58 protein-coding genes, 1 rRNA gene and 1 riboswitch (1 of these 60 cut by a window edge) are annotated in these 57,382 nt (G+C 46.7%); of the genes, 46 read left to right on the top strand and 13 right to left on the bottom strand.

The features are described 5' to 3' along the window. Window positions 1-765, top strand: partial view of a transglutaminase domain-containing protein gene (locus tag ACFTRD_RS28330; protein WP_379385827.1) — the 3' portion only. 363 nt of this gene lie to the left of the window's left edge; 765 of the gene's 1,128 nt are visible here — the last part of the coding sequence; its start codon lies beyond the left edge, outside the window; it ends in the stop codon at window positions 763-765. Between the two features lie 211 nt (window positions 766-976). Here the strand turns inward: ACFTRD_RS28330 and ACFTRD_RS28325 are convergent, their stop codons facing one another. Together ACFTRD_RS28325 and ACFTRD_RS28320 are read right to left on the bottom strand one after the other, a co-directional pair. Next, the gene (locus ACFTRD_RS28325; RefSeq protein ID WP_379385825.1) at window positions 977-2,443 is read right to left on the bottom strand and encodes an amino acid permease; all 1,467 of its coding nucleotides are present in this window, start codon (window positions 2,441-2,443) and stop codon (window positions 977-979) included. A gap of 124 nt (window positions 2,444-2,567) precedes the next feature. Beyond that, a riboswitch (Lysine riboswitch) is annotated at window positions 2,568-2,787 on the bottom strand. Window positions 2,788-2,929: 142 nt separating this feature from the next. Further along, window positions 2,930-4,072, bottom strand: a complete 1,143-nt coding sequence (locus tag ACFTRD_RS28320) for a virulence factor (RefSeq protein ID WP_379385823.1) — start codon at window positions 4,070-4,072, stop codon at window positions 2,930-2,932. Between the two features lie 227 nt (window positions 4,073-4,299). Here ACFTRD_RS28320 and ACFTRD_RS28315 point away from each other — a divergent pair, with 227 nt between their 5' ends. Then, window positions 4,300-4,770 carry a hypothetical protein gene (locus ACFTRD_RS28315; protein WP_379385821.1) on the top strand — a complete coding sequence of 157 codons (471 nt, stop codon included), beginning with the start codon at window positions 4,300-4,302 and terminating at the stop codon, window positions 4,768-4,770. Here the strand turns inward: ACFTRD_RS28315 and ACFTRD_RS28310 are convergent. Beyond that, window positions 4,767-5,465, bottom strand: a complete 699-nt coding sequence (locus tag ACFTRD_RS28310; protein ID WP_379385819.1) for a response regulator transcription factor — start codon at window positions 5,463-5,465, stop codon at window positions 4,767-4,769. The genes ACFTRD_RS28315 and ACFTRD_RS28310 overlap by 4 nt on opposite strands. Window positions 5,466-5,806: 341 nt before the next feature. Here ACFTRD_RS28310 and ACFTRD_RS28305 point away from each other — a divergent pair, with 341 nt between their 5' ends. The 6 genes from ACFTRD_RS28305 (at window position 5,807) to ACFTRD_RS28280 (ending at window position 14,539) form a co-directional block, all read left to right on the top strand. Then, on the top strand, window positions 5,807-8,653 hold the full coding sequence (locus ACFTRD_RS28305) for an ATP-binding protein (protein WP_379385817.1): 2,847 nt from the start codon (window positions 5,807-5,809) through the stop codon (window positions 8,651-8,653). Window positions 8,654-8,982: 329 nt separating this feature from the next. Then, window positions 8,983-10,329 (top strand): cytochrome ubiquinol oxidase subunit I, encoded by a 1,347-nt coding sequence (locus tag ACFTRD_RS28300; protein ID WP_379385814.1) that lies wholly within the window; start codon window positions 8,983-8,985, stop codon window positions 10,327-10,329. Continuing rightward, window positions 10,326-11,360 (top strand): cytochrome d ubiquinol oxidase subunit II, encoded by a 1,035-nt coding sequence (locus ACFTRD_RS28295; RefSeq protein ID WP_192270801.1) that lies wholly within the window; start codon window positions 10,326-10,328, stop codon window positions 11,358-11,360. The genes ACFTRD_RS28300 and ACFTRD_RS28295 overlap by 4 nt, the downstream gene beginning before the upstream one ends. Then, window positions 11,357-11,566: a cytochrome bd oxidase small subunit CydS family protein gene (gene cydS, locus ACFTRD_RS28290; protein ID WP_379385812.1), complete on the top strand. Its 210-nt coding sequence runs from the start codon at window positions 11,357-11,359 to the stop codon at window positions 11,564-11,566. Before ACFTRD_RS28295 ends, cydS begins: the two co-directional genes overlap by 4 nt. A gap of 71 nt (window positions 11,567-11,637) precedes the next feature. Beyond that, a complete protein-coding gene (locus ACFTRD_RS28285) occupies window positions 11,638-12,699 on the top strand; it encodes an MBL fold metallo-hydrolase (RefSeq protein WP_379385810.1) in 1,062 nt (353 codons plus the stop codon). A 214-nt stretch (window positions 12,700-12,913) separates the two neighbouring features. Beyond that, complete coding sequence (locus ACFTRD_RS28280) at window positions 12,914-14,539, top strand: ABC-F family ATP-binding cassette domain-containing protein (protein WP_192270797.1); 1,626 nt, start codon at window positions 12,914-12,916, stop codon at window positions 14,537-14,539. 170 nt (window positions 14,540-14,709) lie between these two features. On the opposite strand, the gene ACFTRD_RS28275 is transcribed toward ACFTRD_RS28280, so the two are convergent. Continuing rightward, window positions 14,710-14,898, bottom strand: a complete 189-nt coding sequence (locus ACFTRD_RS28275; RefSeq protein WP_062325854.1) for a hypothetical protein — start codon at window positions 14,896-14,898, stop codon at window positions 14,710-14,712. 292 nt (window positions 14,899-15,190) lie between these two features. Here ACFTRD_RS28275 and ACFTRD_RS28270 point away from each other — a divergent pair, with 292 nt between their 5' ends. Further along, window positions 15,191-16,078, top strand: coding sequence for a cation diffusion facilitator family transporter (locus tag ACFTRD_RS28270; RefSeq protein WP_379385807.1), 888 nt, complete (start codon window positions 15,191-15,193; stop codon window positions 16,076-16,078). A gap of 99 nt (window positions 16,079-16,177) precedes the next feature. Here the strand turns inward: ACFTRD_RS28270 and ACFTRD_RS28265 are convergent, their stop codons facing one another. Together ACFTRD_RS28265 and ACFTRD_RS28260 are read right to left on the bottom strand one after the other, a co-directional pair. Beyond that, complete coding sequence (locus tag ACFTRD_RS28265; RefSeq protein WP_379385805.1) at window positions 16,178-16,648, bottom strand: hypothetical protein; 471 nt, start codon at window positions 16,646-16,648, stop codon at window positions 16,178-16,180. Between the two features lie 404 nt (window positions 16,649-17,052). Continuing rightward, window positions 17,053-17,217: a DUF1328 domain-containing protein gene (locus tag ACFTRD_RS28260; protein WP_017692264.1), complete on the bottom strand. Its 165-nt coding sequence runs from the start codon at window positions 17,215-17,217 to the stop codon at window positions 17,053-17,055. 221 nt (window positions 17,218-17,438) lie between these two features. On the opposite strand from ACFTRD_RS28260, the gene ACFTRD_RS28255 reads away from it, so the two are divergent. From ACFTRD_RS28255 to ACFTRD_RS28205, 11 genes are all read left to right on the top strand, one after another. Beyond that, entirely contained in the window at window positions 17,439-17,951 is a 513-nt protein-coding gene (locus ACFTRD_RS28255) for a DUF948 domain-containing protein (protein ID WP_379385803.1), read from the top strand. Window positions 17,952-18,017: 66 nt separating this feature from the next. Continuing rightward, a complete protein-coding gene (locus ACFTRD_RS28250; RefSeq protein WP_379385801.1) occupies window positions 18,018-18,551 on the top strand; it encodes a hypothetical protein in 534 nt (177 codons plus the stop codon). 95 nt (window positions 18,552-18,646) lie between these two features. Next, window positions 18,647-18,991, top strand: coding sequence for a YflT domain-containing protein (locus ACFTRD_RS28245; protein WP_192270789.1), 345 nt, complete (start codon window positions 18,647-18,649; stop codon window positions 18,989-18,991). Window positions 18,992-19,334: 343 nt separating this feature from the next. Beyond that, entirely contained in the window at window positions 19,335-20,504 is a 1,170-nt protein-coding gene (locus ACFTRD_RS28240) for a PP2C family protein-serine/threonine phosphatase (RefSeq protein ID WP_379385799.1), read from the top strand. After that, entirely contained in the window at window positions 20,501-24,220 is a 3,720-nt protein-coding gene (locus tag ACFTRD_RS28235; RefSeq protein ID WP_379385797.1) for a response regulator, read from the top strand. The genes ACFTRD_RS28240 and ACFTRD_RS28235 overlap by 4 nt, the downstream gene beginning before the upstream one ends. Before the next feature lie 70 nt (window positions 24,221-24,290). After that, complete coding sequence (locus ACFTRD_RS28230; protein ID WP_192270782.1) at window positions 24,291-25,163, top strand: CheR family methyltransferase; 873 nt, start codon at window positions 24,291-24,293, stop codon at window positions 25,161-25,163. A gap of 16 nt (window positions 25,164-25,179) precedes the next feature. Further along, entirely contained in the window at window positions 25,180-26,853 is a 1,674-nt protein-coding gene (locus ACFTRD_RS28225) for a response regulator (protein WP_379385795.1), read from the top strand. A gap of 86 nt (window positions 26,854-26,939) precedes the next feature. Continuing rightward, window positions 26,940-27,278, top strand: coding sequence for an STAS domain-containing protein (locus ACFTRD_RS28220; protein ID WP_062325835.1), 339 nt, complete (start codon window positions 26,940-26,942; stop codon window positions 27,276-27,278). Window positions 27,279-27,296: 18 nt separating this feature from the next. Continuing rightward, on the top strand, window positions 27,297-27,749 hold the full coding sequence (gene rsbW / locus ACFTRD_RS28215; protein WP_062325833.1) for an anti-sigma B factor RsbW: 453 nt from the start codon (window positions 27,297-27,299) through the stop codon (window positions 27,747-27,749). Beyond that, window positions 27,746-28,519 (top strand): sigma-70 family RNA polymerase sigma factor, encoded by a 774-nt coding sequence (locus tag ACFTRD_RS28210; RefSeq protein ID WP_062325832.1) that lies wholly within the window; start codon window positions 27,746-27,748, stop codon window positions 28,517-28,519. The genes rsbW and ACFTRD_RS28210 overlap by 4 nt, the downstream gene beginning before the upstream one ends. 104 nt (window positions 28,520-28,623) lie before the next feature. After that, on the top strand, window positions 28,624-29,673 hold the full coding sequence (locus ACFTRD_RS28205) for a magnesium transporter CorA family protein (protein WP_379386124.1): 1,050 nt from the start codon (window positions 28,624-28,626) through the stop codon (window positions 29,671-29,673). 24 nt (window positions 29,674-29,697) lie between these two features. Here the strand turns inward: ACFTRD_RS28205 and ACFTRD_RS28200 are convergent, their stop codons facing one another. From ACFTRD_RS28200 to ACFTRD_RS28185, 4 genes are all read right to left on the bottom strand, one after another. Further along, on the bottom strand, window positions 29,698-30,048 hold the full coding sequence (locus tag ACFTRD_RS28200) for a DUF5665 domain-containing protein (RefSeq protein ID WP_379386122.1): 351 nt from the start codon (window positions 30,046-30,048) through the stop codon (window positions 29,698-29,700). Window positions 30,049-30,142: 94 nt separating this feature from the next. After that, on the bottom strand, window positions 30,143-30,550 hold the full coding sequence (locus ACFTRD_RS28195; protein WP_192270774.1) for a YtxH domain-containing protein: 408 nt from the start codon (window positions 30,548-30,550) through the stop codon (window positions 30,143-30,145). A gap of 64 nt (window positions 30,551-30,614) precedes the next feature. Beyond that, window positions 30,615-30,872 carry a GlsB/YeaQ/YmgE family stress response membrane protein gene (locus tag ACFTRD_RS28190; protein ID WP_053778976.1) on the bottom strand — a complete coding sequence of 86 codons (258 nt, stop codon included), beginning with the start codon at window positions 30,870-30,872 and terminating at the stop codon, window positions 30,615-30,617. Between the two features lie 134 nt (window positions 30,873-31,006). Continuing rightward, window positions 31,007-31,702: a phosphatase PAP2 family protein gene (locus ACFTRD_RS28185; protein ID WP_379385791.1), complete on the bottom strand. Its 696-nt coding sequence runs from the start codon at window positions 31,700-31,702 to the stop codon at window positions 31,007-31,009. A 179-nt stretch (window positions 31,703-31,881) separates the two neighbouring features. On the opposite strand from ACFTRD_RS28185, the gene ACFTRD_RS28180 reads away from it, so the two are divergent. Beyond that, window positions 31,882-32,901 (top strand): asparaginase, encoded by a 1,020-nt coding sequence (locus ACFTRD_RS28180; protein WP_379385789.1) that lies wholly within the window; start codon window positions 31,882-31,884, stop codon window positions 32,899-32,901. A 136-nt stretch (window positions 32,902-33,037) separates the two neighbouring features. Then, window positions 33,038-33,763 (top strand): pirin family protein, encoded by a 726-nt coding sequence (locus tag ACFTRD_RS28175; protein WP_379385787.1) that lies wholly within the window; start codon window positions 33,038-33,040, stop codon window positions 33,761-33,763. A gap of 192 nt (window positions 33,764-33,955) precedes the next feature. Here ACFTRD_RS28175 and ACFTRD_RS28170 read toward each other — a convergent pair whose 3' ends face one another. Next, window positions 33,956-34,180, bottom strand: coding sequence for a DUF1128 domain-containing protein (locus ACFTRD_RS28170; RefSeq protein ID WP_062325819.1), 225 nt, complete (start codon window positions 34,178-34,180; stop codon window positions 33,956-33,958). A gap of 160 nt (window positions 34,181-34,340) precedes the next feature. On the opposite strand from ACFTRD_RS28170, the gene yyaC reads away from it, so the two are divergent. From yyaC to ACFTRD_RS28145, 5 genes are all read left to right on the top strand, one after another. Next, window positions 34,341-34,877 (top strand): spore protease YyaC, encoded by a 537-nt coding sequence (gene yyaC / locus ACFTRD_RS28165; RefSeq protein ID WP_379385785.1) that lies wholly within the window; start codon window positions 34,341-34,343, stop codon window positions 34,875-34,877. A gap of 83 nt (window positions 34,878-34,960) precedes the next feature. After that, window positions 34,961-35,752, top strand: a complete 792-nt coding sequence (locus ACFTRD_RS28160) for an alpha/beta fold hydrolase (RefSeq protein WP_379385783.1) — start codon at window positions 34,961-34,963, stop codon at window positions 35,750-35,752. A gap of 243 nt (window positions 35,753-35,995) precedes the next feature. Next, window positions 35,996-36,685, top strand: coding sequence for a DUF6483 family protein (locus tag ACFTRD_RS28155; RefSeq protein WP_379385781.1), 690 nt, complete (start codon window positions 35,996-35,998; stop codon window positions 36,683-36,685). An 82-nt stretch (window positions 36,686-36,767) separates the two neighbouring features. Then, window positions 36,768-38,054, top strand: a complete 1,287-nt coding sequence (locus tag ACFTRD_RS28150) for a class I SAM-dependent methyltransferase (protein WP_379385779.1) — start codon at window positions 36,768-36,770, stop codon at window positions 38,052-38,054. 344 nt (window positions 38,055-38,398) lie between these two features. Continuing rightward, entirely contained in the window at window positions 38,399-40,603 is a 2,205-nt protein-coding gene (locus ACFTRD_RS28145; protein ID WP_379386120.1) for an O-antigen ligase family protein, read from the top strand. A 121-nt stretch (window positions 40,604-40,724) separates the two neighbouring features. On the opposite strand, the gene ACFTRD_RS28140 is transcribed toward ACFTRD_RS28145, so the two are convergent. After that, entirely contained in the window at window positions 40,725-41,072 is a 348-nt protein-coding gene (locus ACFTRD_RS28140; protein WP_192270757.1) for a dehydrogenase, read from the bottom strand. 160 nt (window positions 41,073-41,232) lie between these two features. Between ACFTRD_RS28140 and uptA the strand changes: the two genes are divergently transcribed. The 17 genes from uptA (at window position 41,233) to ACFTRD_RS28055 (ending at window position 54,947) form a co-directional block, all read left to right on the top strand. After that, complete coding sequence (gene uptA, locus ACFTRD_RS28135) at window positions 41,233-41,847, top strand: undecaprenyl phosphate transporter UptA (protein WP_379385776.1); 615 nt, start codon at window positions 41,233-41,235, stop codon at window positions 41,845-41,847. Window positions 41,848-41,849: 2 nt separating this feature from the next. Continuing rightward, window positions 41,850-42,419, top strand: a complete 570-nt coding sequence (locus tag ACFTRD_RS28130; RefSeq protein ID WP_379385774.1) for a thioredoxin family protein — start codon at window positions 41,850-41,852, stop codon at window positions 42,417-42,419. Window positions 42,420-42,425: 6 nt separating this feature from the next. Next, on the top strand, window positions 42,426-43,058 hold the full coding sequence (locus ACFTRD_RS28125; RefSeq protein WP_192270751.1) for an MBL fold metallo-hydrolase: 633 nt from the start codon (window positions 42,426-42,428) through the stop codon (window positions 43,056-43,058). Window positions 43,059-43,369: 311 nt separating this feature from the next. Beyond that, window positions 43,370-43,621: a hypothetical protein gene (locus ACFTRD_RS28120; protein WP_192270749.1), complete on the top strand. Its 252-nt coding sequence runs from the start codon at window positions 43,370-43,372 to the stop codon at window positions 43,619-43,621. 107 nt (window positions 43,622-43,728) lie between these two features. Next, entirely contained in the window at window positions 43,729-44,271 is a 543-nt protein-coding gene (gene sigY, locus ACFTRD_RS28115; RefSeq protein WP_379385771.1) for an RNA polymerase sigma factor SigY, read from the top strand. Next, entirely contained in the window at window positions 44,258-44,593 is a 336-nt protein-coding gene (locus ACFTRD_RS28110; protein WP_379385769.1) for a DUF5345 family protein, read from the top strand. The genes sigY and ACFTRD_RS28110 overlap by 14 nt, the downstream gene beginning before the upstream one ends. Then, window positions 44,586-44,822: a sigmaY antisigma factor component gene (locus ACFTRD_RS28105; protein ID WP_301248868.1), complete on the top strand. Its 237-nt coding sequence runs from the start codon at window positions 44,586-44,588 to the stop codon at window positions 44,820-44,822. Before ACFTRD_RS28110 ends, ACFTRD_RS28105 begins: the two co-directional genes overlap by 8 nt. A 127-nt stretch (window positions 44,823-44,949) precedes the next feature. Continuing rightward, window positions 44,950-45,333 carry a hypothetical protein gene (locus tag ACFTRD_RS28100; protein WP_024631336.1) on the top strand — a complete coding sequence of 128 codons (384 nt, stop codon included), beginning with the start codon at window positions 44,950-44,952 and terminating at the stop codon, window positions 45,331-45,333. Window positions 45,334-45,621: 288 nt separating this feature from the next. Continuing rightward, window positions 45,622-45,909 (top strand): Asp-tRNA(Asn)/Glu-tRNA(Gln) amidotransferase subunit GatC, encoded by a 288-nt coding sequence (gatC, locus tag ACFTRD_RS28095; protein ID WP_192270739.1) that lies wholly within the window; start codon window positions 45,622-45,624, stop codon window positions 45,907-45,909. 26 nt (window positions 45,910-45,935) lie between these two features. Then, complete coding sequence (gene gatA / locus ACFTRD_RS28090) at window positions 45,936-47,393, top strand: Asp-tRNA(Asn)/Glu-tRNA(Gln) amidotransferase subunit GatA (RefSeq protein WP_379385765.1); 1,458 nt, start codon at window positions 45,936-45,938, stop codon at window positions 47,391-47,393. Window positions 47,394-47,419: 26 nt separating this feature from the next. After that, window positions 47,420-48,859, top strand: coding sequence for an Asp-tRNA(Asn)/Glu-tRNA(Gln) amidotransferase subunit GatB (gatB, locus tag ACFTRD_RS28085; protein WP_379385763.1), 1,440 nt, complete (start codon window positions 47,420-47,422; stop codon window positions 48,857-48,859). 127 nt (window positions 48,860-48,986) lie between these two features. Beyond that, on the top strand, window positions 48,987-49,457 hold the full coding sequence (locus tag ACFTRD_RS28080) for a GNAT family N-acetyltransferase (RefSeq protein ID WP_379385761.1): 471 nt from the start codon (window positions 48,987-48,989) through the stop codon (window positions 49,455-49,457). Between the two features lie 146 nt (window positions 49,458-49,603). Beyond that, complete coding sequence (locus tag ACFTRD_RS28075) at window positions 49,604-50,314, top strand: MgtC/SapB family protein (protein WP_379385759.1); 711 nt, start codon at window positions 49,604-49,606, stop codon at window positions 50,312-50,314. A gap of 146 nt (window positions 50,315-50,460) precedes the next feature. Beyond that, window positions 50,461-51,054 (top strand): hypothetical protein, encoded by a 594-nt coding sequence (locus ACFTRD_RS28070; protein WP_379385757.1) that lies wholly within the window; start codon window positions 50,461-50,463, stop codon window positions 51,052-51,054. Between the two features lie 26 nt (window positions 51,055-51,080). Beyond that, window positions 51,081-52,481 (top strand): DUF4097 family beta strand repeat-containing protein, encoded by a 1,401-nt coding sequence (locus ACFTRD_RS28065; RefSeq protein WP_379385755.1) that lies wholly within the window; start codon window positions 51,081-51,083, stop codon window positions 52,479-52,481. A 174-nt stretch (window positions 52,482-52,655) separates the two neighbouring features. Continuing rightward, window positions 52,656-53,078, top strand: a complete 423-nt coding sequence (gene perR / locus ACFTRD_RS28060) for a peroxide-responsive transcriptional repressor PerR (protein ID WP_024631328.1) — start codon at window positions 52,656-52,658, stop codon at window positions 53,076-53,078. Between the two features lie 117 nt (window positions 53,079-53,195). Beyond that, window positions 53,196-54,947, top strand: coding sequence for a glycosyl hydrolase family 18 protein (locus tag ACFTRD_RS28055; protein WP_379386118.1), 1,752 nt, complete (start codon window positions 53,196-53,198; stop codon window positions 54,945-54,947). A gap of 370 nt (window positions 54,948-55,317) precedes the next feature. Here the strand turns inward: ACFTRD_RS28055 and ACFTRD_RS28050 are convergent, their stop codons facing one another. After that, a complete protein-coding gene (locus ACFTRD_RS28050; RefSeq protein WP_192270723.1) occupies window positions 55,318-55,722 on the bottom strand; it encodes a YgzB family protein in 405 nt (134 codons plus the stop codon). A gap of 122 nt (window positions 55,723-55,844) precedes the next feature. Here ACFTRD_RS28050 and ACFTRD_RS28045 point away from each other — a divergent pair, with 122 nt between their 5' ends. Continuing rightward, the gene (locus tag ACFTRD_RS28045) at window positions 55,845-56,729 is read left to right on the top strand and encodes a nucleotidyltransferase-like protein (RefSeq protein ID WP_379385752.1); all 885 of its coding nucleotides are present in this window, start codon (window positions 55,845-55,847) and stop codon (window positions 56,727-56,729) included. 460 nt (window positions 56,730-57,189) lie between these two features. After that, window positions 57,190-57,382 (top strand): 16S ribosomal RNA (locus ACFTRD_RS28040); the annotation flags it as partial.

The raw sequence follows: 57,382 nt of genomic DNA, 5'->3' as shown, positions 1-57,382 counted from the left end.
CAGACCGAATATGTCAACCGTAAAGTAACCAACGTGCTGGAAGAAATCATCGTACCTGGCATGACCAATCATGAGAAGGTCAAAGCCATTCATGACTGGATTGTGCTTCATCTTTCCTACGATACATCCTTGAAGAAATATACTGCGTATGACGGGCTTGTTACTGGCAGCACCGTATGTCAGGGATATTCATTGCTGGCTTATCGCATGCTGGAGCAGGTGGGTATAGACAATCGGATCGTGGAGGGAACGGCTGGCGGGCAACTGCACGCCTGGAATCTCGTGAAGCTGGATGGTAAGTGGTACCATATGGACACGACGTGGGATGATCCTACTCCTGACCGCAAAGGGAAGGTAAGTCACAGTTACTATTTACTCAGTGATGAGGAGATGGCACGAGACCATGTCTGGACGGCCAAAAGCAGGTATCCTGCTGCACCTGATCCTTATCGGGAAGCTTTGCAAAATCTGGTGAAGACCAGTGGAAGCAAAGCAGCTGTGTATCAGAAGTTGTATCATACCCTGGAATACTCGCTCTATGACGAGAGTGATGCTGTCAGTGGTCATTCCGCACTCAAGACCAAAGTGCAGGGTGTGCTCAAGGATGGAGGAACTTCACTGACGTTCAGGTACAAAGGCACCGAGACGGGACTGGTGGAGGACTTGCAGAATTTGTATCAGCTTGGCATGAAATCGATATCGTATTACGTGTCCAAAATGGAGGGCACCGTCGATCTGCGTGTGAAGATTACCTGGACCATGTAGTAGCAGGCTGTGTCATGATTGTATATAACGTTGAACAAGGGCGCTCAGAGGATGAGCGTCCTTGTTTGTGAGCGGATGAAGCCTGGGCAAACCAAACGGGCAACATGCTCTCCTTTGGAAAGAATGCTGCCCGTTTTATGTTGAAGAACCAGATATCATTGAAAGTAAAGTGTTGGATAACGATTGGATTTAGATGGACAGTTGTGGATCATCATTCCGCTGACGGTGTAAAGTCACATTCCTGAAGCGGAACGACTTTGGTTTTTTTAATAAATTTATAACCCAGCCATAACACAAGGAACAAGGGTACGCTCAAGTAAGCAACGAGTGCTCCGCTCCAATCAATCTGATCGCCTGTGAACGCCTGATAATTCTGACCGATGATCACGATGATACAGAGTACAAAGGCAAAGATCGGACCAAACGGGAACCAGCGTGCACGGTAGGGCAGGTCGTTCAGATCACGTCCCTGAGCCACATAGGCACGGCGGAAGCGGTAATGGCTGATGGCAATGCCAAGCCATGTGATAAAGCCACACATACCGGATGCATTGAGTAACCATGTGTATACAATACCATCACCGAACAGGGAGGCCAGAAATGCCAGCATGCCCACTGCTGTAGTCAAGAGCAGGGCGTTCATTGGAATGCCCTTATTGTTCAGCCTTGCCAGGAAGCGAGGTGCCTTGCCGTCACGGGCAAGAGCGTACAGGACCCGGCTGGAAGCGTACATGCCTGAATTCCCGGCAGACAGCACAGAAGTCAGAATAACAGCATTCATGACCGAAGCAGCAATGGCCAAACCTGCTTTTTCAAAGACAAGAGTAAACGGACTGACCCCGATGTTATTCAGGTCCCCTTTGAGCAGATTCGGATGGGTGTAAGGAATGATCAGACTGATGACTGTAATCGCCAGAATGTAAAAAATCAGAATACGCCAGAACACCTGCCGAATGGCACGGGGAACATTTTCACGCGGGTTTTCACTTTCACCGGCTGCAACACCAATGAGCTCTGTTCCCTGGAAAGAGAACCCGGCGGCCATAAATACCCCAAGAACCGCGAAGAATCCGCCATGGAAAGGTGCATCTCCTATCGTAAAGTTGCTAAACCCAACTGCTTCTCCACCCATAATACCGAAGATCATGAGCACGCCAACAGTCAGAAAGATGATGACCGTCGCGACCTTGATAATAGCGAACCAGTATTCGGATTCGCCGTATCCTTTAACAGACAGCACATTCAAGGCAAAGATCAAAACAAGAAACAACAGACTCCACAACATCGATGAGCTGTCGGGGAACCAGTATTTGATGAGCACGGTTGCGGCAGCAAGCTCAGCCGCAATGGTGACGGCCCAGTTGTACCAGAAGTTCCAACCCATGGCGAACCCAAGAGCTGGATCGACAAACCGGGCAGCGTACGTATTGAAGGAACCGGAATCGGGCATGAAGGTAGCCAGTTCTCCGAGACTGGTCATTAAGAAATAGACCATGATGCCGACAGCCGCGTATGCAATCAGTGCACCGCCGGGTCCAGCCGTGGAGATGGCGGTGCCGCTGGCGAGGAACAGTCCTGTACCGATGGAGCCACCCAGGGCAATCATGGTCATATGACGTGCGCGTAGACCTTTTTTCAAGGAAGGCCCTTTTGTTGTTTGGTTGTTGCGGTCTTGCATGGAAACACTCCTTCATTCAGCGTACTGATAATATCAGATCTATGACGATATAACGATATAACACAAAAGACCGCAGGCATAAGCCCGCGGTCTCTATATCAATCGCCCGCACCTTGTCCCAAATGTTTAAGATAGCTCAACACAGAAGAATTCATACCCTCCGGAGAAGGCATCTTATTCTTCCGTGACAGTTCTGCGCCTTTCGGCAACAGCCCCAGCCGCGCTGGACAACGTAAGGAACCGTCCTGCGGGCTTCGGCGGGTGCACCTTTCGGCTGAATTCATAAGCGGCTCCTTAGCGCCTCCTTCAGCGTACTGATCGCACCCGCGACCTCTACCTCACCATCAATGGATGAGGTGTATCTATTGTCTATGAAATTAAAATAACAGAACGTAACACTCCATGTTCTGTATAGTAAACAGACAATCAGTATAACGCTCATGGTATTCCAGTGCAATAACAATTGTTGGATGTGAATCAAAAGGCCTATTCGGACTTCTTGTTACGTCCAGCCATTTGCTGCCACACGGTTCCAGCGGCCTGTTCCCCGGATTCAATCCGCTCCAGGGCCATCTTGGCTTGCAGGCTGACTTCAAACTCAGGGTCTTCGGCTGCATTCCGCAATGCCTGCTCTGCTTCTTCCGTTCCCACTTCGTACAGGAAACGGGCAGCACGCCAGCGTACAAGCTTGCTTTTGTCGGTTAGCGTGGCTGTCATGGCTGCCGTTGCCGTAGGGTCACCGATATCGGAGAGGGTATCCCCGGCAGTGCGACGAACAGCGGGTGAACTATCCTTCAGCGCTTCGTACAGTAGCTCCATGGCTTCCGGTGTACGAATATCACCAAGATATACGACAGCAAGGCGACGGATCTGCATTTTACTGTCATGCAGGGCACGGGCAACGAGTGGCAGCCTTTCCGCTGTAGGCTCCATGCCATCCAATGCTGCGTAGCGAACATTCCAGTCTTCACTTTGCAGGGCCTCTTCAAGCTCAGCGCCATCTAACTGGCGGCGACGTTCCACGAATTCTTCCGTATTGGTTCCATGCTCGATGGCTTGTTGAATCACTCGCTCCAGTCGCTCCGGTGGATACGCTGCCTCTAACTCCTGTTCGACTTCTCTTGCGATGTCAGGCAACTCTCCGTAACGAACGCCGTAATCACTTAGTTTCCGTTCCTTGATCAGCGTTGCGCTGGCAACTTCGGTCACGGCCTTGACGAACCGATCCGAGAGCGAGATTCGTTCTTCCTTTGTGCCCGCTTTGACCCGAATCTGCATAGGCACACCTCTGAAGAATTGAACAAATACCTGGGCTTCACCGAAGTGCTCACCAGAGGCATCTTCCGATTCGATCCAGTCCAGATCCATGCCTTGCTGACCCAGACGGCTCTGGACTTCGCCAAGGATAACGGACCAGTCCGCATTTCCCTTGCGGTCCAGGGCTACGAAGTCGGTGGTATGAAATACACTCTTTACACCGGGAATATGAAGCATCTGCCGAATAAATGCTGGAGCAGATCGCTCATTATCCAGCGTATATGTTTTGCGGATCCCGTCCTCCAGACGCTCATCCAGATGCAGCATCATCGTATTTGGACTGGGTGTTGGTTCAATGGAAACAATATTCATCGGTTCATAACCTCCTGTACCGGATTCATCGATAAACTTCCCGTCATCGCACGGGTATTTATCTATTTTACATGATTGTGTTGAAACTACGAAATAGTTGGGCGAAATTTACACGTTATGTGAAGAAATACGAAGATAGTTAACACTTCTTTCATGTTCACGCACAAACATTTTTAAACGGAAGCTGACATAATTAAGAAGAAAGAAATAACTGGAGGTTATAATCGATGGAACCAATTACAGTACTTTCGGATGGAAACCGTAGTATTGCCTATGACCCTATTATTCAAATGTATTATGAATACATGTCAGACAAGCAAGGCGATTCGGCAATCAACATAAGAAAGAACGCAAGGGAGGTGGCATGGTCGGAGTGGGGCGCATCCCGTTACTGTATTGTTGATTATCAGGACGCCGGGCAAGCCGTCTCGGCAGCAAATGCAATCCGGGCATTTATGCCTCATATTCCGTTACTGGTGATTACGGATTTTAAATCCCTGATTCGCAAGCGTCATTTGCAGCGTATTACGGGTACAGGTGTAATGAAGATGGTCCTATGGCAAGAAAAAGAGCCGCAAAAGCTGGTCATGGAAATACAGCGGTGGCTGCATTCCTGTGCATATGAAACAAAAAACAGCCCTATCCTCAACCCTATCGATGCGACAATGACAGAGAGGACAGGGCCCTTCAATTATTAAATGACGTATTTATATCCCGTTCCCCAAACCGTCTTGATATATCTTGGGTTTTTGGGGTCGGGTTCAATTTTTTTACGCAGGCTGGAAATATGCACATCGATTGTACGATCCAGATACGCCCGCTCGGAGCCTTTGATTCGATCCATAAGTTCGTTACGGGTGAATACTTTGCCTGGATTCCTGTACAATTCCTTCATAATTTCAAATTCAATATGAGTGACCTCGATTTCAATGCCATCGACAAATAAGGTTCTTCTGTACTCATTCACACTGACATGCCCGGCGACCTCAGCAGGTTTATCCATTTTGGCAGGTTGATCCGGGTAGGAAATGGCTGATCTTCGCAGCAATGCTTTCATTCGTGCATCAAGCTCTTTAAGACTAAAAGGTTTGCATAGAAAATCATCGGCACCATTGTGTAATGCTCGCAGCCGATCATTCAACAAGGTGCTGGCCGATATCATCAGTATGGGTACAGTCGAGTGTTGACGAAACGCTTCAACCAGATCATTGCCGTCCGTCTCAGGCAGCATTAGATCAGTCACCACTATATCGGGCTGGAATCGTGGGAAAAGCTCTAGTGCTTCGTGAGCATGATGGACCCGTTCAGTTATGTAACCTTCCTCCTCAAGAAAGAAAGCAATCATATCGGCCAGATTTTTCTCATCTTCTATAAGAAGTACTTTGATAGACATTGGGGTCACACTCCTGATGAAAAGAATTTATTAAGAAACTTATATATAAATGTCGTAATTTGTTTAGAAATACTGCAAAATTTTTAATGTTTGTATTCCAGAATATAGGATGATATGTAGTTTGATCTATAATGGTTGAGCCAAACTTCAGTATTTTACCATGAATGTGGCTGATTTGCCGATCATTCAATATTTCCCAAAGCTACATGGGGTGTTAATTACAGTATAATGTATCAGAACGATTTAAGGGGAAAAAAGTAGATTTACGAGCTTTAATTCATAGGAGGAACTAGCGCTTTGTTGAATGCAAATTTAGAAATCAGTCACGAAGGCAACGGCTTATGGTTCATATAAAGGCAAAAAAGGTGCTGGAGTGGATGGTCCTTAAACTTCGGATTCCTTGGTTTGGTACTGCGATACTTATTGTCCTCGGGACTATGGGAAGTATTTACCCGCTGACTCTATTTTACGGAGTACAACTGATGTTCGGCAGTGCAGCGGCACTGATTGCTCTGCGTTTACACGGAGGTGTATACGGATTCATCGCCATGGTAGCGATTGCCTCATTGAATATATTATGCACGGGTCTGGTCCCGACCAGCTTGTTTATAACAGGTGCCCACTTCATTGAATTGATTTGGATGCTGGGATGGCAGATGCGCTGGAAAAACGGAAGTATCATGAAAGCCAATGCATCGTTCTGGGTTGTGATGTTAATGCCTGTTACCTGTTACGGGTATTTTATAATGGGCATGCAGCTTGAAGAGATAAAATATGTCTATATGCATATCGCTGTGGTCAGCATGGTCAACGCGCTGATTGCAGGCATTGTAGTGGATTTCTGGATCACGACTGGGGAGCAAAAGTCGAAGCGAACAGGAACCATCCCGCTCAGAAGGATTGCTTTCAAATATGTGGTTGCCTTTGTAGTCGTTGTTTCCCTTGTCCTGTTATCGGCGGATAGCCGCAGACAACTAAGTCAAATGAACGATACTATACTATTCAATCTGAAGCATGCTGCGAATGCGGTTATCCAGGACTTGAATGAACAATATCTAACCAATGAAAACATGCATCAAAGTATGAAACGCTATCGTTATCTTCTCGATGTAAACGTCATTATTCTCGATCAATATGATAACGTAATTATTTCAGGACTGGATACTCTTCAAGTCGGGGAGCATCTGGATATGAACAGATACCATATACTGAAGCCGGGAGATAGCACCATCCTATTTCGTTCCGGGGATGTTTATTATAGCGATGTCCTAACGCATTGGAGGCAGGCTTCGTTTATGTATGAAGCAGATAGGACAACAAGTACTCCATATCGGGTGTTGGTTGAGACCAACTCAGCCAATTATTATACGCGGATTGAGTCGATTTATCTTACAACGCTTCAATCTCTGTTTGTTATCTTTGTGGCCTCAATGATTGTGGCTGCTCCGCTCAGCAAAAAAGTCGTAAGTCCTTTGAAACGCCTTACCCGCATGACGGGTTCTCTTCCACGGCTGCTATTTCGGAATGGCAAGATGGATTGGCCGACCAGCCACGTAACCGAAGTGCAGATTCTGATAGGAAATTTGCGTAAAATGGCCGATGTGCTCCTTGGACAATTCGAGCAGATACGTCAGGACAAGCTCACGCTGGAGGACAGGGTTAGAGAACGGACCAAAGAGCTGAAAAATAGTGAGGAAATCAAACGGGCCATTATTGATTCATCGATTGATGCCATTATTGCTGTAGATTTAAACGGGAAGATTATAGAGTTTAATCCCGAAGCTGAAAGAATGTTTGGACTGAAACGGGAAGAGGTTGTACTCGAGAAGGATGCCCCGTCCCTTTTTCAGGGAGCGAGTTGCCTCGAAATCAAGGGATTGCTGAATCAATTCGAGTATATTCGTGGCAAAAGGCATGTTATTGTCGAGGAGATTTCAGGTATTCGCCGGGACGGCTCCGTATTTCCAATAGAATACAAAATTGTGGAAATTCAGTTAGGCAACAACGAAACGCTTTATAACTTGTTTATTAAGGACATTACCGAGCGTACAAGGGCCGAGGAAGACCGTGTCCGTCATGCCCTTGCTTTGGAAAAACTGAATGCAGAGCTGCTTAATGAAAAAGTAGCTATTCAGGAACAGCGAGATATTAGCGAGCAATTCATTGAATCTGTTCGAGAAGGCTTGGTCATGTCTGATCGTTCGGGTACAATCACGATCGTCAACAGAAGAGTTGAAGAGATGTTTGGCCTTGGGAATTTTTCGGGCAGATCGATTGAAGACTTGGCTCAAGTTATTGATACCAGAGTATTAACTGCTGATTTTAATTTGGCAGAACAGACTCGCGCATTTCTGAACGGAGAAAGGGCCTTTGTTGAGACTGAGTTTATCTTTAATGATGCCGGGAAAAGCGTATTTTCCTTGTATATGAAACAAATGGACGTCCCGGGTAAGAACCATGGATTTCTCCTGGTGTTCCGTGATCGTACAGAGGAAGAACGTCTGAATCGTATGAAAAACGAACTGATCAGTGTGGTGTCGCATGAACTTCGTACGCCTGTAGCGACCATCATGGGTTATGTGGAGTTAATGATGATGTATGATCTCCCGGACTCGCAACGTCAGGAATTCATGGATACCATTTCTTCGGAAGGAGCACGACTGAGCAGCCTGCTGGATGATGTGCTGGATATCCAGCGTCTGGATAACGAAAGCATGACCTACCACATGACATATGTGCCATTGCTTGAACTGGTTGAGGGGGTGGCTGAGCAATGGAACATGACATCCATTCAGCGCATCCATGTGCATGCGTTTAATGGGGACTTTTTTGCTTATGCTGACCGGAATCGGATGATTCAGGTGTTACATAACCTGATCGGCAATGCTGTCAAGTATTCACCTGGAGCGGAGAGAATCGACATTACACTGTGGGAAGAACAAGAATGGTTATGCATCGACGTGCGCGATTATGGAATAGGTATTCCGGAGAATGTACAGGACATGCTGTTCAAGAAGTTTTATCGTGTGGATAATTCGGGTCATCGTCAGATTGGTGGAACCGGTCTAGGGCTTTACATTTCTCGCAACATTGTAGAGGATCATCACGGTACCCTCACTTTTATATCTGCGCCAGATAAAGGAAGTACCTTTAAGGTTCGATTGCCCAAGCTGGATGAATTGGTATAAGGCAAGAAAGGTCTTTATTGGATAGGATGCTTGCATCTTAAAAGATAGAGGCCTTTTTTTGTTTTTTCAGAATTTCCCGGATAAAAAAACAGGTTCTTTTGCAAACTGTCTATAGAGCCATAATTTGCATTACATGCAAAAGGAGGACGGCAGGTCTATGTTCCGTAAACAAGAGAAAACCCTTATTATTGTCTGCCTGGTCGCAGCCGTAATCGTGCTGTATGCCGTTGTCAAAAGTATTATTCGGATCATGAGTTATTGAGACATATCATCACATAGGCATATGAAGTTGTACATAACGATTAAATGTGAAAGAGGAGTGTAACCCCATGTCATCCCTGGACCCTGTTCTGCTCAGCCGGATGCTGACCGGTCTTACCCTGTTTGTGCACATCATTTTTGCCTCTATCGGCGTAGGTGTTCCACTCATGATCGCTTTGGCTGAATGGCGCGGGCTGCGCACCAATGATATACATTACACCTTGCTGGCGCGCAGATGGGCGCGTGGTTTTGTCATCACCGTTGCCGTTGGTGTCGTTACGGGCACCTCGATTGGTTTGCAGCTCAGCCTGCTGTGGCCCATGTTTATGAGAGTAGCCGGTCAGGCGATTGCCTTGCCACTGTTCATGGAGACCTTCGCCTTTTTCGTGGAGGCGATCTTTCTTGGTATTTACCTCTATACGTGGGACCGTTTCAAAAAGAAATATACCCATATGCTGCTGCTTATTCCGGTGGCTCTGGGATCATCAGCGTCTGCGATATTCATTACAACGGTGAATTCTTTCATGAACCAGCCTCAAGGGTTTACCCTGATTAATGGCATTATGAAGGACATCCATCCGATTGCTGCCATGTTGAATCCGGCTACACCAACCAAGGTATCTCATGTGCTCGCCTCGTCGTATACATTAAGCGCAGGTATTTTGGCGGGCATCGCCGCGTTCAGTTTGCTTCGGGGTCGGGATCATGTCTATTACAAAAAAGCACTGAAACTCACAACGGTATGTGCGCTCGTATTTGCGGTCAGCACCGTTATGATCGGAGATTCTTCCGGTAAATTTCTGGCGAAATACCAACCGGAGAAGCTTGCAGCGGCAGAGTGGCACTTTAAAACGATGACGAAGGCGCCGCTGGTTTATGGGGGTATTCTTGACGAAAACAATGAAGTCAAATACGCCATTGAGATCCCCTATGCACTAAGCATACTGGCCGGGAATAGACCAGACACGGAAGTGAAAGGGCTTGAAGAATTTCCGGCTGATCTGAGGCCGCCGTTGTCCATTCACTATATGTTTGACCTGAAAGTAACGACAGGCGTCATTATTCTGCTGATCCCGGTGCTCTATGTATTCCGCCGCTGGCTGCCAGGGCGCAAGCCTTATCCCAAATGGCTGCTGCTCGGGATTGTGTTTCTAGGGCCGCTCGCCATGATTGCGATTGAGCTGGGCTGGATGTTCGCCGAAGTTGGCAGACAACCATGGATACTGCGCGGTTACATGAAAGTGTCGGAAGCGGCGACAACGTCTTCGTCCGTAGGCTGGATGCTGGTTCTGTTTATTTTGTTGTACCTGATCCTTTGCTTTTCGGCGATTCGGGTGCTTAGCAAGCTGTTCCGTAACAAGGAAGCAGAGAAGGAACTGGAGTCTCTTGGCCTGGAAGGAGGGATCCTCCATTGAGCTTTGAAATTGCAGGCATTGCGATCTTATGGACGTTTCTGTTTGGATACCTGATCGTGGCTTCGATTGATTTTGGCGCTGGATTTTTCAGCTTCTACAGCATATTAACCGGACACGAGAACAAAATTCATAACATTATTCAGCGCTATCTTTCACCTGTATGGGAAGTGACGAATGTGTTTCTGATCTTTTTTGTTGTCGGGCTGGTCGGATTTTATCCGGATAGCGCTTTTTATTATGGGACAGCGTTGCTTGTCCCTGGTTCACTGGCGATAGTACTGCTTGCCATTCGGGGCGTGTATTACGCCTATAATACCTATGGGAACCATGGGCAGAACAGCCGGATCTACATGGCACTATACGGGGCAACCGGATTGTTGATCCCAGCGGTGTTTTCCACTATTTTGGCAATATCCGAAGGTGGAATTATTGAGCAGGTGGGCGATCAGGTATTTTTTCGCTGGCGTGAGTTTCTGACAAATCCGTACACCTGGTCTGTTGTATTGCTTGCTTTGGTAAGCGTGCTATATATTTCAGCGATGTTTCTTTCCTACTATGCCATGCGGGCAGAGGATGAGACAGCATTTGAAGTCCTGCGGGAGTATGCGCTTCTATGGAGTCTGCCTACCATCTTTGCCAGCTTTCTGGCGTTTTTGCAAATCAACAAACAGAATCCCGCACACTTTGAGCAGATGTTGAATATCTCATGGATGTTCATCGCATCGTTTGTTTGTTTTGTGATCGCCGTCTCGCTGGTATGGAAACGTAAATATATGGGCTGGTGCTTTATCGCCGTCATGCTGCAGTTCGCCTTTGCCTGGTACGGTTATGGGCGCTCGCATCTTCCATACATTCTGTATCCCTACATTAATGTTTACGACAGCTTCACCAACAAGACGATGGGCATTGCGCTCATTACGGCGTTCAGCCTGGGACTGCTGGTGCTCATTCCTTCACTCGTGCTCATTATGAAGCTGTTTCTGTTTGATGCCAATTATGTACGGGGTAATGCTGGCAAAAAGAAAGGATGAGACCGTTCATGCTTCCCAACATGCTTTTTAATATCTTTTCGTGTTTGTTTTTTATTTCGCCTGCAGGAGTGACGGGTATCCCCGGTATAACAGGGTTGAGTTTTTTTGAGACCTTTACCATTATGTACGCCCCGCCACTGATCATCGTGGCTGCAATTGCGTTTTTGTTCATTTATTTGGCAAAGTGCAAAAATCCAAAGGACTGATTCGTTGGTACGCACTTTCCAATTCGGGGTAATCTTTTGTTAAGATACAAGGAGGGGAGGAGGGCCCTTTCATGCCGAAAATCCGTTATAACAATATTGATAATGTAAGTACGGACAAAACGCTGAAGGAATTCAAGCAATGGAGGGAGCAGCGGCGCAGCAAGGTTAAGGATTATTCCTACTCCGTGCCCAAGCACCCACCTGAACTGGATTATCTGCACGCCAACCGGGCGGAAACCACGATTACCTGGATTGGGCATTCCACGTTTTTTATACAATATCACGGATTAAATATCGTGACAGACCCGGTCTGGGCCGAAAAAATGGGATTTCAACGCAGACTCGGTGCCCCTGGCATTCCGATTCAGGATATTCCACCTTTGGATATCATTCTGATCTCACACTCCCATTATGATCATTTGCATCTCGCATCGCTGCGAAAATTGGTAACGGCCAAGACGCTGCTTATCGTTCCGGATGGGCTGAAGCGCAAAATGATGCGCAAAGGATTCCATCGGTGTCATGAGATGAAATGGTGGGAACATACTACGCTTGGCGGGGTCAAAATAACCTTCGTACCTGCGCAGCACTGGACGCGCCGAACCTTATTTGATACCAACACGTCCCATTGGGGCGGTTATGTATTGGAACAGAATCACCCGGCAGTCATTCCGTCAGAGGAGAGTGCCGCAACGAGTGGAGGCCGTGATCATGACCATTCCCAAGCAGCAGCGAATGATCCAATAGAAGGATCGGCTGATCACTCTTCTGGCGGTCCGCCAGTGATTTATTTTGTAGGGGATACAGGATACTTTCAGGGATTCAAAACGATCGGTGAACGGTTCGACATCGGTGTTACTTTGATGCCGATTGGCGCGTACGAGCCGGAATGGTTTATGACCTCCCAACATGTGACCCCGGAAGAAGCATTGCAGGGTTTTGTAGAAACGGGTTCCCAGCTTATGGTCCCCATGCATTATGGAACGTTCAAGCTGGCGGATGACACACCGAAGGAAGCACTCGATCGAATGGAAGTGGAACGAGAACGATTGGGAATCAACGCAGAACGCATTCGGGTGCTGGGACATGGCGAGACGCTCCGTATTCGTCACGAGGAAAGTAAACAAGACTAACAAAAGTGAGCCAGATATGCTAATGTAAGGGTATACCCGCATGAACGGTACATTTACCAAATCTTTAACGATTAAAAAGCGGCCAATTTTCGAATTTGCCGCTTTTTTGTGTTATAATATGGTGCCAGAATAGGCTTCGGGATATTGAATCCATGATTGAATTAGTTGCTATTCATGCAGTATGCAGAATATTTAATAAAGGATGGTATGCTTAATGATTAGTACAAGCGGCATCACGCTCCGCTACGGAAAACGTGCACTTTTTGAAGATGTGAATATCAAATTCACGCCAGGCAACTGTTACGGTCTGATCGGCGCCAACGGAGCCGGCAAATCAACATTCTTGAAAATTTTGTCCGGTGAAATTGAAGCAAACTCGGGAGAGGTGCACATCACCCCGGGCGAACGCATGGCCGTTTTGAAGCAAAACCACTTTGAATATGATGAGTTTCCGGTTCTCGAAACCGTAATTATGGGCCATAGCCGCCTCTATTCCATCATGAAGGAAAAGGACGCGTTGTATGCCAAAGCGGACTTTACGGAAGATGATGGTTTGCGCGCAGGTGAACTGGAAGGTGAGTTTGCTGAATTGAATGGCTGGGATGCAGAGCCGGATGCAGCGGCACTCCTGATTGGTCTCGGTATTGATCGTGATATGCACGAGAAGAAGATGGTGGATCTGAGCGGTAACGAAAAAGTTCGTGTCCTGCTGGCACAAGCCTTGTTTGGTCGTCCAAACAACCTGCTGCTCGATGAGCCTACCAACCACTTGGATCTCGAATCCATTCAATGGCTGGAGAACTTCCTCATGGACTATGAAGGTACCGTTATTGTGGTATCCCATGACCGTCACTTCCTGAACAAAGTGTGTACACACATTGCGGATATCGATTTCGGTAAAATCCAGCTCTACGTAGGTAACTATGACTTCTGGTACGAGTCCAGCCAACTGGCACTTGCTTTGCAGCGTGATGCCAACAAGAAAAAAGAAGAGAAGATTAAAGAGCTGCAAGCCTTTATTCAACGTTTCTCGGCGAATGCTTCCAAATCGAAGCAAGCGACTTCCCGGAAAAAACAGCTCGACAAAATCACGCTGGATGATCTTCGTCCATCGAACCGTAAATATCCGTTCATCAACTTCAAACCTGAACGCGAAGCGGGTAAGCAATTGTTGACTGTAGATCGGATCAGCAAGGCGATTGATGGTGTGAACATGCTGAATGATATTAGCTTTGTGGTCAACAAAGGAGATAAAATTGCTTTTGTAGGCCCGAATGGCAATGCCAAATCGTTATTGTTTGATATCCTTATGGGCGAAACAGAAGCGGATAGCGGCGAATACACTTGGGGCATTACCACAACCCAGGCTTATTTCCCGAAAGACAACTCCAAATATTTTGACGGGGTAGATATGAGTCTCGTAGATTGGCTTCGTCAATATTCCAAAGATCAGGATGAAACGTACCTGCGTGGATTCTTGGGCCGTATGCTGTTCTCAGGTGAGGAATCCCTGAAGAAAGCAAGTGTACTCTCCGGGGGCGAGAAAGTTCGCTGTATGCTGGCGAAAATGATGCAAACTGGCGCCAACGCCCTGATTCTGGATGAGCCAACGAACCACTTGGATCTGGAGTCCATTACCGCACTGAACAACGGTATGATTGATTTTGACGGTACCATGCTGTTTACATCCCATGACCATCAGTTCATTCAAACCATCGCGAACCGGATTATTGAAATCACGCCAAATGGCATTATTGACCGCCAAATGAGCTATGATGAGTATCTGGAAAGTGACGAAATTAAAGAATTGCGTAACAAAATGTACCCGGTAGAAGCTTAAGATAAGCTAATCTGTTTACATTGTGTATAGTTAACCTGATTAACTATACGTTTTTCTTAAAGATCAAAAAAGAACCGCAAGCTCTCCATACGAGCCTTGCGGTTCTTTTTTTGATCATACAAGGTGATCCTTCACGTGTAGAAAGCTCTTCTTCAAGAGCTTCTTTCGATCTAGGACCCGCCAGTACGGCGGCGCTGATTGTTAGGCTTCTTGTTGTTTTGGCTTTTCATCGCTTTGGGTCCGCCTTCAAAATAGGCACTGGATTGATTACCCGTGTTTGCCTGTTCCTTCTTTTGCGCCAGTTTCTGACGTATGGCATCCTGCAAACTGATCTTTTTCGGTTCAGTATTATCGCTCATCATTGTTTCCCTCCCGGTCGTACAGTAAGCCGTCCAGATTGGACGGGATGTACTCATTTTATACGTTTTACAAAAGCGCCACAAGGGCAACCTGATAAAATGCTGGAATCTTTCACTTTTTTGACTGGGCCAACATTCTTTCACTTCACCTACAGCCCTGCGGTCTGGCAACTTTGTTTCGGCTTCCCTACAGCAATGCAGCCTGGCAACACTGTTTCTGTAGACCCACATGGTACGCATTTGGTAACATGGAAAAACCGTAATACGAAACGTAAAAGGAGTGTCGCCCGGTTTGAACGCATATGAAGAAATACGCAAAGGGGAACGAGGGGCATGGGTCAGCATCATGGCCTATCTTATCCTGTCTGCCTTTAAATTGATCTGTGGATATTTATTCGCTTCCAGCGCTTTGCTGGCAGACGGTTTTAATAACGTCACGGATATTGTTGCCTCGGTTGCTGTACTGATTGGACTTCGAATTTCCCAGAAACCGCCCGATTCCGATCATGCCTATGGTCACTTTAGAGCTGAAACGGTTGCTGCATTGATTGCCTCGTTTATTATGGCTATGGTTGGGCTGCAAGTGATGGTTGAAGCTGTTCGTTCATGGTATGAAGGGAGCTTCGTAGCACCCAATCTGTGGTCAGCAGCGGTTGCAGTTGTCTGCGCGGTGGTCATGCTGGGCGTGTACCGTTACAACCACCGCCTCGCCAAACAAATCAACAGTCAGGCCCTGATGGCTGCGGCCAAGGATAATCGTTCGGATGCCTGGGTCAGCATAGGGGCGGCGATCGGAATCATAGGTGCACAATTCGGACTACCCTGGTTGGACAAAGTAGCTGCAATTGCTGTAGGTCTGTTGATCTGTAAAACAGCTTGGGAGATTTTCCGCGATTCAACGCATCGTCTGACGGACGGATTTGATCAGAAGGAACTTACAGACCTCAGATCATCTGTGGCTCGGGTGCCCGGAGTGGAAATGATCAAGGATGTAAAAGCGCGCGTGCATGGCAGCCATGTTCTTGTAGATGTTGTTATTGAAGTGGACGGAGGCTTAAGCCTGATTGAGGGTCATCAGATCTGTGACCAGGTGGAAGAACGGTTGAAACGGTCACACAATATAATGCATGTTCATGTGCATGTAGAGCCGAAGATGGAAGGCGTTACAGAAAGCCCTTGAACGGATAGAAAGTTAAGCATATAGATTGAGCATCAAAAAGAGGACAGCCGCTGCCTGAGCGCTGTCCTCTTTACTTATCGTTAGAACGATTATACGATATTATTGAATAGCAACGTGGATCCAGGCTTTACCTTTCCATGTGTATACCTGTACCCATTGGCCGCCGTCGAATCCATCTACGACTTCACCCGTTGTGTCAATCACTTGGGAACCCAATGCACCGATCGGCTTACCATTGGGTGCATCATAGAACCAAGTGCGCTCCAGAAGATTAAGCAGCATGGTTGGAACCAGAACCTCTTCTCCAGCTTTCACCACTGGTTCATCGAAAATTTTGTCATCATCAGTGCCGTATGTTGCACCCGTAACCGTCTCTGCTTTACCTTCTACAATGTCCACAGCAGGTTTGTTCACTTCAATAGCCGGAGTGGTCGCTGTTGTAGCTGGTGTTGTTGCCTCAGTGGCTTTCTCTGGAGTTACTGTTCCAGTAACCGCTTCCTCAGCACCTGCGGCAGCAGCCATGGAACCCATCAAAGTCAAAGCAGCGGCAATACTTACGATTTTTTTCATTTGTTTTTCCTCCTCGGTTAGGTATGTAATTTGTTGTCCTGTGTTAAAAGTAACCAAGCAAGCTTACTTATGAATCACAAATTATAACAATATTTTAACAATATTTTCTTACTTGCTCTAGTGTCAACTGGAGCATATGTGGGTATAAGGAGAACCAGTAAATATCCTACTTCAGTGGGAGAATACCGGGTTGGAAATATTATCATGGTCCTGTTTTTCATGAGTAGCTGGGGAAAGCGATGGAATAGACGAGAAGGGAGTGTAATACATAATAATGATAGCCGCGATGTTCTGGGGGACGATTAATGTAAAAATACGGTGTGAATCACAAAAGCCTATCGGCTTTTGCAAGCACGATAGGCTTTTGTATGGATCGATTGATATTCATATTCGGAAAGTTCCATTTATCGCATTCGGCTGCGTCCCGTAATCAGGGAGATAACGAACAGTACAACAAAGATGAAGAAGAGTACCTTGGCAATCGAAGCAGCTGCTTCAACAATACCGAAAAATCCGAAAATACCTGCAACAAGCGCAATAATTAGAAATAGTACCGACCATTTCAACATGGGGATTCATCCTTTCGTTTATAGGACTTGGTAGCGAGAAGTGTTCATCTCGCTGCCGTGTGTAGTTGTTCTTTAACCGAGGCATTTCGGGTTGAAACATTGCGAAATTTTTCCGGGCGAGATCGTTTTTACAGTTCGGTTCCCATTTGTTTCGTCGCGGAAGGGGTCGGGTAACTATAGCAATAACAAAACCGATTTTTACTGGAGAGCGAGGTTCTTTTATGATCTATCAAATTAGTGTGGCTTTAATTGCGGTTGCTTTTGCAGTACTTGTTTTCTTTTTAATTCGTACTTTGAAGTCCGCTCAGGGTTCACTCGACAATGTGTCCCAGACACTGCAGGAAGTTCAAAAGACCATTGATGAGCTTAGTTATGAAGTTAAACAGACGGTAAGGCATGCGAATGATATTACGGTTGATGTACAGCACAAAATGAAACAAATCGACCCAGTGATGGAATCAGTTCATAACCTGGGAGAGGTGCTAAATGAAGTAACCGAGGCTGCCAAACAGGTGTCATCCACTCTGATGGCCAAGTTCCAGACGAAACGAAGCAGTGCAGAGCAGAGCAAGCGTTCGGAAGTAACGCGAGTGTCTCAGACCCCACCTGTTACACCGACAGATCGAACACTTCAATCGTATGAAGCTACATATCATGATGATGCCAAGGGTGGAAAGAACTGGCTGAAATATGTGGATGTAGCGGCTAGTGTATGGCAGCGTATGCGGAAATAGCATAACCGTTTTGTAATGAATAGAAGTCTTCAGAGCGGTAATGAACCTGATGAAAGGGTGAGAATCATGATGAAACTACTGCTTGTTATGTTTAGCGTAATTTCTCCCTTTTCCGTTCAACCGGCAGCGGTACCCGCTGCTCATGATATGCAATGGACGGTAGTGGAAGAAGAGACACCAGAGGTGATTCTGGCTGCTGATCGATCCGGACCTGTCCAGCATTTTCGGACTCTGAATGACATTTCTCTGGATGACAGCATTGATGATATTTTATCCACCAAAGGCCAACCACTTCATAAGAAACATGATCCTTACCTGGGTTGTCCAGAGTATCAGTTCAAAGGTGTAACGGTTGGGCTCTGTGAAGATACAGGAGTGGTCAATTATGTGAATATTGATGCTTCCGAAAAACGTCTAAAGCTTAATCAGGAATGGATTGATATGAATATTGAGGCCATTCGAGATGCGTTGGGCAAGCCGTATTATGTCGCAGAGGATGGAGAAGTATTCCTCCGGGGAAGTCAGGCGCTGAAAGTTTATATGAAGCCAGGCTCCAAACATATTGAAGGAATAGATCTCTTTGACGAATCGGTTTCCTAGGATGGGTTAATCCAGAAGCGTTTCAACCCGATATCGTATGGTTATATATTAAAAGTAGCTCGTTATGGAAGATCAATCAGAGGAGAGTGGAAACGATGAATTCAACCAATGCGCAAGCTTATGCAAAAGTGGTAGAAAACGGAGTCCAAGCGGTAGAAGCGGTGAAAGAATTGCAGATAACCGGATACCTTACTGATCATATCTTCGTTCTGGCCCATGAAAAGGATCGTACAGATCGAATTGCCGATACTGCCGATGCCAAAGAAATTGGCATTAAAGAAGAAGGCATGTTTGATTCCTTGGCAAATCTGTTCCGTTCCCGTGGTGATGAACTCCGGGCCAAAATCGTATCTATGGGCTTCACCGAAGCTGAGGCAGATTTTTATGAGAGCGAACTTGATAAAGGTAAAGTGCTCGTCATTGCCAAAAAGAAAGAATAGAAGATAAACATTAAGCTGAAGTGTTCTGGAAGAGGACAAGCTTCAGAATCAATGAGTATTGAATCAAAAACATAGATAAGGAATGGGGGAGAACCCCATTCCTTATCTATGTTTTTGCAAGTTTGGGAGTGAAATCAGAGCGTGGCAAAAACAGGGTACCACACGCAATAATTCTCCCTTGCTGGTGCCATTTACAGATAGAAGTTTTGTTAGATTACGATTATAGTTAGACTAGGAATTATTATGTCTACCGTTGTTCTGTACGCGAAATTTGTATAATTAAGGTTGTTAGCTGCCCTGATAAGAATCGACAAACCCGGACGCCACAGATAAGGAGATAGAAATGAGAATACTTATTGTTGACGACAATCCGACGAATGTCATTATCATTCGAGAAATTCTGAAAAAAGAGAACTATCGTGACATTGTAACGGCAAGTTCTGCCATGGAGATGTTTGAAGTCCTCGGAATTGGTGAGGAAAGCAACGAACTTCGTCCCAAACCGTCGGATATTGATCTGATTTTGCTGGATATGATGATGCCTGAAATGGACGGCATCGAAGCATGCAGTATTGTGCAGAAATATGAAAACCTTAAAGATATTCCGATTATTATGGTTACTGCGATCGGAGATTCCAAGAAATTGGCTGAGGCATTGGATGCCGGTGCATCCGATTATGTGACCAAACCGATAAACAAAGTGGAGCTGATGGCCAGAATTCGGCTTGCGCTTCGTCTGAAGCAAGAGAAAGATTGGCATAAAGAGCGTGACCAGCGAATTCAGGACGAACTAAAACTTGCGGCAATGGTTCAGAATGCTGTCTTGAGTCCGGCTATTGAAGATCCACTGTTTCACGTCAATGCCATTTATAAGCCTTCTTTTGAACTTGCGGGTGATCTGTATTCATGGTATCCGCTTGGTGAAGGCAGATATGGGGTCTTGCTGCTGGATATGATGGGGCATGGGATATCTTCATCCCTGTTTACCATGTTTATCGCTTCCGTGCTGAAGGACACGGTTACAACGTATGTCGATCCGGAGAAAGTTATTCAGGAACTGAATCGGCGCTTTAATCAGTTGCATCTGGAAAAACAGTTGGTACAGTACTATTTTACAGCGATATATCTGGTGGTAGACACCCGGAAGAAACGTATTGATTACGTGAATGCCGGGCATCCGCCAGCACTCTTTTTCCGTCAGGACGGAAGTGTGACAACGTTTGATAGTGTATGCTGCCCTGTGGGCTTGTTTGACAAGATGGAGATTGAACCACAGACCATTCACTACGAAGGTGGCGGTCACATTGCACTTTATACGGACGGATTACTTGAAGCGGTTCAAGGTGATCAAGAGATGCAGCAGGCGTTTATGAAGGAACAACTTACGGGGTCCCACCAGTGGGATGAAGCCGCCATGCAGGCGTTGTTCTTCGACGATGAAATTCCGCAAGAGCGAGATGATGATAAATGTCTGGTGTGGATTACCTTAAATGAAGGGGCCGAAGCTGAATGAAGATCAGGAATAAACTGCTGATTGGCTTTACCGCTCTGATGGCCATCATGATCGTGCTCACATTTGTGAGCTACGAACGACTGAACAGCAGCAATCAACAGGTTGACCAAATGTATCAGGAGCGATATTTGAAGGTCAGGTACACCTCTTCCATTCGTGGAGAGGTTAATGATATAGCAAAAGTGCTGGCTAACTTATTGCTTAACCCTAACAATTCAATCAGTGCCGCAGATGGTGAACTGAAGGAAATGGAAGAAAGGGGAGAACGCTCCCTTAAGGAAGTACGTGAGCGCGCAGATAGCGCTGGTGAACATCAATTGGTTGACCGTGTAGATACGGCATGGAAAGCCTATGGTTCTTATGCTTCGAAACAGCTCAGCTTCATGTCCCAAGGGCGCGTGGATGAAGCGAATAACTATCGGAATTCAACAGGGCTCGCTGTGCAAAAGGAAGCAGTGGATAGCCTGAACGCCCTTTCCCGTTTTCAGGATCAGGAGATTGATGCCGAAATTAAGAATGCGAACACAGCTTATACTCGAGCAGTTCAGATTACTGTAGGTATTATGATTGCGGGGCTTCTGCTTGCACTTGGAGTTATCATGTGGGTGCTGCCAAGTATTACACGTGGTCTGAATACAGTGTCCATGATGATTACCAGTTTTGGTAAAGGTCGATATCGGACCATCAGACGTATCCAGATTAAGTCCACCGATGAGATCGGTCAAATTGCAAATGTGTTCAAAGATGTTTCCAATGATTTGGAAGAGAAACTGGAAGTGGAGAAAGCTTATTTACAAGCACAGCAAGATCAGAACTGGATGAGTTCGAACATAGCCAGAGTTCCGGAGTTGTTGCGAGGCATAGGTTCAATTCGCCAGATCTCCCAGATGTTTATTAGCGAATTCACGCCTGTGCTTGGAGCTCAATTGGGCGTCGTATACCTGATTGATGAAGAGAAGCATCCGGATGAACTGAGACGGTATGGTGCCTATGCGTTTGAAGAGAATGAAGATGTTGGCAAAGAGGTGTATCACATTGGCGAAGGGTTAATTGGCCAAGCCGCATTGGATATGACCCCTATTATCCTGGATAAAACCCCGGACGATTATGTGAACATCGGATCGGCAACGGGATCATCGCGTGCTTCTGGTGTGATGATCTATCCTGTCGTATTTGAGGATGAACTAATCGGGGTTGTCGAATTGGCTTCGTTTGAAGGGTTCACCAATCTGCATACACAGCTGTTCTCCCAGCTGATCATGAATCTGGGCGTCATTCTTAACAACGTTCGTCGCCGTTTGCGGGTGGAGGAGCTGCTGCGTGAATCCCAGGCGCTTACTGAGGAATTGCAGGTTCAATCCGAAGAACTCCAGACACAGCAGGAGGAGCTGCGTCGCTCCAATGAAAATTTGGAAGAGCAGACGGAAGCCCTTAAACGTTCAGAGGAACTGCTTCAACGTCAACAGGAAGAGCTGGAACATTTTAATACCGAGCTGATCGCCAAGACTCGCGCGTTAGAAGAACAGGTGCGTGAAGTGGAAGAGAAGAACGATGAGATCGAAAAAACGAAAACACAATTGGAACAGCAAGCCATGCAGCTGTCGATGACCAGTAAATATAAGTCCGAATTTTTGGCGAATATGTCGCATGAATTGCGTACACCGCTCAACAGTTTGCTGATTCTGTCCCAACTATTGTCAGAGAACAAAGATGGAAACCTGAGTGGCAAACAGCAGGAATATGCCCAGACGATTTATATGTCCGGTGCGGATCTGCTGAAAATGATTGATGAAATATTGGATCTGTCTAAGGTAGACGCAGGCAAAATGGATATCAACTATGAGACTGTCCGAATGGAAGAACTGACTAGCTTTGTCCAACAAAATTTCGGCCCGATCGCGAATAAGAAAGAGCTTAAGCTGAACATTGAGTTCGACAGCAATTTGCCGGAATGGGTATATACCGACAGCCATCGCGTCAAACAGATTTTGCGGAATCTGTTGTCGAACGCGTTCAAGTTTACCAACCGGGGATCTGTAAGCCTGATTGGACGGAAAATGAAAGCAGAAGAGCTTCCTGGATACCTGAATACAAATCAGGAATATGTAGGCTTTACCGTGAAGGATACCGGAATCGGAATTCCTTCGGACAAAACCGATCTGATCTTTGAAGCATTCCAGCAGGTGGACGGCACAACCAGCCGCAAATATGGAGGAACGGGCCTGGGACTGTCGATCAGTCGCGAACTTGCCCGCCTGCTTGGCGGTGCCATCCAGGTAGAGTCTTCCGAAGGTGTGGGCAGCAGCTTCACTCTGTATCTGCCGGATAATCATGAAGAAGTTGTTCAGCAGGACGAAGCAGCGCGAGAAGCTGCTGCTTCTACTGAGAGCCAATATTCGGCAAGGGACACACAGACAATGCGTTCGGGCAGGCAGACCATCCTCACGCCTGACCCGGAAACTGTTTCATTCATGAAGCTGCCTCAACCCGATTCTTCTGTGCCTTCACAGCTGGAAGATGATCAGGAGAACCTATCGGAAGGCGACAAAATTCTCCTTATTATTGAGGACGATGTGAATTTTGCACATATTCTGATGGATATGGCGAGAGGTAGAGGATTTAAAGCTATTGTGGCGCTTCAGGGTGACAAAGGGCTCGAAATGGCCCGTCAATATTTGCCGGATGCCATAATCCTTGATATTCAGTTGCCTGTCATGGATGGCTGGACTATTCTGGGTGAACTTAAAAGCAGCTCGGCGACGCGTCATATCCCGGTACATGTCATTTCAGTTATTGATGATATGAAGCAGGGGTTGATGATGGGAGCCATTGCATATCTGAAAAAACCTTCCAGTAAAGATTCGCTGGATAAAGCTTTCTCTCATATCGAATCCTATACAGAGAATCAATTGAAACGTTTATTGATTGTCGAAGATGACGAAATACAGCGGAAGGCGATCATCGAACTGATCGGTCACGATGATGTCGTAATCACAGCAGTATCGACCGGCAGTGAGGCCTTGAATGAATTGCACAGTCAACGCTATGACTGCATGGTTCTGGACTTAATGCTGACAGATATGACCGGGTTCGAGTTGCTTGACCAGATTCGGGATGATCAGTATTTGAATGATCTGCCGATCATTATTTATACAGGCAAAGAGCTGGACAGCAAAGAAGAGATGAAGCTTCGCAAATATGCGGAGTCCATTATCATCAAGGACGTGAAGTCACCTGAACGGTTGCTCGATGAGACGACCTTGTTCCTGCACCGGGTAGAAGCAAACCTGCCGGAGGACAAGCGTCGAATCTTGCAAAAGCTTCATAACAAGGAAACCTTGTTTGAAGGGAAGAAAATATTGCTCGTGGATGATGATATTCGTAATGTATTTGCTCTTTCAAGTGTGCTTGAAGGCTATCGCATGGATGTCACATTTGCAGAGAATGGCCGTGAAGCTCTGGAGATTCTGGACAAGAACCCGGAAATTGATCTGGTATTAATGGATATGATGATGCCGGAAATGGATGGTTATGAGGCGATGACCCGGATCAGACAAATGCCGAAATTCGAGAAATTGCCCATTATCGCCTTGACCGCAAAAGCAATGAAAGATGATCGAGGCAAGTGTATAGAGGCCGGAGCATCCGATTATGTGAAAAAACCGATTCAAACGGATCAATTGTTATCCTTAATGCGCGTATGGCTGTATTCGTAACCCTATAGTTTGGGTAATGAAAGACAATACAACATTACGCAAGTAACAAATGAAGAAGTGGAGAGAAAATATGACACCGTGGGAACCTACCGAGGCGGAGGCAGAATCGATCCGCATGCCGCAAGATGAAGAGCGTGAACTGATCGAGATCGAGTTGCTGTTGGAAGGTATGCACCGTTTATATGGATATGATTTCAGGAACTATGCGTTACCGTCATTAAGACGCAGAATCTGGCATTATGTACATGCCGAAGGGTTGAAGACCATTTCAGGTTTACAGGAGAGAGTGCTTCATGACCGTTCTGTTTTTGATCGTTTTATACAGAATCTGTCCATCCCTGTAACGGAAATGTTTCGTGATCCAACCTTGTTTCGTTTCTTCCGGGAAGAGATTATTCCTGTACTTAGGACTTATCCGTACATCCGGATATGGCATGCAGGATGCTCTACAGGGGAAGAAGTCTATTCCATGGCGATTATGCTGCATGAAGAAGGACTGTACGACAAGGCAAGAATATATGCGACAGATATGAATGATCGCTCATTGCAACAGGCCAAGGAAGGCGTATATGGCATTGAGAAAATGAAACTGTATACTACAAATTACCTGGAAGCCGGGGGCACTCGGGCATTCTCGGAATATTACACAGCGAAATATAATTCCGTTATGTTTCATCCTTATTTACGGAAAAATATTATTTTTGCCGAGCATAATCTGGCAACAGACCGGTCATTTAACGAGTTTAATGTGATTTTTTGCCGTAATGTCATGATTTATTTTAATGATGAACTTCGGAACCATGTGCACGGGCTATTTCATGAGAGTTTGAGCCACTTCGGCATTCTTGTTCTGGGGTCAAAAGAATCAATACATTTTACGGAATTCAGTGATGCCTACGAGCCGTTAGACCGGACGGAAAAAATATACCGGAAAATTAAATAGGGGGTTAGGCCTAGTCATGGGGCTCAATGAACCAATCCATATATTATTGGTAGATGACCGCCCCGAGAACCTGCTCGCTCTCGAAGCGGTTCTGGAATCGGAACAGTATAAGCTCGTCAAGGCAACCTCCGGGGAAGAGGCGCTTCGTTGTTTGCTTAAAGACGAATTTGCGGTCATTGTGCTGGATGTGCAGATGCCTGGGATGGACGGAATTGAGACAGCAAAGTTAATCAAGGCGCGTGATAAGTCCAAAGACGTTCCGATTATATTCATCTCTGCAAACAGCAGAGAGGCAGAGCACTTATTTGCAGGGTACTCTGCCGGGGCCATTGATTACATGGTCAAACCGTTTATCCCTCAGATTTTGAAATCCAAAATTGAGGGCTTTGTAGAAATGTTTATCACGAATAAGCGTTTGAAAACACAAACCATGCTGCTGCACCAGAAGACGCAGGAACTGGAAAAGATGAATCAGCAGCTCATTCAGGCCAAAGAGGAAGCGGAAATCGCTGCAAATGCGAAGACCGAGTTCCTCGCCATGATGAGTCATGAGATCCGCACACCGATGAACGGCGTGATTGGTATGGTCGATCTATTGATGGAAACGGATCTAAAGGAAGATCAGAAGGAGTATGCTGATATTGTTCGTCGCAGTGCGGATTCACTCGTCACGGTGATCAACGATATTCTTGATTTCACCAAGATGGAATCCGGCAAAATGGAGCTGGAAGAGCATCCATTCGAACTGGTTTCCTGCATTCGTGAAGTATTGAGACTTTTCGCGGTAGAAGCCGGCAAAAAGAATATTGAGCTGGAATATTTCCTGGAGGATACGGTACCCGAATTAATCTACGGAGATATGGCAAGGCTTCGTCAGGTTTTGTTGAATCTCATTGCTAATGCCATTAAGTTCACGGACCATGGCGGCGTGTATCTGATTGTATCCGTTAGTGAGGAAAAGGACGGGCGGATGACGTTGGAGTTTGCAGTAAAAGATACTGGAATAGGCATAGCGCCAGACAAAGTCGATCGATTGTTCCAGCCGTTTTCCCAACTGGATACATCCATGACGCGCAAATATGGTGGAACTGGTCTGGGTCTTGCCATATGCAAAACACTTGTTGAAATGATGGGTGGACAGATTTATCTGGATACGAGTGAGCTGCGTGGTGCAACGTTTGTATTTACCATCCAGGCGAAGCGGTATGTAGAGACTGAGTTTACAACAGGCATGGGGGAAGATCAGCTCACCGAAACGAAAAATGTTGAAATGGATCCAAGTGTGCTTATCGTCGATGATCATCCCATCAATCAAAAACTAATGTCCATCATGCTTGGCAAGCTTGGGCTGGTCGCAGACATCGCCGAAGATGGCAAGAAGGCGCTGGATATGGTTATGGCCAATCCAAAATATGATTATGTATTTATGGATTTGCAAATGCCGTTGATGGATGGACTGGAATGTACCCGCAGAATTCGCGATAGCCTTCCTCAAGGCCAGCAACCTGTTATTGTTGCGATGACTGCCAATGTTATGGATGGCATTCAGCAACGATGTTTAGCTGCAGGTATGGACGATTACATTAGTAAACCGGTGAAAATGGGACATGTTAAACAGAAATTGTCCCGATTTCAGGAACAGAGACAAGTGTACAAATCCAATTCATCGGCCATGAATCAGGCTAATTGAAATAATTGCTAATTCGTTTTTTGTTTCATACGTGCTGTAGATGGGTTATTAGGTAAAGAAACCATTGATCAGGAGAGAGATGTCTAATGAATACAAATAAAAATGAAAAATTCAATGCAAGAACAGAAACACATGACGGTGTGTGCACGGTGTATCTGACTGGCGAACTGGATTTGTCCGTTGCTCCTGAATTCCGTTTGGTTATGGAGCCACTCGTGGACAACAAGGAACAAGATTTGGTCATTAACATGAACGATTTAAAGTACATTGATAGTACAGGGATTGGTATCCTGTTATCTGTTCTGAAAGCACGGCATGGAATGGAAGCTCGCTTTGAAGTACAGGAAGTTCCTGCGCAAATTCAGAAACTTTTTGATATGACGGGTATTGCCAAATTCTTTGTCTCACAGAAGAATTCCCAATAGGAAAGGATCGAAAAAGGAATGAATGCAGAAGTTCAAAGAGTCACCCTTAATTTACCGGCGACAGCTGATTACGTTGATATTGTAAGACTCAATCTATACGGTGTTGCGTCCAAAATGGGATTTTCTTATGAGGACATTGAGGATATGAAAGTTGCTGTATCCGAGGCCTGTAATAACTCTGTACTGTATGCTTACTCACACGAAGGCGGCATGGTTGAGGTTGTGTTCGAAGTGGATAGCGATACGCTGGCCATTACCGTCAAGGATGAAGGTGCCAGCTTCGAGAACATCAATCCAGCAGTATCACGTGCTGGTCTTCATGACAAAGAACTGTCAGATGCCCAAATCGGTGGACTTGGTTTCTACCTGATGCAAGCTCTGATGGATGATGTCAGTGTGGAAAGTGAGACGGGCAAAGGTACGAAAGTGGTACTCGTAAAACGTCTTGCAAGAAGTGAGGAGAAAGTATGAATGAAAAAGTGACTCCCCCAGAGTCCATGTCTGAAGCGATAGGTTTGATCTGGGAATACCAGCAGACCCAGGATAACGAAATTGCAACAGTTCTTATCCGCAAATATGAACCGATGGTGAAGATGGCGGCAGGTAAAATTGCGCGGAATCGACCCGATCTGTATGAGGATTTGTATCAGACCGGGCAGATGGCTTTGATTCGACTGCTGAAGCAGTACGACATCAATCTCGGTATTCCATTTGAACCTTATGCCATGAAGAGCATGATCGGTCATATGAAGAATTATTTGAGGGACAAGTCCTGGTATATTCAGGTTCCCCGAAGAATTAAGGAAAAGGGTGCGCTCGTCCAGCATGCCATTGACGAATTAACAGTGAAGCTGGAGCGTTCACCAGGTGTGAACGAAATTGCTGAATACCTTGACTTGACTCCAGAGGAAACCATTGAAGTCTTGGCTGGTCGGGAATGTTATCACTATGTGTCATTGGATTCTCCATTATCACAAGATGAGAGTGCAGCCACATTGGGTGAACTGATCAGTGCAGATGTGAATGACTTCGATTCGGTGGAGAAGCGGATGGACTTGCAACAGGCATTGGGACAGTTGAAGGAACAGGAACAAAAAGTGCTTATTTTGGCATTTCAGGATGGTCAGTCACAGCGGGCAATTGCTCAGAAACTGGGTGTATCCCAGATGAGTGTATCCCGGATTCAAAAGCGAGCCACTGAAAAATTAAAACAGATTATGTCGAATGCTTCTTTGTTATGAGATGTAGATCGGTGACGATATTGAGCACGGCATAGAAGGACACGTATGCATTCCATTGGAATCACGTGTCCTTTTTTGAGATTAACGAGATACTAATGAACAGAATGAATGCAGGAGTGGATGTTGTGATTGTGGATAAAGTCAAGCTGGAGGCGCGTCGGGACAAGTTCACTTATTCAGACCAGTGGGAATGGTGGGATTGGGTGGTACCTGATCAGGAAAGTATGGCCGATGCCTTGGGAGAACTAACGAGCGTATTTCCAGAAATGCAATACTGGCTTCGCAAAATACCGGAGGTAGAGTCCAATTACCTGTCCGTCCGCTTCATAAATGGCACGGAGCCTGTAATATTCGGATCATTATTATATGCCGTTAAGAATGAGAGAGATGACCAACGCAAAGATAACCAGATGTTCTTCTACGTGGATCAAAACAGACTGGTTACCCTGAATTTAGATGATAATACAAGAGGTATTATGAATACAGGTGAACGTTCGGCTATGCTCCAACAATGCAGTGAAGCTCGGGATGGCATGTTTGTGCTGTTTCGCGCCATATTGCATTATTACCATGTCGGTATGGATCATTTTGAGATGAATTTGCGTGATCTGGAACGGAAGATGGAATCCCGCAATGCACGCACACTGATGGATCAGATTCTTGCGGCCAGATTTGAGCTGCTGTATTGGAGCAATCTGTTCATTCCTTATTCCGAATTAATGGCAGCGACCAAGGAAGCCTATCTGGATGAAATGAAAGAGAACCGCTTTTTCCAACAGCTCAAGCATCGGATTGAACGAATGGAGCGGTTATTCAAACATTATGAGAAAGAGATTGATACACTGATCTCCATTGATAATGCCATTTCAGGAGTGCGGGGTAATGATATTATGAAGACGCTGACCCTTGTAACCTCGGTATTCACGCCCGCAACGGCTGCAGGAGCCATATGGGGAATGAACTTCGAGAATTTGCCTTGGATCGACAAAACGTGGGGGGTTGTGCTGGTCCTTGCACTCATAATCATTAGCATGATCGGCATGTATGTATGGATGATGATGAGAGGATGGACAGGGGATCTGCTCAAAGTGCAGTCCTCCCAGTCGGCGGCCAAAGAAACAGAGAAGAATTCCCGTGTCAAACGAAGGCGATGACTTTACAGACCTCGCCTGTGCCTTTTATTTTTTATAGTCTTCAATATAGCCCAGTAAGTCAGCGATATATTGTCCCACAATCGGCATATTCACGAATTGACTGAGAATAAAAGCGAGCAGACCAAGAACCACGAAGGTTCCTACCGTCAACCCCAAACCACGTGCCATACCCGCTGTGAAATTAGTAATGATACGTTTTTTGGGACTACTGTAGTTTTCGATAATATCTTTGATCTGAGATTTTTCCAGACTGTCTGCAATTTGATCCAGCCGGGTATTTAGCCTTTTCACCTCATGGCGTAATTCAAAAGGATGGTCGCTTGTATCATACTGTTGTACGGGTTTTCCTCCAGTGATGGGGGTATTGCCGTTCATTGTGACTTTGCTCATGTTCTTCCTCCTCTAATCGCAGTGGATAAAAAATAGCCAGCTGTATTCCAGCTGGCTATTGGTTACTCGATAACCTGCCTTACAAGCTGGTCGAGTTCAATTCTTTACGTGTATCTTCCTTTGCTTCTACGGAAGCGGCAGCCACTTCGTCCGATGCTTTGGAAGCTTCATTCGCTACATCAGCCGAAGCTTTTCTCACGGATTCCATAACGTCATTGCGGCCTTGATTTACCGTTTTCGCAATATCAGAAGTTTTGGAAGAAACGGTTTTAGCCAGTTCGGAGGCTTTATCGCCTACAACGGCTGCAACTTCCTTCGTACGATCTGTAACCATGCCGACTTTCTCGGAAAGGTCACCACGTAATTCGCGTCCGGGTTTAGGGGCGAAGAGTAACGCTGCGGCTGCTCCAAGCAAACCTCCAATGAAAATTCCTTTGGCGAAAGTTGAACCGCTTTGTACAGGATATTGTTCTTCTGCTTTATTCATGTCAAATCACTCCTTCTTCAAATTTAAGAAACGGATAACGAAACAACGACACCTTGTTGACCGATCAGGCAGCCTGTCTGAACAGTCTGGACACAAGCCCCAGCAAAAAGACAAAGAGTGCTGTTCCAATGATGGCAGGGATCACGGCAAAGTTACCAATGACCGGCCCCCAGTTGCCAAGCAAGAGTGCTCCCAGCCAGGCTCCGACAAATCCGGCAATCATTGCACCGATAATGCCCCCGGGCATGTTGTGACCAGCAAGTGCATCACCGATTACACCGATAATGACTGCCATCACAATGCTGATAATGATACCCCACATAACAACCGCCTCCTTTATACTTGATGTAGGATGTAGTCTGTTCGCGTTTGCTTACTTCGTATATAAACGCGGGGCTTCCAGGTGAAACAACCAAAGTGAGGATGAACGAACTGGAAATGGGAAGATGTCATTCTTCAGACAGCGCGATTTATCCCTTTAACCATGCAGAAGATCCAAGCCAGACCAGCGGCGAATCCAGTAAAGACATCGGTTGGATAATGTACCCCCAGCATGATACGACTGATACCGATTAGGAATATGAACAACATTCCACAGAAGACAGGCAAAGCCATTCCAGATGCCCGTTGGTGCCGTTCAAGCGTCCAGATGACAAAGAGCATTCCGTAAAAACCCATCGAAATCATCGCATGTCCACTGGGAAAACTGTATCCGTGAACGACCAACAGATGATCCAGCTCAGGTCTGCCCCTCCTGAATATTTCCTTCAATAAGGTGTTGACGATCCACATCATGGCAAAACTGCTTAATAACGCATATCCATATATGAGGAAGCGGGGACGTCGTTGCAACAGGAAGAGTATACAGAAGCCGAGTGCTGCCATGGCTGAAATGTTGAATGAGCCAAGGGCAGTAATGAATGAAATGAACGGAAACAGTTGAAGACGTGATTCCGAGTTCAGATAGAACAATTGCTGGATCTGGTTATCCAATGAAATGATCATATTGGTGCCCAGTAACGCTCCCAGAGCTGCCAATATAAATACAACCGAAGCGCTGGCTATAATTCCAGCACCGGCCCAGATGAGCAGGTGGCGTATCGGATCTTTGCGATATGGCCCGGATAAGGATGAATACGTTTTGTGCAGCATAGATGAGTATCTCCTTCAGTATGGGGATCGGGTAGGTAGAGTTTGATAAAAGATTACCCGGATGGACTGTCGAAAAAACTGTAAAAACGTCGTTTTTGTACTATACTATTTAAGATATCCCATGCGGCGTCGTGACGCAAAGCAGAGATGAATTCGGGAGTATAAAGGAGAGAACTCGCATGGAGAGTGCCCTGTTAATTAAAGAATACCGTGCAGGCGTTATGGAATGCGCCCATTACGGACACATAAGCATTACGGATGAGAACGGCAATATTGTATATTCAGCCGGAGATCCACATTTTAGAGCGTTTACCCGTTCATCTGCCAAACCTTTTCAGGCCATTCCAGGGATTCGTGCAGGTATTGCCGGACATTATGGTCTGACAGCTCAGGAGATTGCGATCATGTCTTCTTCGCACCGATCGGAACCGATGCATATTCAAGTTTTGGAGCAGTTGGAAAGCAAAATAGGATTGGGAGAAGAGTGCCTGATCTGTGCACCAAGTTATCCTCTAAATGAAGAAAGCCGGAACCAATGGCTGCGTGGTCAAGGAGAGAAGCGTCGTATCCTGCACAATTGTTCGGGGAAACATCTGGGTATTCTTGGTTACGCTCAGATGAAACAGGCCGATCTGGGCACTTATGCTGAACCAGAACATCCAGTGCAACGTGAAATTTTGGAGACGATGGCTTATATGGCAGGTATTGAGGAGAGAGAGATTAAATTGGGGACGGATGGCTGCGGCTTTCCGGTATTTTCGTTGCCGTTGTCGGCATTGTCGAATGCATATCTGAAGCTTGCCTGTCCGGATCTGATCGAAGATTCGTCTACACGTGCTGCGGTAGAGACCATTACTGCAGCCATGCACGAATATCCTCTAATGGTAGGAGGGACAGGGCGTGTGGATTCGGTGCTGCTTGAAGATAGCAACATTGTTGCCAAGGGCGGATTCAAGGGTGTGTTTGGTTTTGCCCTGAAAAGGGAACGTCTTGGAATTTCATTCAAAGTACTTGACGGTTCGGAAGAAGAATGGGCTTGGATTGCCCAATCCATCCTGGAGCAGATCGGATATAACAATCGGAAAACCATTGAACGATTGGCAGAAGTATACCCACCTGACATTCGGAACGACGCGGGTAAAGTCGTGGGGCGAGCAGACAGCGAATTCAAGCTTCACTCACCTGAAGAAAGCCTATAACCATAAGCAAGGGGCGTGATTAGAATTTCCAGGCTGCGGGTAAAGATGACATACGTATTGATCTATAAATTCTAAATATACACGCATGAACTGCTGCGAAGGTGTGGCAGCTCTAAACCCTTGGAGGTGGATGAACATGATTAAAGTAGTGACATCGGAAGAAAGGCACACGTCGGATCGAGGTTGGATACACAGCGAATTCAGCTTTTCCTTTGCGGACTATGATGATCCAAGCAATGCCCATTTTGGTTGTTTATTGGCTCATAATGACAACACGCTGATGCCGCAGGAAGGCTTTAAGCGACATCCGCATCATGACTTGGAAATTGTTAGTTATGTGATCTCTGGTACGCTGAAACATACGGACAGTATGGGAACGGAACAATTGTTGGAACCGGGGACGGTTCAGGTCATGAGTGCGGGTACCGGGGTGGAGCATTCAGAGACTAATCCATCCGAGGATGAACCTGTACGTTTCCTGCAGATGTGGTTTCTGCCATCCCAACGCATGCTGAAGCCCTCGTATACCAATCGTCGTATAGAGGAACAGGAGAATCTGAACCGTCTTTGTCCGATTGTTTCGGGACAAGGGGGCGAAGGAGCAGAGGGAGCATTGCCTATCTCACAAGATGTGACTTGCTATTTATCTCAACTGGAATCCGGGAAAAAATTAATGTACCCTCAACATGAAGATAGGCGTACACATCTCTTTCTGATCAGTGGTCATATCGAGATCGTATGCTCGGATGGCAACTTCAATCTCAAGCCGGGAGATGCTGCGCGAATTCGCAAAAGTTGTGATCTGCAAATTACAGCTACAGGCAGCGAGTCCGCTGAATTTGTACTGGTTGATTTGCCCTAATGACAGAGGGATAGCCAACCGATGAATATGCCTTAAAGCATGACGCAGTCTGTACTATACGGGCAGTCTTGAAAAATAAGAACGCACAAAAGGACCTGTGTCCACTGTAATGTGGAGAACAGGTCCTTTTGTGCGGGTTTCTCTAGTATGCCTTCATCAAAGGGTTGACAAAAGTCCATGAGCAATGTCGCTCTAAGACTTGCGGAGTTTACCCAGTTCGGAAGCAACAGCTTCGACTTCAGAGATACTCAGATGTTCCTTGCCCAGAACCATCTCATACAGATCAAACAGATCTTCATACTTGTCGAGTGGGAAAGCAGAAGCCTGCATGGCAGCTCCACTGGCCATCCGCAACTTGGTTTTAATCGCTTCAATCATATATTCCATATTGGCTGCGCTTGCTTGTGTTAAATCCATCGTTATGTCCATCCCTTCCGTATCGGAAACTGTTGTTATTGTATCATGATTGGACAAGCCCAGGCCAATGCTTTTGCGGGGAATCGGAGCTTCGGGTAAAATGAGGAATACAACAAATAAATCTTGGTAGGGAGTACAGGTGAGAAGGGGAGAAGACAGATTGTCATTGTATAAGCGGGAAATGGTCCGACACCAGAGCAGGGAAACCGGCAGAAGTGTCCAAGGTGAAGACTTGGTCGTATTCTTCAAAAAAATCGTTCAGCTTCATTCACCGCATGAAATCACCTTTGTATGTATCGGGACGGACCGTTCGACAGGGGATGCACTGGGTCCTCTGACGGGAAGTTTGCTACAGGAGCACGGAGTAAAACACGTCGTGGGGACGCTGGCTTCACCTTGTGATGCAGATTCGCTGGAGAAAAGGCTGGCGCTGGTCCCGTCCCATCATGCCATCATCGCCATCGATGCCTGTCTGGGTCCGAAACAGGCAGCAGGGACTTATTATCTCGCGGATCATGCACTTGTTCCGGCCAAATCAGTTAAAGGCAAGCTGCCTCCGGTAGGGCACTATAGCGTGGCGGCCGTAGTCAATGCCAATGGCCCCAGACCTTATTCCATTCTGCAGATGACCTCCCTTCATTTCGTTATGGGTATGTCCCGAACGATTGCTGAGGCTGTTGTCGAAGCCTTGGAATAAAAATATTCGTTTCATTAATGAGATGTAGGCTTAATAATATACAACTTGAAATTAATTTAATTCGCGCAGAGAGAGGGATTTATATGGAAAAAGTGATGTGTGACGGAACGACGATTTGTTATGCCGAACAAGGTAAGGGAGAAGCACTCATTTTGCTCCACGGATACTGCGGCAGTTCGTCTTACTGGGATGAAGTTGTACCTGAGCTTGCACGATCCTATCGTTGCATCGTACCCGATCTGCGTGGACATGGTAAAACGGATGCACCTGTAGGTACATATACCATCGATCAGATGGGCAATGACGTATTGCAATTAATGGACGAGTTGAAGGTGGAAAAGGCCGTCCTGCTGGGACACTCCATGGGTGGATATATTGCACTCTCCATCGCACAGCGTCATCCGGAACGACTGAACGCCTTCGGATTGATTCATTCCACAGCATATCCGGACAGTGAAGAAGGCAAGGAGAAAAGACTCCGCGCCGTGTCTACTATTCAAACGGAGGGGATTGTCCACTTTGTAGACGGATTGGTTCCTGGACTGTTTGCACCAGAACATGTGGAGTCGTTATCGGCACAAGTCACTCGTGTGAAAGAGATTGGTTATCAGACTGCGCCGCAAGGGGCGGCGGGTGCTGCACTGGCTATGAGGGAACGGCCGGATCGCCGTGATGTATTGTCTGCTACGCCGCTGCCGGTTCTGCTGGTTGCCGGAGAGAAGGATGCCGTCATTCCGCCGGAACGTACATTTACAAGTGACAAACCGCATATCGTGCAAGCCGTGATTCCTGGAGCAGGCCATATGAGCATGTATGAAGCTCCGGAAGAATTAGTTCGGGTCATTAAAGCATTTTTGACGGGATTATCGAAGTGATTTTTTTGGAATATAAATAGGGGGTCCGATGACTTAGCCTACGCTAGGGATCATTTGGCACCTGCATGTACCCCTGCAGCGTTCACTCATGAACAGCAGGGGTTATGTTATATTGGTCACTGGCCAGAGCATGGATGAAGCCGTGTTTTGGCTTTTTGTCATGGCATGAATTAAAATAATGAGAATGGATCATGAAAATGAAACTGGGATGTATACTGATCGAACAATGAGGGGGCATTTAGGATGTTCAGGAAAGATTATCTGCTCCGCATGATGGAGGAAATGACCGAAGCGATCGGCAAAGTATTTACACTCAAACAACAGCGCAAACATACGGAGGCTCTGTCCGAACTGGACGAGCTGCTGCGTAGACAGTTTGGCTTAAATTTATCTTTGCTGAACTCACTGCCTGCGGAGGATGTCATTGAAATGTTCCGTTTTCGTGGTGTCATAGAAGTGGACAATCTGCAGCAAGCCGCCAGGCTTATTGAGGAAGAGGCATATATATATCATGAAAAGGCCAAAGTAGAGGGCATAGACGACCAAGAAAAGCTGGAGTCAGAGGATGAAGCACTTATTCGATTGATGAGAGCACTTCACTTTTATCTGTATGCACTCCACAATGGGGCCAATCCGAAGCTGCTGGATGCCCCGGGTCGAGTCGAAGGGATATTAGAGCAAATTAGAGGATATGAACTGCCTGCACGAACGGAAAAACAGCTTGCATTGTATCGGGAACAGCAGGGGCGTTATGATCAGGCAGAGAACAGCTGGTACAGACTATTGCAGGTAGACGATGAACATCCCGTTCATTATCGCGATGATGTGCAGGCATTCTACGAAAGATTAATACTGCTTGAAGACCAGCAGCTGCAAGAAGGGGGGCTGCCCCGTGAGGAAGTGGAAGAGGGGCTTGATGAGCTGAGCCGTTAACGGATTGGAATATGCGCCTTAACTTGGAGAGGGAACGGAATTGTGGTATGGTAACGGTTGACCAAACCAAATCGAAAGTGAGATGTACCCCGTGGATTCATTGCGAAAGCTTATACAAGACATCTTTGAACAGAATTCGCTGATCTCAGCGACCTGGAGCCAGCTGCGCAGACGGGACAATGTCTCGTATACCAAAGTGCAAGTCAAGCCGGTAACGCTGAAGAACCAGTTACACTATCAATTCGCATTTCATTATAACAACAAAGTGCTGCACGAGAATTTGACTCCGGCTGAAGCGGCAGAACGCATGACTTTGCTATTCGAAGAGACGTTTCGTCAAGGGCTGCTCTGTACAACAGATGCAGACTATCAAATATTGATCAGCAAAAAATATAAAGTGTCCATACTGACCAAATCCCCTTCCAAGACTGCGGTGGACCTCTCGCATAATCGCAAAAAGCAATATGTGCTGGAAGAGGGAGTTCCCGTTTCGTTCCTGGTTGAGCTGGGGATCATGAATGAAGAAGGTCGTGTGCTGGCACGCAAGTATGACAAGTTCAAGCAGATCAACCGTTTCCTCGAAATGGTGCAGGACGTCATTCCCCACTTGCCGGAGGAACGCCCACTCACCATTGTTGATTTTGGCTGCGGAAAGTCGTATCTGACCTTTGCTTTATATCATTATTTGTCCGTACAGCAGCGCAGATCACTCCAGATTATTGGGCTCGATCTGAAGGCCGATGTCATCGAACATTGCAATGATCTGGCGAACAAGCTTCATTATGGTGATTTGAAGTTTCTAGTCGGAGACATTGCCGATTACGATGAACTAAACGAAGTGGATATGGTCGTGACGCTGCATGCCTGTGATACAGCTACCGATGCCGCACTAGAGAAAGCCGTTCGTTGGGGGGCTTCGGTCATTCTTTCTGTACCGTGCTGCCAGCATGAGCTGTTTGACCAGATTGAGTCTACTGTGATGAATCCGTTGTTGTCGCATGGTATTCTGAAGGAACGTTTCTCTGCATTGGCAACGGATGCTATCCGGGCTAAACTGCTCGATCTGATGGGATACAAAACGCAGTTGCTGGAATTTATCGATATGGAACATACACCGAAGAATATTTTGATCCGTGCAGTACGCGGCCAGGCAGGCCAAACAGCTGACATGTGGAACGAATATACCGCGTTCCGTGATTTCATTCATGCAGATCCTTATTTGGAGCGAGCATGCGCCGATTTGCTTCCGGGCGGTACCCATCCAGTAGAAGCCGTGCAGAACACGGTAGCAGACTCTAACCAGGCCACTTCCACTGGTGAATCCATTAAAGAAGCCGTCAATGATTCGACCCATTGCGATCATTGCTAAATTAGGTGGGGTTCAGGCGAATGGTTATGAAAAGATGGATGATATTTGGATGGTAGATGGTAAAAAAGATTGAGGTACAGATGCATGGTTTGTACTTGGGGATCGAAGCAAATCGTCTGCCATCCTCTTTGACGGGACATACTGGTACGAGGGTCCCATCAAGGAAGATTCATGTAATGCACAGTTTTTGCCATAGTGCTTCAAAAAAAGCAGTTCAACGCCTAATGTAAATCAGGCAGAAGACCCTATGAACGGGAGCTTCTGCCTTTTTTGTTTTTCTGATGAGGGAGGCCGGAAGTTGCTCTGTAAAAGTAAAAGAGAAAGGAGGTAGAGAAGTGGAGCGCATGGAATCGAAAAAGACGGCCACATGGGAGAGGGTTAAGGGTTTAAAAGCTCCCAACTCTGATAGGGAGGGGAGATTGGGATCTGCATTGACCCTCGTACTGGGTGCATTCGCATGTATCTTATTGTTGCTCGCCTGTCTGGAGAAGGGGCTGTATTATCCTGCGGACGTATATTCCCTAATTCTGGTGGCATCCGGGAGTACATGGATACTGTTGATCATATGTCTCATTTTGCAGAAAAGGAATGGACCTGCGAGGATTGCACAGCGGGTGGAAAGTGATGATAAAACAAATTCGGTGTTTCAGTTAATGGGTCACAACCATATCTACTGGTTCATCTGGCCGCTGGGTATGGCCATCTGGTTTGGCCTGCATGCATGGGTGGGTTCTGTAAGTTTACAGGGCAGCCTGGATGAGATGCTGCGCTGGAGCCTGCTGGCGATATTTGCGGTGCTTACTGCGCTGCTGGCCTCACGCGAGAACGGAGCGAGATGGTTTGCCTGCGGCTGGCAAATGGCAGGCAGCTTGCTTGTGCTAAGCGGCTTGCTTGCCGCATGTGGAGTGCTGCCGCTGCCTTATGGGGTCATGCGAACCGCTGACCCCGAGATCAGCTCCGCCGGAGCCCGGCTCGGCGGATTGCTGCAATACCCCAATGCGTACGGCGCCGTTGTCGGCATGTACGCATTGGAGCGGCTGGCCGCCGCCGCGCGCGCCATGGCCCGGCCCTTGTCGGCCGGGCGGCTCATCGCGGCAGTGCTGCCGCTCATGCCCGCGCAAGCCGCGCTCCTGCTGAGCGAGTCGCGCGGCGCCTGGCTGGCGACCGGCTGCGCCGCGATCGCCGCCTTCGCTTTGCAGCGGCGTGGTGCCCGCCTGCCGCTGCTGCTGGCCATGGCCGCGCCACTGGCGTGCGCGGCCTGGCTTTACCGCCAGCTGGCTGCTGCCCAGCTGGCGCCTGCACCCGTGCCCGGCCTGCTGGCCCTGGCCGGGGCATGGGCAGCTGCGCTGCTCGGCACGCTGCTGCTGTGCCGTCTGTGGCACAGCGGCGCTCGTGAGCGCGCCACTGCCCTCACGGCCACGGGGCTGGCGGGAATCACCGCCGCAGCCCTGGCCGTGGCCTCCACCGCCGACCGCATGGCGGCTGGTGTCGGCACAGGGCTGTCCCGCCTTCAGCTGTGGCGGGACGCCCTGAAGCTCTGGACCGAGGCCGCATGGCTGGGCCACGGGGGTGATACATGGCGCAACATGTTTCGCGCCATCCAATCCTCGCCTTATGTCGGAGGCGAGGTTCATAACGGCATCCTTGATCTCGCCCTCGATACAGGCGTGATCGGTGTATTGCTTATCGCGGGTTGGTTTCTTTTTACCCTGCGGACCATGTGGAGGTTTGCGCCTCACCTATTGCCTGTCTTTCTTATTTTTGTACTTCATGGCGCAATGGACTTTGACTGGAGTTTCACCTTCCTCTGGATGATGTTTATTTGGATAGGGGGCTGGGCCCATTCGTCACAACCTCAACAGCATGTCGAGGTTTACAAAAAACGGCCCCGTATTCCCCCCCAGTTGAGTCTGTGGTCTCCGATACTAACCGGATTGTTCATCTTGTTCTGGCTTGGCGGAACAGCCTGGCTGGCCGGCCACCAATGGGCCGCAGAACATCAATATCGTCTGGCCATTTCCAAAGCTGCAGGAAGCACTGAGCAAAAGGCGTTGCTTGCTTCGGCGCATAAATTCAATTCATACAGGGCGGATATTGTCCTCTCTCTGTCACGCATGCTGCCTGCGAAAGAAGCTGAGATCATATTGCTCAAAAGCCTGTCCCATTCCCCGGTTAACCCTCAACTCTATCAGGAGTTAGGTCAATGGGCTGCACGATCCGGCCTGGGAGAGCAGGCTGGGGAATATTTTGAGCGATCCATCGCCTTGAACCGTTATGATGCCTCAAGTCAGTCTTTGGCTTTGTATTGTATGGAAAAAGCATCACGTCTGGAACTTGCAGCAGGATACACGGATCGGGCAAAACAGACCGCTGCTGCCGGAGTACGAATATATGAACGGTATAGACAGCTGGCTGAAGAAGTGGCAGCAGGGCAAGAGAGAAATGATCGGCGTTTTGGACTTGAAGATGAAGCATTACGTCATGGGGGCAATCTGCGCATGTTGGCTTCTGGTCCGTCTGCCTCAGATTTGACCAGACGGAGTCCATGAATATTTGACCTCACGCAGTGATCAACCAAAGTATAGCTCAAGCAAGCCTCAGCTCAGGTACAACTCAGATTCAGCAACATGAAGACCATTACCTTGTTGTCGACCTATCCATTACGCCAATCTACAGGCGATACCCGCCGAAAGCCTGCTGAAATGCTCCTTGCAGAGGTTCCAGCTCCACACCCCATAGAGCTGCAATATCGGCACTGACATCGGCATTCCACCATTCGCATAATTTCTTGCGATTATCCCGATGTTCACCGATCCAGAGCAGATTGGCGATGACTTTACCATAATACAGTTCTTCTGCCTGCTTCATCAGTTCGGGCGAAATGTATACCTTTAGCTTTTTGGCAGTTCGATACAACTCCTTGCTGCAAGCCCTGCGGATTCCGCGGGCGGAAGGCAGTTTCTGGCCTGGAGTGTTATGTTTTACCGGGGGAGTACCGGGTGTTAATTTGGGTGACATCTTCTCACGCTCCTCTCCCGATACCATATGCGAACCGCTGCCTTCGGGACACTATCCCAAATGGATGAAGTAGCAACAGCTAGAGGCCTGTGATAAAATAGGGACGAACATCCATGGTGCGGAGAGGCACTGCCAATCAGGATGAAGAAAGAGGGTCGAGATGGACGTTATTCATAACATTATCAATCAATTATTCGATTGGATTCAGAGCCTTGGATACTTTGGAATTATGCTTGGATTAATGCTTGAAGTTATTCCAAGTGAAATTGTATTGGCATATGGGGGGTTTCTCGTTTCACAAGGCCATATTAATTTTATCGGTGCAATGATTTTTGGTACCGTGGGCGGTGTCATAGCCCAGCTATTTATTTACTGGATTGGCCGTTATGGCGGAAGGCCTGTACTTGAACGCTACGGAAAATACATACTGATCCAGAAAAAGCACATCGACCATTCCGAAGAATGGTTCCGCAAGTATGGTACAGGTGTCATTTTCACGGCGCGTTTTGTTCCGGTCGTAAGACATGCCATATCGATTCCTGCGGGGATATCCAAAATGCATACGGGTCGATTTATTTTACTGACAACCCTCGCTGTTATACCTTGGTCTGCATTGTTTATATATTTAGGGATGATACTTGGAGATCAATGGCAACATATCAACGAAAAAGCGGCACCTTATATTATGCCGATTCTGCTCGTTGCTCTGGCACTTATGATTATTTATGTACTGATTAAATGGATGAATGTTCGTAAAAAGAAGGGAAGTGTCTAGTTATGGGAAAACCAAACTTGTCTCACAAATTCGGTAAAGGCCTGCCGCCGAAAGAATTCATTGAGAGCATGACCAAGAACCAAAGTGAATTTCAGGCAAACTATGACAACTTTGTATGGCCGAGCGAGGATGATCGTGAATTTTTTGAAAGCTTGAATCACCGCGATGATTTGCGTGTGTTAATTCTGGCTGCTGACTGGTGTGGTGATGTGGTACGCAATATTCCGGTTGTGTTCCAGGCATTGGAAATCTCCGGCATTCCGACAGAAGTTCTTATTATGGAAAATCATCCTGAAGTGATGGATGAGTTCCTTACGATGGGCGGACGCTCTGTCCCTGTTGTCATTTTTGCAGATACAGGCGGACATGTGCTGGGCCAATGGGGGCCTCGTCCACAACATGTGCAGGAGGTTATGATTGAATTCAAACGTCTCAATCCGGACCGTGAAGCCGCAGATTATCAGGATAATCTGGCTGTTGCACGTCAAGAGATAGGGAAACGTTATGGGGAAGGAACGGAGTCAAATGCAGCTATTATTCGCGAGCTGCGTGAACTGATTTCGGGTTACTAAGCCGATATGCTAAACATTCGTACCTTTTCATTGGGACCGCTCCAGACCAATGCGTACCTTTTGCAGGGGGATGATCCCGGTAAAGCTGTAATCATTGACCCGGGAATGAATCCGGGCCCGTTGCTCAAAGCCATTCAGGATCTGGAGATTGAAGCGATCCTGCTGACTCACGCGCATTTTGATCATATGGGCGGTGTCGATGAAATTCGCAAATTAAAAGGCTGTCCCGTTTATTTGCATGACTTGGAGAGTGACTGGCTCACGACGCCGAAATTGAATGGTTCTTTGAACTGGCCGCAGGCTACCCCGCCGCTTTCGACAGATCCAGCTGAATATGCCATGGACGAAGGGCAGACTTTGAGCTTTATTGGTCAGACGTTCAAAGTGTACCATACACCCGGACACTCACCAGGCAGTGTAAGTCTGCTATGCGGTGATGATCTGTTCGCAGGTGATGTTCTGTTCCGTATGGGGGTGGGCAGAACGGATCTGACCGGAGGCCGTGAACGGGATCTGATTGATTCGATCCAGAACAAGCTGTACACCTTCTCGGATGAGGTCAAAGTGTATCCGGGTCATGGTCCCAAAACGACAATTGGTTATGAGAAGAAGAATAATCCTTACGTATCTGCAAGATGATCCGACAATTTATGTAAAGAAAGTCTGGACAAGCGACAACTTTTTCATTAGAATAGCAATTAGTTGTTACAAGCGTTAAAGCACCATCTAACTGAAGCAATAAAAAGAAACACCCTAACTTGCGAAGCACGCAGACTGTGGTCTATACCCGGTTTGCGTTCTTTTTTTGTTTTCAGCCTTTTTTATCAAAGTTACATCTCGTTTAACCTTACATATAGCTCGTTGACAAGTATCTGCAGAAGATCGTTCTAGTCCATTTAATTAGTCGAATTATAATAAGCTTGAGATGATCAGAGAGCGAGGAATTAGAAGTGGAGAAAAAGCGAGTGATCCAGTTGGGACAACGTGCCGAACATCTAATCAGCGAAGAATACCGTCGAATAACAGAAAGTAACAGAATAGAATCCATTACTCAGCCTTCTCAATTACATAACTACATGAATAAAGAGATGAATCAAATTAAGGATCAACAGCAGAATATATGGAGAAGTCGTTTATTCAGAAGCGGAGCCCGCAACCAACGGTGGTTCGACAAACTGCAAGATTACCGAAATGAAGTCTGATTGCCCGGGAAATTGTCGGCTTCAGATTTTTTTTTGACCATATTGAACGTTTCTGCAGAGCCTGTCGTAATAACATTAGACTGAGCGGAAAGCAGGTGATGATCCAGATGAAAGCAGCCGAACTGGAAGAGGTACAGAGAGCGATACAGGGGGATGACGCAGCACTGGCAGAACTGCTTCAGCGTCACTACGCTTTTGTATATAAGTATCTTGTCAAAGTAACGATGGACCCCAATGTTGCGGAGGAGACAGTACAGGATACGATGATCCGATGTATGGAAAATATCCACAGGTATGATGGTTCGTCTGCCTTTTCGTCATGGATGATTACGATTGCCACCCGTATATATATCGACAAGACAAGACGCAGGAGAAGAGAACAGATCTGGTTGGAATCCATACGCAATCAGGCTGTACGAAAATTACGCTGGCAGTTTGACATCAGGAATGAGGAATGGACAGACGTTATGGATGCCCTGACTCGATTAACACCAGAACATCGTATTGCCGTACTTCTGAAGCATTATTATGGCTATGGATATGATGAAATAGGAGAAATGCTGGGGATTCCGTCCGGAACGGCTAAATCAAGAACGGCGTATGGTCTTCGTCAGTTGAGAAAGGAGTTGGATGAACATGAGCAGATCTGATGAACATGATGAACAAGAAATCGTGGCACGGATGCAACAGCAGATGAGTGTGCTGGATGATGCGTATGAGCCTGTAAACATCCCTTCATTAGCTTCACTTGAAGCCCAAGTCAGGGAGCGACGGCAAGTCAGAAGAAGAGCCAATCGAATCGAAATGATCATGTTCTGGCTTGTTGGCTTGTTCGTTATCGCTTTTGGTGTGCTGCTATTCCATTCGGCGCCAGCTCTATATTTGGGTATTCAGGCGCTCAGTCTGGGAGCTGCGATTGCCGTGGTAGCAATCCGGACAGGAAGACGCCGGAAGGAGACTCGTCATGAATGATCAGCATTATTCTTTAAATGAAATTCCTCTCATATTGCTTATTCTGATTGCGAGTGTGCTGCTTGTTCAGGGAACATGGATCTTTCGGGATGCACGACGACGTGACCGCTTTCCCTGGTTATGGGGATTGTGGGGCTTCATCAATTTCCCATTGCCTTTGATCGTATACTGGTTTGCCGTTGTTCGGGTAGATCGCAGGCCCCCTAAGCAAACATCGGGTAAACAATAGAATTTACGGAATTAAAAAAAAGATTTTGCACAAATGTTTTGTTTAATTCTAGTAATCGTAGACATCGCTATTCTTTTCTAGTAGACTATACAAATAATAAAAAGATAGACTACCAGGAGGTTAGACGATGCTGCGATTAGGAGAGAAGGTTGTCATCGTCGCGGATGCGTTTGAGCAGAATCTTCCTGTGGGGGAATATGGTTTCATCATCGCTTATGACCGGAATCCGGACAATGCGTTCGATTACGTGCTTCGAGTGCCGCAGGTGAATCGGAACTTTTTTGTTCCATCCGGCGACGTCGATCTAGAAGAGGTTCTGCTGAAGCAGGAAGCTGAGCGGGTCGAGCGAGAAGCGTTGATAGATTACGCCCTTGCGACACACAATGAGAAACTGTTTCATCATCTGATGAACGGAGATTTTCAAGCTGTGGAAGAGGAAGAGGAAACCGCGAACGATGTTATGTCACAGGCGGATTTTATAAAGCAGGTTAATCTGCGTGCATGGATTTAGAGTTTAAGAGTCGGCTGATGCCGGCTCTTTTTTGAGAAGGTTGAAGCCCTTATTATCCTGGTTTTTGCGTGTGAAAATTCAGTTGATTAGGTTTCTACATATGTATTAAAGATAGACTCCACTGATGTGGGGTTATTTTGCATATTCGGTAACTCGGGTCATTTGCATTGAATTGTCGAACTATCTCACCTATAATGAAAAAAGTTATCTTGGGACTTTAGCCCGTTAAACGAACGATTCGTTTCAGGCGGTCTCGGGAATTAGAACGAATGAAGGAGGCATCCGGAAATGAGTATTTCGAATAATGACGTTCAGCATGTGGCCAAGCTGGCCCGGCTCAATTTGACTGCTGAAGAAGAACAAACCCTCACAGGTCAGCTGAACGCGATTTTAAAATATGCAGAGAAGCTGAATGAGCTGGACACCGATGACATCGAGCCAACCACTCACGTTCTGCACGTTAGCAATGTGATGCGTGATGATGAGACCAAGGAAAGTTTGTCGATTGAACAGGTGATGCAAAATGCACCGGAAGAAGAAGACGGGCAGTTCAAAGTGCCTGCTGTAATGGAATAAGGATAACCGGAAGGAGGACGAAAACCGTGAGTTTATTTGAACAATCGTTGCCGGAGATACATAACAAGCTGCATGCCAAGGAGTTATCGGTTAGCGATCTGGTGGATCAGGCATATCAGAATATTGGTGCGCATGATGAGAAGGTTAAGGCGTATCTGGCATTGGATGAAGAACAAGCACGTGCGCGTGCCCGTCAACTGGATGATCGACTCGTCAGCGGCGAGGAGAAAGGTTTGCTTTTTGGATTGCCAGTCGGCATTAAGGATAACATCGTTACGAACGGGTTGCGTACAACGTGCGGAAGCCAGTTTCTGCGCAACTTCGACCCGGTATATGATGCAACAGTTGTCGAGAAGCTGAAGGCTGCGGATACTGTAACTATCGGAAAACTGAATATGGACGAATTCGCCATGGGCGGCTCCAATGAAAATTCAAGTTTCTATCCTGTACGTAACCCATGGGCACTCGATCGTGTTCCAGGCGGATCAAGTGGTGGATCTGCTGCGGCTGTTGCGGCAGGAGAAGCGTATTTCACATTGGGATCAGATACAGGGGGCTCCATCAGACAGCCCGCTTCCTATTGCGGCGTTGTCGGTTTGAAGCCTACCTACGGACTCGTTTCACGCTTTGGTCTGGTTGCATTCGCATCCTCCCTGGATCAGATTGGACCTTTGACGAAAAATGTCGAGGATTCTGCCTATGTGCTGCAAGCCATTGCTGGTTATGACGCCAAAGATTCGACATCCGCGAAAGTGGATATCCCGGATTATTTGAGCGGATTGACAGGAGACGTCAAAGGGCTCCGCATTGCTGTTCCGAAGGAATACATTGGTGAAGGCGTGGATCCTCAAGTTAAAGAAACCGTCCTGTCCGCCCTGAAAGTCCTTGAAGGACTCGGTGCAACATGGGAAGAAGTATCCCTTCCGCATACCGAATATGCGGTGGCTACGTATTATCTGCTCGCTTCCTCGGAGGCCTCTTCGAACCTGGCTCGTTTCGACGGCGTGCGTTATGGTGTTCGTGCAGACAACCCGGAAAACCTGTTGGATCTGTACCACCAGTCCCGTAGTCAAGGCTTTGGTCCCGAAGTGAAACGACGCATCATGCTTGGAACCTATGCACTCAGCTCGGGTTACTACGACGCGTATTATTTGAAAGCTCAGAAAGTGCGTACGTTGATCAAACAGGATTTCGACGACGTATTTGCCAAATATGATGTCATTATCGGACCAACTGCGCCAACAACGGCGTTCAAACTCGGTTCTCAGGTCGATGACCCGCTTACCATGTATCTCAACGACATTCTAACCATCCCGGTCAGCTTGGCTGGTGTTCCTGCAGTCAGCATCCCTTGCGGCTTCTCGGATGGACTGCCTGTCGGCATGCAAATCATTGGTAAAGCTTTTGATGAAACGACTGTACTGCGCGTAGCGCATGCGTTTGAACAAAATACGGAATTCCACAAGCAGCGTCCGCAGCTGTAGACTGCCCGGAACGGAGGAATATAGAAATGTCCGCATCTAAATATGAAACGGTCGTTGGACTTGAAGTCCATGTCGAGTTGCATACAAATTCCAAAATCTTTTGCGGCTGCTCCACCGCCTTTGGAGCTCCGCCAAATACACATACTTGTCCTGTCTGTCTCGGACATCCAGGCGTATTGCCTGTATTGAATCGCCAAGCTGTAGATTATGCGATGAAAGCAGCCATGGCTCTTAACTGCACCATTGCTGATGTCAGCAAATTTGACCGCAAAAACTACTTCTACCCCGATTCCCCGAAAGCTTACCAAATCTCGCAATTCGATCAACCAATCGGTGAGAACGGCTGGATCGATATTGAAGTCAACGGTGAAACGAAGCGAATCGGCATTACGCGTCTTCATCTCGAAGAAGATGCAGGTAAGCTCACTCACGTGGATGGCGGCTATGCTTCATTGGTCGATTTCAACCGTGTCGGTACCCCGCTGGTGGAGATTGTTTCCGAACCGGAGATTTCTTCTCCGGAAGAAGCTCGTGCATATCTGGAGAAATTGCGTGCGATCATGCAGTACTGCGATGTGTCGGACGTGAAAATGGAAGAAGGCTCCCTGCGTTGTGACGCCAACATCAGTTTGCGTCCACATGGACAGGAGAAGCTGGGAACGAGAGCCGAGTTGAAAAACATGAACTCCTTCCGCGGCGTTCAGCGTGGTCTGGAGTATGAGCAGTATCGCCAAGCTGAAATTTTGGATGACGGCGGTGAAGTCGTTCAGGAAACTCGTCGCTGGGATGAGGCTCAAGGAAAAACACTGTCCATGCGTGGTAAAGAACAGGCGCATGACTATCGTTATTTCCCGGACCCGGATCTGGTGAAGCTGCATATCGACGCAGCCTGGAAAGAACGGATCAGAGCCTCCATACCGGAGCTTCCGGACGAGCGTAAAGCCCGTTATACCGCTGATTATGGACTGCCTAGTTATGATGCTGAGGTTATCACCTCGTCCAAAGCTGTAGCGGATCTTTTTGAAGATAGTCTGAAATACACCAAAGATGCTAAAACCGTATCCAACTGGATCATGGGCGATTTGCTGGGTTACCTGAACACCAGCAACCTGGAAGTAACTCAGGTGCCGCTAACAGGCCAAGGTTTGGGTGAGATGATTGGGCTGCTGGAGAAAGGCACAATTAACAGCAAGATTGCCAAGACCGTATTTAAGGAAATGCTGGAGAGCGGCAAGCTTCCACAGCAGATCGTTGAAGAGAAGGGTCTGGTTCAAATTAGTGATGAGGGTGCCATTCTCGCCATCGTGGAGCAGGTTGTTGCGAACAACCCGCAATCCGTAGAGGATTATAAGGCTGGTAAACAGAAGGCCATTGGATTCCTTGTTGGTCAAGTCATGAAAGAAAGCAAAGGCAAAGCCAACCCTGGACTAGCCAATCAACTGCTTGCAGATGTACTGAACCGCTAATCCATCCGGTGAGGCCGGACAGAAAGAGGCTCGTCCCTGTGACAGCCTCTTTTTGTTATTTTGAAGCACGAATGATATTCGTTATTCTGGATATCGTTTTGTAACATAAGGAGACGGAGGAATTGATATGAGGATTCAATCATTATCATTGAGTGATCTGGAGACGCTAGGACAGTTATGGAGGCTGCAACATGTGGCTTATCGGTTAGAGGCTGAGATTATCGGCTTTCAGGATATTCCACCTTTGCTGGATACGATGGAAACACTGCAGAATTGCGGGGAGACCTTTTATGGTTATGTTGATGAAGACGGTGAACTGATCGGTGCTGTCGCAGTAGCGGAAGAAGAGACGGATACACTGACCATTACACGAATGATGGTGCATCCGGATCATTTTCGCAAGGGAATCGCTGTTGCTTTGATGACACATGTGTTTGAACAATATCCGGATCTTCCGCGGTATATTGTTTCCACAGGAACTTTGAATCAACCAGCCGTGAACTTGTATACCAAATTTGGTTTTAAACCAGTGGAAGTTGTACAGATTGCACCAGGTGTGGAATTAACAACATTTCATAAGGATTCATTGCATAAATGATTTAAATCATTAACTGGATGGAACAACGAGACAGATAAACCGTTTTGATCTTGTTGTTCTACTGATTGAAGCGGCTTCAGGTATTATGAAGTGTTTTCGAGAATAAAGATGAATGATGTGAACAACTTGGAGGAGGAACACCGGCTTTGGGTAATCCCTGGTTTATCGATGAGTGGCATATTTTACTGCGATTATTGCTGGCTATGCTGCTTGGAGGGCTTGTAGGTTTGGAGAGGGAACGTTCGAATCATGCAGCTGGCCTGCGTACTCATATTCTGGTATGTCTTGGTTCTGCACTGATTATGATGTTGTCTATTTATGGTTTTAAAGATTTTGCGAATGAATTAAATGTAAGGATTGATCCTGCTCGTCTGGCTACAGCTGTTATTACCGGTGTTGGATTTCTGGGAGCGGGGACGATTCTCTTTACCGGAAAATCTATTACCGGACTGACCACTGCAGCTTCCATCTGGGTTGTTGCGGCGATCGGGCTGGCAGCAGGGGCTGGGTTCTTTTTTGCCTCTATCGTGTCAACCGTTCTGGTACTCCTGAATCTTTGGGTGTTCAACAAACTGGAGCTAAGGTACATCCGAGGGAACAAACTGCATGTCGTTACACTGCATACCTTGTCTGAACCCGGTTTTCTGGAACAGGTATCTTCATTTATGGAGGAGGAAAAGATCAGAATCCGTAAAATTACAGTAAATGAGCAAGATTTGGCGTACGCAGAGATGGTATCCGTTGAACGTAAAGTTGAAATCGTATTGCATGTTTATATGCCGCATGAGTTGAGTACGGTACAGCTCGTATCCAAACTAAGGCAGTGGGAGCATGTAACAAAAGTATCGATTGAATAGCTGAAATGCAACCCTCTGAGGACCTTGGTGCGGAGGGTTTTTGCTCATATCCATATTTCTTCCAGTTACTCTTGCGGTTCTTTAGGGTAACATCTAACCAAATGCATCAAGAACGGGAACGTCAGCGAAGAAGAAAGGAGTATGTTATGAAACGGAAACGTCAGTCGAACAATAAACCGGGCGGAACGAAAGTTAAACCTGTTCGAAACCGAACTCACAAATTTATTGCGGGGCTGCTCAGTGCGGTTATTCCGGGCCTCGGCCATATTTATCTCCGATTGTACATGAGAGGTCTGACCTTCACGCTGCTTGTACTTCTGGACTTGTCAGCGCTCTTGTACTTTTCAACGATTGGAATACAGATTAATGTACCTCTGCTTATCCTGTTGGCATTGTTTATCCCGATGATTTACTTTTACAATGTGTTCGATGTCTTACAATCTGCCGATTGGGTAATGATGCGCAGGCGAAGAGCGATTACCCAGGGCAGTTCGGACAAGCCAACGCCTAATGAACGCACTGTTGGAGAAGCCATGATGGCTTGGGAGAAAGGCATTTCGTTTGGATTGCTTCTTATAGTAGGCGGATCGCTAATGATATTATTTTTCCGCAAACCGCGTTGGTTTAAGGAGATGCTCGCTATGTATGGCGGATACACGTTTGCCGTTTTGATGATTGCAGGAGGGTTACTGCTTTTCGGACGCGAGATCTGGGTTATGTTGCGCAAGAAAAAAATCTAGTGTGAACGATTCGAGGAGGGAAGGCGATGAACCGTAAAGTCCGGGTTGGCCGCTATACGGCTGCCGCCTTAATCGTAGCGGTCGGTGTGCTGTTGATTTTGGATAAACGGTGGGGAACGGACTATGTATATGAGATGGTCGATTGGTGGCCGCTCTTGCTCATTGTGTTAGGTGTGGAATACATACTGTTGTTCTTAGTGACACGAAGAAGAGGAAGAGCAGTTTCAGACAACCAAGGTGAAAAAAGTAAAATACGTTTCAGGCCTGATGCCAAAGGTATCCTGTCTTCTCTTGTTCTGGCGGCATCTGTATTTATCGTTACAGAACAGGACCACTACATGCATTTATGGAACCGAGTAAGTCTAAATCTGGGCGCGGCGTCCATGGACTATAGTCAGGCTGCGGGATACATGGAGGATAAGGGGACGATCCGGGTTCCTGTAGGCATGGATACTTCGGATATTGTGTTTGAGGGAGTGAACGGCGATATCTCGGTACAGCGCGGGGACACGGAAGAAATTGAAGTACGCACAGTCGTTTGGGTTGACCAGACAACGGAAGTCCAGGCCAAAGCAGTAGCGGATGCTTCTTTTGTTGAGGCGGATGGTACTAAAGTGATTCATATCAAGGCTACAGGCAAAACATATGGAGAGAACGAGAAAACACAGCCGCGCATGAACATTACCATCACGATTCCGGATGATCGCCGTTTCAATCTGGATCTTCGAACGTCTAATGGAGCCATTTTGCTGAATCGTCCGGAAGCCATTAGTACGATTTTTGCAGAGACAGGGAATGGACGTATACGAATCACGAACGCTGTAGGAGATATCTCGGGTAAAACGCTAAATGGTGATGTTATTGTGGCCAATGCGATCGGAAATGTGGACATGGATAGTAACCGGGGAGACATGAAAGCCCGTGGCATCTCAGGGAATGTGGATCTCACGACACAAGTCGGAAGCATCAACATATCAGACTCCGTTGGAGAGATTACAGCAGAGACAAGGAATGGAAATATTAATGTGGATGGTGCAAGTCTGGCGGTTAAAGCCCAATCCCTTAATGGCAGTATCAGCATTATATCTGCCAAAGTAGGCGGTGACTGGGATGTGTATAGCGCTGTAGGAGCAATCAACATTTTGCTTCCCGAACGGGGCGATTACAGCCTGAGTGGGTCCAGCAGTTATGGAGATCTGCGAACGGACCTGCCGTTTAAAGTGCAAAATAAAACGATTGAGGGTCAGCTTGGTGAAGGAGAATATACAGTTAAAGTTGAAGGCAATAGTGATCTTGCGATTGATCGAAACCCGGCTGTACCTTCGGCCAATGTAGTTACACCAAGTTCAGACGGTACGGGTGAGAACCTGGAACAGATGAACGAAGACGGGCAAAATTCCCAGGACAATACGTCAGAAGGTCCCTGACTGGCGCGTTGACAATAAACTTGCAATCGCCGTACAATAAATATAAAATGGCAAGGTTACATGGCAGGAAAGATGTTATGCCGTTGTTTCAGCCGAAGATCAACTCTGAATGAAGAGGCAAAGTGGTCATTTGTTGTGTCTTCGAAGAGAATGAAAGGTAAGGCGGTGGGTTTTATGGCAACACGTGTCCAACATGCATTGGAGCATCTGAAAACGACCGGTGTCCGTATTACACCCCAGCGTCATGCCATATTGAACTATCTGATGGAATCCATGGGGCATCCAACAGCCGATGAAATTTACCGTGCGCTTGAACCCCAGTTTCCCAGTATGAGCGTGGCGACTGTATATAACAATTTGAAGATGTTTCTGGAAGCCGGCATGGTTCGGGAATTGACATACGGAGATAACTCAAGCCGCTTCGATGCCAATGTGACGGATCATTACCATGTTATTTGTGATAAATGCGGTAAAATTGAAGACTTCAGCTACCCCTCGTTAAAGAGCGTAGAACTTCAGGCAGAGTCAAGTACTGGATTTGAAGTACATGGACACCGATTGGAAGTATATGGGGTTTGTAAAAGTTGCAGGGATTAAGAGAGTTGATTTACAATATTAACGTGCAGAATTCAATATGGATTCTTCACGTTTTTTGTTTTATAGGATGATAGAATAGATTGCATGGTCAGCAGGATACACATTTCATGGTTCAGCATGATTAACGGAGGTAGACGTTTGAGTAGAAAAAGCAGATATACACGTCAGAAGAAGCGCTCGTTCTGGCCTGGATTTTTGGGTGCCTGTGTTATTGCAGGCGGTGCTTATTGGCTAATAACGAATGTTTGGCTTAATCAGATTCACGAGGACCCCGATTGGATCGGGATGAATCAACCTATTTTTGTGGACGGACAACTGATGGATGGTGAAGCTTCAGGGACAGGAGATCAGCTCAAGCTGCCTGTAACGGTGCTGCAAGAGGCGATTGATTCCGGAATACGTTATGAAGCAGACACGGGGGATATCATTATCGCAACCCCGCAGCGAGTGCTCCATATGAAGGAAGGCAGTACGAAGGCGGAACTTAATCATCGGGATTATCCCATGACAGTTAAACCGGAGGTGGTAGGGGGAGAAGCCTATATTCCACTTAAACCTCTGAAAGAAGTATACGGCATCGTTACACAGGAAGATGCTACAACGGGTGCCGTACTGCTGATGCGTGGAGGAGACAATATTCAGTATGCAGAGATTGATACCTTGTCTACAAAGGCAGACAAAACGATCCCGTTATACAAGCGAGGTGGAGAATCCTCCCCTATCCTTGCCGATATGGAGCAGGACACACGTGTAAGGGTATGGCAAACGGGGGATGACCAGAGCTTTGTACAATTGGATAATGGTTATGCCGGATATGTGGATAATAAATATGTGACCCTGACGAAGAAAAAGGAACTGGACAAGCCCAAATTCACTTTGACCGCAGCAGAGAAAAAGTGGCAGAATAAACCCGTGAATCTGGTTTGGGAGGCGGTATATAATCGGCAGCCTGATGTGAGTTCGATCGACAAGATGCCTGGAGTTAATGTGGTCAGCCCTACGTGGTTCCATATTACAGATGGACAAGGTAACGTAAAAAGCAAGGGAGATAAAGCGTATGTCAACTGGGCTCACCATTCCGGCATGGAAGTGTGGGGATTGATGGATAACAGCTTTGACCCGGATGTCACGAAAGAAGCCGTGGCTTCCTACAAGACGCGTACGCATATTATTGAACAGATGCTGGAATACGCTCAAACGTATCAGTTGGATGGCATTAATATCGATTTTGAGAACGTCTACACAGATGATGGACCGAATATCACTCAATTTGTGCGTGAAATTAAGGCAATGGCGCGTATTCATGGTTTGATGGTTTCGGTGGATGTGACTCCAAAATCAAACAGTGAGATGTGGTCTGCTTTCCTCGATCGTCGCTCGCTGGGGGCTTTTGCCGATTATATTGTCGTCATGGCGTATGACGAGCACTGGGCCGCAAGTCCAAAGGCCGGTTCGGTTGCCTCGCTTCCATGGACCGAGTCTTCTATGAGACGGATCCTGGATGAAGATGAAGTACCAGCGAACAAATTGATTATGGCTGTGCCGCTGTATACTCGAATCTGGACAGAAGAGGCGAATGACCAGGGGGAAGTGAAAGTGTCGTCCAAAGCGGTAGGCATGAACACCATTGCAGAACTGATCAAAGAGAAGAAGCTCAAACCTGTCTTGGATAGAGAAAGCGGGCAGAATTATGTGGAATATGCAGAGGATGGAGCCACCAAGAAAATTTGGATAGAAGATGCTGTTTCGCTTCAGGCTCGTGTTGATTTGGTTGATTCCTTGAAATTGGGCGGTGTAGCTGCATGGAATCGGAGTTTTGCCAATGCTTCGGCCTGGGATACGCTGAAACAAGCCGGATTTCAGAAATAATTTACTCGTGTTTGAGCTGTCTCTTCCCTTGGTTTGCTTGCGCAAATCCAAAAGTCGTTCCATTTCGATCACTTACTTTCGCAATCTACCTTATATAGATTTGACTTGTTTTGACACAAGTCCATCTTGAATAATTGTTCATCGGTTACTTGAACCGAAACAAGTACTCATTTCTTAATAGGAATGTTCTAAATTGCATTTATCGTCTCGATATCTAGTTTTCAGAAAGAGCCGTTGGACTTATAACTTAACTTAGTATCTTAACTAGCATCTCAGTAACAAGGATTACGCTTATAGGCCAAGTCAAAAAGGTCCGGTAGAGATACCGGGCCTTTTTTTGCTCTCTATTGAGTTTTGGATTAAAGAATATCTAGCCGTTGGAACTCACTCCGTGGTCTGTGTCAGAAGGAGAAGCTGAAGTAGAAGGCGCTTTCAGTTGTGGACCGTTTGTATTGGCCTGATTCGGATCCAGGGTGAGGATGGTATGACAGAACATACAACGATCGGTCTTGCCGAGCATTTTGGTTAACTTGCCGCATTCCGGACAGTCCACTTGTACCGCGCTTGTGGAGAGCATTCCAGCCCAGAAATAAATGGCCAGACTGGCCATCATGGCAATCAGTCCAATAACAAGTCCCACAGCAGCAAATACTTTGCCTGCATGCCCCCAGAACACAATTCCGGCAGTTCCCAGTACCATTAGGCCCATGCCTAACATGGTAAGCAGGAGTCCCCAAGTGCGAAAAGCATTAATTTTTGCTGATTTGAAAATCATGAAAAATGCTCCTATCGTATGAGTAGTATTGGACCTGGAAAAGAAGGAAACTTCAGTCTGCTTGTAGAATTACATTATAACTGACTTGGCGCTTATCTGCCATGAATTGTATGGAGGGAATCGTGGAACTAAAGAACCTTGCTTTTTTGTCCGAACAGTCGGAAGAGACAGGGGCAGTTGGGGCTATCGCTTATTCCCATCCGGGAGATCGATTCCACGGCTCCCTAATCCAGGATTTTGAATTGCTCGTACTTGTTGTGCATAATACCGACCAATGGATATCATCCCAGGTTGGACACTACAAATATGGTGATCTTCGTTATCAAATAATCTATGTAAGCCGTAATGAGCTGCAGCACAATGTAATCACAGGAGATAACAATAACATTTTACAGTGTCTGATTGAAGGCGAGATTATCTGGGAAGCGGATAGCACCTTGAGCAATTTGCGAGAGGAACTAACTGTTTTTGGATCCGATTTGCGGGAGCAGAAATTGCTACATGAATTTGCCAGTTTCTTGAGAATGTATGTAGAGGCCAAACGCTACATTCAAGAGGGCCACGTTGTAGATGCTTATTATAATGTTCTTGAGGCTCTGGGGAACTGGGCGAGAATCGTACTGATTGAACGGGGGATATACCCGGACCATGCTGTCTGGACCCATGTTCAGAGTTTGGATCGTGCCTTATGGAAACTCTATCAGGAACTTACGGTTAGCTCGGAGACACTGGAACAAAGAGTCGAGCTCGTACTTCTTGCTTGCGAATTCTCGGTGATGTCCAAAATGAACGATTGCTCCGGATTGCTCCTCCGTGTGTTAGGAAGTCGGAGGGAACCGTGGAGCATGGAAGAACTCGTTCATCACTCTCAGTTAAGATTTGTACGGGAAGATCTGCCGCTTATCCTTCGCAAGCTGGTGTTTCGTTCTATAGTAAAAGAATCGGCAGGATGGCCATCCTTTATCGGAGGAGATGGACGGGAGATCCGTTATTGGATTGAGACTTAAGCAGTCATGAAGTGTGCCATTATATTGCTTGAAAGAGGGAGGGGGAACCTTCCTTTTTTGTTTGTTTAATAATTTATTAATAGATGTTGACTCTGACTCCGGATATATGATACATTATATTTCGTTCCTCAAACGAGCTAGTCGCCAACAAACGATAAATTCTGCAGAGGAAAAGTGAAGAACTTAAAGCTTTAACAAAAGAATTAAAAAAAGTTCTTGACGAAAACAAACGAAGCGTGATATATTATAAAAGTCGCCGCTGAAAACACGGTGGTGCGAAAAACAGCAACGAATTGAATGTTTGATCTTTGAAAACTGAACAACGAGTGAGTAACGATCTTGCTTGCAAGATCAAACGCTGAGGAATCGGTATTTGTCTTCGGACGGTATGATTTCAAAGCACAAATGAGATTTTTAATCTCGTCAGATTCAAAATGAGCTAATCGCTCTTTTCAATACTTTATTGGAGAGTTTGATCCTGGCTCAGGACGAACGCTGGCGGCATGCCTAATACATGCAAGTCGAGCGGACTTGATGAGAAGCTTGCTTCTCGGATAGTTAGCGGCGGACGGGTGAGTAACACGTAGGCAACCTGCCCTCAAGTTTGGGACAACTACCGGAAACGGTAGCTAATACCGAATAGTTGTTTTCTT

Origin of the sequence: Paenibacillus sp. NPDC056933, assembly GCF_042674385.1 — a bacterium.
In the GTDB taxonomy this organism is placed as follows: domain Bacteria; phylum Bacillota; class Bacilli; order Paenibacillales; family Paenibacillaceae; genus Paenibacillus.
Note: the sequence above shows the minus strand (reverse complement) of the source record. Positions and strands in the feature narration are given on the sequence as shown.

What these genes read in the sequence shown, in the direction of transcription:
- ACFTRD_RS28325 (WP_379385825.1), bottom strand. Translation starts at nt 2,443, where the DNA reads ATGCAAGACCGCAACAACCAAACAACAAAAGGGCCTTCCTTGAAAAAA.
- ACFTRD_RS28320 (WP_379385823.1), bottom strand. Translation starts at nt 4,072, where the DNA reads ATGAATATTGTTTCCATTGAACCAACACCCAGTCCAAATACGATGATG.
- ACFTRD_RS28315 (WP_379385821.1), top strand. Translation starts at nt 4,300, where the DNA reads ATGGAACCAATTACAGTACTTTCGGATGGAAACCGTAGTATTGCCTAT.
- ACFTRD_RS28310 (WP_379385819.1), bottom strand. Translation starts at nt 5,465, where the DNA reads ATGTCTATCAAAGTACTTCTTATAGAAGATGAGAAAAATCTGGCCGAT.
- ACFTRD_RS28305 (WP_379385817.1), top strand. Translation starts at nt 5,807, where the DNA reads ATGGTTCATATAAAGGCAAAAAAGGTGCTGGAGTGGATGGTCCTTAAA.
- ACFTRD_RS28300 (WP_379385814.1), top strand. Translation starts at nt 8,983, where the DNA reads ATGTCATCCCTGGACCCTGTTCTGCTCAGCCGGATGCTGACCGGTCTT.
- cydS (WP_379385812.1), top strand. Translation starts at nt 11,357, where the DNA reads ATGAGACCGTTCATGCTTCCCAACATGCTTTTTAATATCTTTTCGTGT.
- ACFTRD_RS28285 (WP_379385810.1), top strand. Translation starts at nt 11,638, where the DNA reads ATGCCGAAAATCCGTTATAACAATATTGATAATGTAAGTACGGACAAA.
- ACFTRD_RS28280 (WP_192270797.1), top strand. Translation starts at nt 12,914, where the DNA reads ATGATTAGTACAAGCGGCATCACGCTCCGCTACGGAAAACGTGCACTT.
- ACFTRD_RS28275 (WP_062325854.1), bottom strand. Translation starts at nt 14,898, where the DNA reads ATGAGCGATAATACTGAACCGAAAAAGATCAGTTTGCAGGATGCCATA.
- ACFTRD_RS28265 (WP_379385805.1), bottom strand. Translation starts at nt 16,648, where the DNA reads ATGAAAAAAATCGTAAGTATTGCCGCTGCTTTGACTTTGATGGGTTCC.
- ACFTRD_RS28260 (WP_017692264.1), bottom strand. Translation starts at nt 17,217, where the DNA reads ATGTTGAAATGGTCGGTACTATTTCTAATTATTGCGCTTGTTGCAGGT.
- ACFTRD_RS28255 (WP_379385803.1), top strand. Translation starts at nt 17,439, where the DNA reads ATGATCTATCAAATTAGTGTGGCTTTAATTGCGGTTGCTTTTGCAGTA.
- ACFTRD_RS28250 (WP_379385801.1), top strand. Translation starts at nt 18,018, where the DNA reads ATGATGAAACTACTGCTTGTTATGTTTAGCGTAATTTCTCCCTTTTCC.
- ACFTRD_RS28245 (WP_192270789.1), top strand. Translation starts at nt 18,647, where the DNA reads ATGAATTCAACCAATGCGCAAGCTTATGCAAAAGTGGTAGAAAACGGA.
- ACFTRD_RS28240 (WP_379385799.1), top strand. Translation starts at nt 19,335, where the DNA reads ATGAGAATACTTATTGTTGACGACAATCCGACGAATGTCATTATCATT.
- ACFTRD_RS28235 (WP_379385797.1), top strand. Translation starts at nt 20,501, where the DNA reads ATGAAGATCAGGAATAAACTGCTGATTGGCTTTACCGCTCTGATGGCC.
- ACFTRD_RS28230 (WP_192270782.1), top strand. Translation starts at nt 24,291, where the DNA reads ATGACACCGTGGGAACCTACCGAGGCGGAGGCAGAATCGATCCGCATG.
- ACFTRD_RS28225 (WP_379385795.1), top strand. Translation starts at nt 25,180, where the DNA reads ATGGGGCTCAATGAACCAATCCATATATTATTGGTAGATGACCGCCCC.
- ACFTRD_RS28220 (WP_062325835.1), top strand. Translation starts at nt 26,940, where the DNA reads ATGAATACAAATAAAAATGAAAAATTCAATGCAAGAACAGAAACACAT.
- rsbW (WP_062325833.1), top strand. Translation starts at nt 27,297, where the DNA reads ATGAATGCAGAAGTTCAAAGAGTCACCCTTAATTTACCGGCGACAGCT.
- ACFTRD_RS28210 (WP_062325832.1), top strand. Translation starts at nt 27,746, where the DNA reads ATGAATGAAAAAGTGACTCCCCCAGAGTCCATGTCTGAAGCGATAGGT.
- ACFTRD_RS28205 (WP_379386124.1), top strand. Translation starts at nt 28,624, where the DNA reads ATGAATGCAGGAGTGGATGTTGTGATTGTGGATAAAGTCAAGCTGGAG.
- ACFTRD_RS28200 (WP_379386122.1), bottom strand. Translation starts at nt 30,048, where the DNA reads ATGAACGGCAATACCCCCATCACTGGAGGAAAACCCGTACAACAGTAT.
- ACFTRD_RS28195 (WP_192270774.1), bottom strand. Translation starts at nt 30,550, where the DNA reads ATGAATAAAGCAGAAGAACAATATCCTGTACAAAGCGGTTCAACTTTC.
- ACFTRD_RS28190 (WP_053778976.1), bottom strand. Translation starts at nt 30,872, where the DNA reads ATGTGGGGTATCATTATCAGCATTGTGATGGCAGTCATTATCGGTGTA.
- ACFTRD_RS28185 (WP_379385791.1), bottom strand. Translation starts at nt 31,702, where the DNA reads ATGCTGCACAAAACGTATTCATCCTTATCCGGGCCATATCGCAAAGAT.
- ACFTRD_RS28180 (WP_379385789.1), top strand. Translation starts at nt 31,882, where the DNA reads ATGGAGAGTGCCCTGTTAATTAAAGAATACCGTGCAGGCGTTATGGAA.
- ACFTRD_RS28175 (WP_379385787.1), top strand. Translation starts at nt 33,038, where the DNA reads ATGATTAAAGTAGTGACATCGGAAGAAAGGCACACGTCGGATCGAGGT.
- ACFTRD_RS28170 (WP_062325819.1), bottom strand. Translation starts at nt 34,180, where the DNA reads ATGGATTTAACACAAGCAAGCGCAGCCAATATGGAATATATGATTGAA.
- ACFTRD_RS28160 (WP_379385783.1), top strand. Translation starts at nt 34,961, where the DNA reads ATGGAAAAAGTGATGTGTGACGGAACGACGATTTGTTATGCCGAACAA.
- ACFTRD_RS28155 (WP_379385781.1), top strand. Translation starts at nt 35,996, where the DNA reads ATGTTCAGGAAAGATTATCTGCTCCGCATGATGGAGGAAATGACCGAA.
- ACFTRD_RS28150 (WP_379385779.1), top strand. Translation starts at nt 36,768, where the DNA reads ATGTACCCCGTGGATTCATTGCGAAAGCTTATACAAGACATCTTTGAA.
- ACFTRD_RS28145 (WP_379386120.1), top strand. Translation starts at nt 38,399, where the DNA reads ATGGAATCGAAAAAGACGGCCACATGGGAGAGGGTTAAGGGTTTAAAA.
- ACFTRD_RS28140 (WP_192270757.1), bottom strand. Translation starts at nt 41,072, where the DNA reads ATGTCACCCAAATTAACACCCGGTACTCCCCCGGTAAAACATAACACT.
- uptA (WP_379385776.1), top strand. Translation starts at nt 41,233, where the DNA reads ATGGACGTTATTCATAACATTATCAATCAATTATTCGATTGGATTCAG.
- ACFTRD_RS28130 (WP_379385774.1), top strand. Translation starts at nt 41,850, where the DNA reads ATGGGAAAACCAAACTTGTCTCACAAATTCGGTAAAGGCCTGCCGCCG.
- ACFTRD_RS28125 (WP_192270751.1), top strand. Translation starts at nt 42,426, where the DNA reads ATGCTAAACATTCGTACCTTTTCATTGGGACCGCTCCAGACCAATGCG.
- sigY (WP_379385771.1), top strand. Translation starts at nt 43,729, where the DNA reads ATGAAAGCAGCCGAACTGGAAGAGGTACAGAGAGCGATACAGGGGGAT.
- ACFTRD_RS28110 (WP_379385769.1), top strand. Translation starts at nt 44,258, where the DNA reads ATGAGCAGATCTGATGAACATGATGAACAAGAAATCGTGGCACGGATG.
- ACFTRD_RS28105 (WP_301248868.1), top strand. Translation starts at nt 44,586, where the DNA reads ATGAATGATCAGCATTATTCTTTAAATGAAATTCCTCTCATATTGCTT.
- ACFTRD_RS28100 (WP_024631336.1), top strand. Translation starts at nt 44,950, where the DNA reads ATGCTGCGATTAGGAGAGAAGGTTGTCATCGTCGCGGATGCGTTTGAG.
- gatC (WP_192270739.1), top strand. Translation starts at nt 45,622, where the DNA reads ATGAGTATTTCGAATAATGACGTTCAGCATGTGGCCAAGCTGGCCCGG.
- gatB (WP_379385763.1), top strand. Translation starts at nt 47,420, where the DNA reads ATGTCCGCATCTAAATATGAAACGGTCGTTGGACTTGAAGTCCATGTC.
- ACFTRD_RS28080 (WP_379385761.1), top strand. Translation starts at nt 48,987, where the DNA reads ATGAGGATTCAATCATTATCATTGAGTGATCTGGAGACGCTAGGACAG.
- ACFTRD_RS28070 (WP_379385757.1), top strand. Translation starts at nt 50,461, where the DNA reads ATGAAACGGAAACGTCAGTCGAACAATAAACCGGGCGGAACGAAAGTT.
- ACFTRD_RS28065 (WP_379385755.1), top strand. Translation starts at nt 51,081, where the DNA reads ATGAACCGTAAAGTCCGGGTTGGCCGCTATACGGCTGCCGCCTTAATC.
- perR (WP_024631328.1), top strand. Translation starts at nt 52,656, where the DNA reads ATGGCAACACGTGTCCAACATGCATTGGAGCATCTGAAAACGACCGGT.
- ACFTRD_RS28055 (WP_379386118.1), top strand. Translation starts at nt 53,196, where the DNA reads ATGATTAACGGAGGTAGACGTTTGAGTAGAAAAAGCAGATATACACGT.
- ACFTRD_RS28050 (WP_192270723.1), bottom strand. Translation starts at nt 55,722, where the DNA reads ATGATTTTCAAATCAGCAAAAATTAATGCTTTTCGCACTTGGGGACTC.